58 protein-coding genes and 3 tRNA genes (1 of these 61 running past the window's edge) are annotated in these 57671 nt (G+C 27.5%); 11 read left to right on the plus strand and 50 right to left on the minus strand.

Annotated features, from left to right (window positions below; all coding sequences use genetic code 11):
• Positions 1–3: 3 nt before the first annotated feature.
• From O212_RS0104410 to O212_RS0104425, 4 genes are all read right to left on the minus strand, one after another.
• Positions 4–79 (minus strand) — tRNA-Thr (locus tag O212_RS0104410).
• A 27-nt stretch (positions 80–106) separates the two neighbouring features.
• Positions 107–182, minus strand: a tRNA-Val gene (locus O212_RS0104415).
• 5 nt (positions 183–187) lie between these two features.
• Positions 188–273 (minus strand) — tRNA-Tyr (locus O212_RS0104420).
• Between the two features lie 176 nt (positions 274–449).
• On the minus strand, positions 450–1067 hold the full coding sequence (locus O212_RS0104425; protein WP_024613935.1) for a hypothetical protein: 618 nt from the start codon (positions 1065–1067) through the stop codon (positions 450–452).
• Positions 1068–1174: 107 nt separating this feature from the next.
• On the opposite strand from O212_RS0104425, the gene yyaC reads away from it, so the two are divergent.
• A complete protein-coding gene (gene yyaC / locus O212_RS0104430; RefSeq protein ID WP_024613936.1) occupies positions 1175–1723 on the plus strand; it encodes a spore protease YyaC in 549 nt (182 codons plus the stop codon).
• 35 nt (positions 1724–1758) lie between these two features.
• Here the strand turns inward: yyaC and mreB are convergent, their stop codons facing one another.
• The 16 genes from mreB to O212_RS0104510 all read right to left on the minus strand — a co-directional run bounded on the left by mreB (position 1759) and on the right by O212_RS0104510 (position 15800).
• Positions 1759–2793 (minus strand): rod shape-determining protein MreB, encoded by a 1035-nt coding sequence (gene mreB, locus O212_RS0104435; RefSeq protein ID WP_024613937.1) that lies wholly within the window; start codon positions 2791–2793, stop codon positions 1759–1761.
• A 132-nt stretch (positions 2794–2925) separates the two neighbouring features.
• Positions 2926–3177, minus strand: a complete 252-nt coding sequence (gene spoIIID / locus O212_RS0104440; RefSeq protein ID WP_024613938.1) for a sporulation transcriptional regulator SpoIIID — start codon at positions 3175–3177, stop codon at positions 2926–2928.
• 68 nt (positions 3178–3245) lie between these two features.
• On the minus strand, positions 3246–4019 hold the full coding sequence (locus tag O212_RS0104445) for a M23 family metallopeptidase (protein WP_024613939.1): 774 nt from the start codon (positions 4017–4019) through the stop codon (positions 3246–3248).
• A 124-nt stretch (positions 4020–4143) separates the two neighbouring features.
• Positions 4144–5175 carry a stage II sporulation protein D gene (gene spoIID, locus O212_RS0104450; protein ID WP_024613940.1) on the minus strand — a complete coding sequence of 344 codons (1032 nt, stop codon included), beginning with the start codon at positions 5173–5175 and terminating at the stop codon, positions 4144–4146.
• 116 nt (positions 5176–5291) lie between these two features.
• Positions 5292–6551, minus strand: coding sequence for a UDP-N-acetylglucosamine 1-carboxyvinyltransferase (gene murA / locus O212_RS0104455; RefSeq protein ID WP_024613941.1), 1260 nt, complete (start codon positions 6549–6551; stop codon positions 5292–5294).
• Between the two features lie 21 nt (positions 6552–6572).
• Positions 6573–7196 (minus strand): hypothetical protein, encoded by a 624-nt coding sequence (locus O212_RS0104460; RefSeq protein ID WP_024613942.1) that lies wholly within the window; start codon positions 7194–7196, stop codon positions 6573–6575.
• Positions 7197–7358: 162 nt separating this feature from the next.
• A complete protein-coding gene (locus O212_RS0104465; RefSeq protein ID WP_024613943.1) occupies positions 7359–7757 on the minus strand; it encodes an ATP synthase delta/epsilon chain alpha-helix domain-containing protein in 399 nt (132 codons plus the stop codon).
• A gap of 14 nt (positions 7758–7771) precedes the next feature.
• Entirely contained in the window at positions 7772–9169 is a 1398-nt protein-coding gene (atpD, locus tag O212_RS0104470) for a F0F1 ATP synthase subunit beta (protein WP_024613944.1), read from the minus strand.
• Positions 9170–9186: 17 nt separating this feature from the next.
• Positions 9187–10041 carry an ATP synthase F1 subunit gamma gene (atpG, locus tag O212_RS0104475; protein WP_024613945.1) on the minus strand — a complete coding sequence of 285 codons (855 nt, stop codon included), beginning with the start codon at positions 10039–10041 and terminating at the stop codon, positions 9187–9189.
• Positions 10042–10086: 45 nt separating this feature from the next.
• Positions 10087–11595, minus strand: coding sequence for a F0F1 ATP synthase subunit alpha (gene atpA, locus O212_RS0104480; protein ID WP_024613946.1), 1509 nt, complete (start codon positions 11593–11595; stop codon positions 10087–10089).
• A 10-nt stretch (positions 11596–11605) separates the two neighbouring features.
• Complete coding sequence (locus O212_RS0104485) at positions 11606–12145, minus strand: F0F1 ATP synthase subunit delta (RefSeq protein WP_024613947.1); 540 nt, start codon at positions 12143–12145, stop codon at positions 11606–11608.
• Between the two features lie 2 nt (positions 12146–12147).
• A complete protein-coding gene (locus O212_RS0104490; RefSeq protein WP_242829556.1) occupies positions 12148–12639 on the minus strand; it encodes a F0F1 ATP synthase subunit B in 492 nt (163 codons plus the stop codon).
• 55 nt (positions 12640–12694) lie between these two features.
• Complete coding sequence (gene atpE, locus O212_RS0104495; RefSeq protein ID WP_024613949.1) at positions 12695–12940, minus strand: ATP synthase F0 subunit C; 246 nt, start codon at positions 12938–12940, stop codon at positions 12695–12697.
• A gap of 63 nt (positions 12941–13003) precedes the next feature.
• Complete coding sequence (locus O212_RS0104500; RefSeq protein ID WP_029699178.1) at positions 13004–13654, minus strand: F0F1 ATP synthase subunit A; 651 nt, start codon at positions 13652–13654, stop codon at positions 13004–13006.
• Between the two features lie 4 nt (positions 13655–13658).
• Positions 13659–14021 (minus strand): ATP synthase subunit I, encoded by a 363-nt coding sequence (locus O212_RS0104505; RefSeq protein WP_024613950.1) that lies wholly within the window; start codon positions 14019–14021, stop codon positions 13659–13661.
• Positions 14022–14621: 600 nt separating this feature from the next.
• Entirely contained in the window at positions 14622–15800 is a 1179-nt protein-coding gene (locus tag O212_RS0104510; protein WP_024613951.1) for an acetyl-CoA C-acetyltransferase, read from the minus strand.
• A gap of 261 nt (positions 15801–16061) precedes the next feature.
• Here O212_RS0104510 and O212_RS0104515 point away from each other — a divergent pair, with 261 nt between their 5' ends.
• A complete protein-coding gene (locus O212_RS0104515; protein WP_024613952.1) occupies positions 16062–16556 on the plus strand; it encodes a dCMP deaminase family protein in 495 nt (164 codons plus the stop codon).
• Between the two features lie 52 nt (positions 16557–16608).
• Here the strand turns inward: O212_RS0104515 and upp are convergent, their stop codons facing one another.
• The 8 genes from upp to O212_RS0104555 form a co-directional block, all read right to left on the minus strand.
• A complete protein-coding gene (gene upp, locus O212_RS0104520; protein ID WP_024613953.1) occupies positions 16609–17238 on the minus strand; it encodes a uracil phosphoribosyltransferase in 630 nt (209 codons plus the stop codon).
• A gap of 19 nt (positions 17239–17257) precedes the next feature.
• A complete protein-coding gene (gene rpiB / locus O212_RS0104525) occupies positions 17258–17707 on the minus strand; it encodes a ribose 5-phosphate isomerase B (RefSeq protein ID WP_024613954.1) in 450 nt (149 codons plus the stop codon).
• Between the two features lie 65 nt (positions 17708–17772).
• The gene (locus O212_RS0104530) at positions 17773–18225 is read right to left on the minus strand and encodes a low molecular weight protein arginine phosphatase (protein WP_024613955.1); all 453 of its coding nucleotides are present in this window, start codon (positions 18223–18225) and stop codon (positions 17773–17775) included.
• A gap of 18 nt (positions 18226–18243) precedes the next feature.
• Complete coding sequence (locus O212_RS0104535) at positions 18244–19290, minus strand: L-threonylcarbamoyladenylate synthase (RefSeq protein ID WP_024613956.1); 1047 nt, start codon at positions 19288–19290, stop codon at positions 18244–18246.
• 16 nt (positions 19291–19306) lie between these two features.
• Complete coding sequence (locus O212_RS0104540; RefSeq protein ID WP_024613957.1) at positions 19307–19894, minus strand: hypothetical protein; 588 nt, start codon at positions 19892–19894, stop codon at positions 19307–19309.
• Between the two features lie 59 nt (positions 19895–19953).
• Complete coding sequence (prfA, locus tag O212_RS0104545; RefSeq protein ID WP_024613958.1) at positions 19954–21036, minus strand: peptide chain release factor 1; 1083 nt, start codon at positions 21034–21036, stop codon at positions 19954–19956.
• Between the two features lie 52 nt (positions 21037–21088).
• Positions 21089–22861: a peptide chain release factor N(5)-glutamine methyltransferase gene (gene prmC / locus O212_RS0104550; RefSeq protein ID WP_024613959.1), complete on the minus strand. Its 1773-nt coding sequence runs from the start codon at positions 22859–22861 to the stop codon at positions 21089–21091.
• A gap of 11 nt (positions 22862–22872) precedes the next feature.
• Positions 22873–23460 carry a thymidine kinase gene (locus tag O212_RS0104555; protein ID WP_024613960.1) on the minus strand — a complete coding sequence of 196 codons (588 nt, stop codon included), beginning with the start codon at positions 23458–23460 and terminating at the stop codon, positions 22873–22875.
• A gap of 172 nt (positions 23461–23632) precedes the next feature.
• Between O212_RS0104555 and rpmE the strand changes: the two genes are divergently transcribed.
• Together rpmE and O212_RS0104565 are read left to right on the plus strand one after the other, a co-directional pair.
• On the plus strand, positions 23633–23836 hold the full coding sequence (gene rpmE / locus O212_RS0104560; RefSeq protein ID WP_024613961.1) for a 50S ribosomal protein L31: 204 nt from the start codon (positions 23633–23635) through the stop codon (positions 23834–23836).
• A 126-nt stretch (positions 23837–23962) separates the two neighbouring features.
• Positions 23963–25066, plus strand: a complete 1104-nt coding sequence (locus O212_RS0104565; RefSeq protein WP_024613962.1) for a glycosyltransferase — start codon at positions 23963–23965, stop codon at positions 25064–25066.
• A gap of 31 nt (positions 25067–25097) precedes the next feature.
• Here the strand turns inward: O212_RS0104565 and rho are convergent, their stop codons facing one another.
• The 9 genes from rho to O212_RS0104610 form a co-directional block, all read right to left on the minus strand.
• Positions 25098–26513: a transcription termination factor Rho gene (gene rho, locus O212_RS0104570; RefSeq protein WP_024613963.1), complete on the minus strand. Its 1416-nt coding sequence runs from the start codon at positions 26511–26513 to the stop codon at positions 25098–25100.
• Positions 26514–26941: 428 nt separating this feature from the next.
• Positions 26942–28552, minus strand: a complete 1611-nt coding sequence (locus O212_RS0104575; protein ID WP_024613964.1) for a CTP synthase — start codon at positions 28550–28552, stop codon at positions 26942–26944.
• Positions 28553–28741: 189 nt separating this feature from the next.
• On the minus strand, positions 28742–29035 hold the full coding sequence (locus O212_RS0104580) for a hypothetical protein (protein ID WP_024613965.1): 294 nt from the start codon (positions 29033–29035) through the stop codon (positions 28742–28744).
• A 92-nt stretch (positions 29036–29127) separates the two neighbouring features.
• Positions 29128–29541, minus strand: a complete 414-nt coding sequence (locus O212_RS0104585) for a DUF1934 domain-containing protein (protein WP_024613966.1) — start codon at positions 29539–29541, stop codon at positions 29128–29130.
• A 13-nt stretch (positions 29542–29554) separates the two neighbouring features.
• Positions 29555–30544 carry a queuosine synthesis gene (locus tag O212_RS0104590; protein WP_024613967.1) on the minus strand — a complete coding sequence of 330 codons (990 nt, stop codon included), beginning with the start codon at positions 30542–30544 and terminating at the stop codon, positions 29555–29557.
• Between the two features lie 118 nt (positions 30545–30662).
• A complete protein-coding gene (spoIIR, locus tag O212_RS0104595) occupies positions 30663–31292 on the minus strand; it encodes a stage II sporulation protein R (RefSeq protein WP_024613968.1) in 630 nt (209 codons plus the stop codon).
• 60 nt (positions 31293–31352) lie between these two features.
• The gene (gene ispE / locus O212_RS0104600) at positions 31353–32195 is read right to left on the minus strand and encodes a 4-(cytidine 5'-diphospho)-2-C-methyl-D-erythritol kinase (protein WP_024613969.1); all 843 of its coding nucleotides are present in this window, start codon (positions 32193–32195) and stop codon (positions 31353–31355) included.
• 134 nt (positions 32196–32329) lie between these two features.
• Positions 32330–34942, minus strand: a complete 2613-nt coding sequence (cphA, locus tag O212_RS0104605; protein ID WP_024613970.1) for a cyanophycin synthetase — start codon at positions 34940–34942, stop codon at positions 32330–32332.
• Positions 34914–35759 carry a cyanophycinase gene (locus tag O212_RS0104610; protein ID WP_024613971.1) on the minus strand — a complete coding sequence of 282 codons (846 nt, stop codon included), beginning with the start codon at positions 35757–35759 and terminating at the stop codon, positions 34914–34916. Before O212_RS0104610 ends, cphA begins: the two co-directional genes overlap by 29 nt.
• Positions 35760–36065: 306 nt before the next feature.
• Between O212_RS0104610 and O212_RS0104615 the strand changes: the two genes are divergently transcribed.
• The 5 genes from O212_RS0104615 to O212_RS0104635 all read left to right on the plus strand — a co-directional run bounded on the left by O212_RS0104615 (position 36066) and on the right by O212_RS0104635 (position 41695).
• Complete coding sequence (locus O212_RS0104615; RefSeq protein WP_024613972.1) at positions 36066–37733, plus strand: ABC transporter substrate-binding protein; 1668 nt, start codon at positions 36066–36068, stop codon at positions 37731–37733.
• 112 nt (positions 37734–37845) lie between these two features.
• The gene (locus O212_RS0104620) at positions 37846–38808 is read left to right on the plus strand and encodes an ABC transporter permease (protein WP_024613973.1); all 963 of its coding nucleotides are present in this window, start codon (positions 37846–37848) and stop codon (positions 38806–38808) included.
• Positions 38809–38831: 23 nt separating this feature from the next.
• Positions 38832–39719, plus strand: a complete 888-nt coding sequence (gene opp4C, locus O212_RS0104625) for an oligopeptide ABC transporter permease (RefSeq protein WP_024613974.1) — start codon at positions 38832–38834, stop codon at positions 39717–39719.
• Positions 39720–39732: 13 nt separating this feature from the next.
• Complete coding sequence (locus O212_RS0104630; protein ID WP_024613975.1) at positions 39733–40692, plus strand: ABC transporter ATP-binding protein; 960 nt, start codon at positions 39733–39735, stop codon at positions 40690–40692.
• Positions 40693–40696: 4 nt separating this feature from the next.
• Positions 40697–41695: an ABC transporter ATP-binding protein gene (locus O212_RS0104635; RefSeq protein WP_024613976.1), complete on the plus strand. Its 999-nt coding sequence runs from the start codon at positions 40697–40699 to the stop codon at positions 41693–41695.
• A 63-nt stretch (positions 41696–41758) separates the two neighbouring features.
• Here O212_RS0104635 and O212_RS0104640 read toward each other — a convergent pair whose 3' ends face one another.
• From O212_RS0104640 to O212_RS0104655, 4 genes are all read right to left on the minus strand, one after another.
• A complete protein-coding gene (locus tag O212_RS0104640) occupies positions 41759–43321 on the minus strand; it encodes an SPOCS domain-containing protein (protein ID WP_024613977.1) in 1563 nt (520 codons plus the stop codon).
• A 320-nt stretch (positions 43322–43641) separates the two neighbouring features.
• Complete coding sequence (locus O212_RS0104645; RefSeq protein ID WP_024613978.1) at positions 43642–43878, minus strand: Veg family protein; 237 nt, start codon at positions 43876–43878, stop codon at positions 43642–43644.
• A 198-nt stretch (positions 43879–44076) separates the two neighbouring features.
• Positions 44077–44958 carry a sporulation peptidase YabG gene (gene yabG / locus O212_RS0104650; protein WP_024613979.1) on the minus strand — a complete coding sequence of 294 codons (882 nt, stop codon included), beginning with the start codon at positions 44956–44958 and terminating at the stop codon, positions 44077–44079.
• A 101-nt stretch (positions 44959–45059) separates the two neighbouring features.
• Complete coding sequence (locus O212_RS0104655) at positions 45060–46061, minus strand: CotS family spore coat protein (protein WP_024613980.1); 1002 nt, start codon at positions 46059–46061, stop codon at positions 45060–45062.
• 106 nt (positions 46062–46167) lie between these two features.
• On the opposite strand from O212_RS0104655, the gene O212_RS0104660 reads away from it, so the two are divergent.
• Complete coding sequence (locus O212_RS0104660) at positions 46168–47289, plus strand: glycosyltransferase family 1 protein (protein WP_024613981.1); 1122 nt, start codon at positions 46168–46170, stop codon at positions 47287–47289.
• 25 nt (positions 47290–47314) lie between these two features.
• On the opposite strand, the gene O212_RS0104665 is transcribed toward O212_RS0104660, so the two are convergent.
• The 3 genes from O212_RS0104665 to O212_RS0104675 are packed head-to-tail and all read right to left on the minus strand — an operon-like array spanning position 47315 to position 50061.
• Positions 47315–48364: a CotS family spore coat protein gene (locus O212_RS0104665; RefSeq protein ID WP_024613982.1), complete on the minus strand. Its 1050-nt coding sequence runs from the start codon at positions 48362–48364 to the stop codon at positions 47315–47317.
• Between the two features lie 11 nt (positions 48365–48375).
• Positions 48376–49053, minus strand: coding sequence for a hypothetical protein (locus O212_RS0104670; RefSeq protein WP_024613983.1), 678 nt, complete (start codon positions 49051–49053; stop codon positions 48376–48378).
• Between the two features lie 15 nt (positions 49054–49068).
• A complete protein-coding gene (locus O212_RS0104675; RefSeq protein ID WP_024613984.1) occupies positions 49069–50061 on the minus strand; it encodes a CotS family spore coat protein in 993 nt (330 codons plus the stop codon).
• 122 nt (positions 50062–50183) lie between these two features.
• Here O212_RS0104675 and O212_RS0104680 point away from each other — a divergent pair, with 122 nt between their 5' ends.
• A complete protein-coding gene (locus O212_RS0104680) occupies positions 50184–51314 on the plus strand; it encodes a glycosyltransferase family 1 protein (RefSeq protein WP_024613985.1) in 1131 nt (376 codons plus the stop codon).
• Here O212_RS0104680 and O212_RS0104685 read toward each other — a convergent pair.
• The 6 genes from O212_RS0104685 to O212_RS0104710 form a co-directional block, all read right to left on the minus strand.
• Positions 51303–52439, minus strand: coding sequence for an ABC transporter substrate-binding protein (locus tag O212_RS0104685; RefSeq protein ID WP_024613986.1), 1137 nt, complete (start codon positions 52437–52439; stop codon positions 51303–51305). The two genes, O212_RS0104680 and O212_RS0104685, sit on opposite strands and share 12 nt — an antisense overlap.
• Positions 52440–52458: 19 nt before the next feature.
• Positions 52459–53535, minus strand: coding sequence for an ethanolamine utilization protein EutH (gene eutH / locus O212_RS0104690; protein WP_024613987.1), 1077 nt, complete (start codon positions 53533–53535; stop codon positions 52459–52461).
• Positions 53536–53552: 17 nt separating this feature from the next.
• Positions 53553–54914: an MATE family efflux transporter gene (locus O212_RS0104695; RefSeq protein ID WP_024613988.1), complete on the minus strand. Its 1362-nt coding sequence runs from the start codon at positions 54912–54914 to the stop codon at positions 53553–53555.
• A gap of 22 nt (positions 54915–54936) precedes the next feature.
• Positions 54937–55803, minus strand: coding sequence for a DegV family protein (locus O212_RS0104700; RefSeq protein ID WP_024613989.1), 867 nt, complete (start codon positions 55801–55803; stop codon positions 54937–54939).
• Between the two features lie 180 nt (positions 55804–55983).
• The gene (locus O212_RS0104705; protein ID WP_024613990.1) at positions 55984–57315 is read right to left on the minus strand and encodes a 6-phospho-beta-glucosidase; all 1332 of its coding nucleotides are present in this window, start codon (positions 57313–57315) and stop codon (positions 55984–55986) included.
• 4 nt (positions 57316–57319) lie between these two features.
• Positions 57320–57671, minus strand: partial view of a MupG family TIM beta-alpha barrel fold protein gene (locus O212_RS0104710; protein WP_024613991.1) — the final stretch only. It continues 743 nt past the right edge of the window; 352 of the gene's 1095 nt are visible here — the last part of the coding sequence; the start codon falls outside the window, past its right edge; the stop codon is at positions 57320–57322.

Genomic DNA, 57671 nt, shown 5'->3' on the forward strand with positions numbered 1-57671 from the left:
ATTTGGAGCTGATGATCGGACTTGAACCGATAACCTGCTGATTACAAGTCAGCTGCTCTGCCAATTGAGCCACATCAGCGTATTTATTTTTAACTTTTAAAATTTGTGGTGGGCACAACAGGGTTCGAACCTGTGACCCCCTGCTTGTAAGGCAGGTGCTCTCCCAGCTGAGCTATGCGCCCACAAATGGTGGTGGAGGAAGGATTCGAACCTTCGAAGTCAACTGACAACAGATTTACAGTCTGCCCCCTTTGGCCACTCGGGAACTCCACCATCTTTTTAAGTTTTATGTCGCTCGGCTTGTTTGCCCAACCGACAATAGTTAGTATATAGTTAACTCATATTTATTTCAAATTGATAATTATATCATTTAATATAATTATTTTTATATAACTTTATTTCTCTCTTTTTTTCTTTATTTTACTATAAAACTCATATTTATATATATATTACACTAATTCCTCTAAAAGTTCTATATTTATATATGGTGAAAGTATCTCTTTTACTTGTTTGTAATCATTTTCTGTAAGTCTTAGTTTAATTATTCTAAATGCTTCACTAATTCCTTCAACCTCATTTTCATTTTCTATACTTTTTTTTATTTTTTCACCATCAACAGTTGATATTTTTTTAGCAACTGAAAATAATTTAGTTTTATCTTTTAAACTTAAGCTTTCAAATATTTCATTTTTATTTATATTAAATATTTTTGAATTTGCTTGCATTGAATTTTCTTTATCATTATTTTTATTATTATTTTTCACATTTTCATTAAAATCTACATTATTATAATTATCTTTAATATCAATACTATCATCTGTATTTTCTTCAATAACTTCAGAATCTTTTCCTTTTTTACTTTCTTCTATTTTTTCATCAATATTATTATTTTTGTTACTTATATTATTTTTATCGTTCTCTATGTTTTTATCCTTTTTTTCTTGAACATTTTTAACTTTAATATTTTCTTTTGCAATATTACTGTTGCTTGGATTCCAAAAAGCAACAAAGTAAATAGTTAATGATGTTATTATAGCTAGCAAAATTGTAATAACTAACTTCTTCATATTATATCCACCTCCTATATATAAATACTGTCCACTTCAGTTTTTTTTATTCACACTCTTCTATTCTATCTATCCACTTCATATACATTTAAAAGGAGGTGTATAAAATGGAAAAAAAGGTGCACTATAATGATCCATTAGCTTACTATACAATAGCTCAAACTATAACTGAATGCTTTTCAGAAAATTTAGTTATAGTTTGCATAGGAACTGATAAATGTATAGGTGATTGCCTTGGCCCTTTAGTTGGAACGATATTAAAAGAAAGCATGTTTCCTATTCCTGTATATGGCTCAATTGATTCTCCAATCCATGCTCTAAATATAGATAAAAAGCTAAAAAGCATATTATCTACCCATCCCAAAGCTTATATAATAGGTATTGATGCCTGTCTTGGCGATGAAACTTCTATAGGTGAAATTCATATTAGAAATTTTGCTATTAGACCTGGCAAAGGCGTTGGAAAATCATTACCTGATGTTGGGCAAAAGTCTATAGTTGGAATTATAGATTCCAATGAACATGCAGACTTATTTTATAAAAGATCAATAAGATTATCATTTGTTTTTGATATTGCAAAAGTAATTTCAAAAGGTATTATACATGCTTATTATGAATATAACAATTTTAATAAACAATTAAAAAAGACATTATAAATGCCCCTTTTTAAACTCAAGGGGCATTTATAATGTTACTCTATTAATACTATTTCTTCACCATTTATAGATTTATCTAATTTATCAATATATCCTAAAACAGAACCTGTACCTTCTGCAACAGCTTCAACTGAATTATCTGCAACTCTAGCCGCAACACCAGTTTCTACTTCAATCAGTTTATCTAATCCTTTAAGTAATGAACCACCACCAGTCATTAAAATTCCTTTTTCCATTATATCTGCTGATATTTCAGGTGGTGTCTTCTCAAGAACTGACTTAACAGACTCTACTATTAAATTAACTGTATCTTTTAAAGCTTCTCTTATTTCAGTTGAATTTAATACAATTTCATCTGGTAATCCAGTAACTAAGTTTCTTCCTTTAACTGATGTTTTCTCCTCTACAGAATTATCAAAAGCTGTGCCTATTTCAATTTTGATTTGTTCTGCTGTTTTCTCACCAATCATTATTTTATATTTATTTCTTACATATTTTATAATAGCTTCGTCAAATTTATCTCCTGCTACCTTTATAGATGTTCTAACTACCACTCCACCTAATGATATTACAGCAACATCACAAGTTCCTCCACCTATATCTACTATCATATAACCATCTGGTTTAGTTATATCAAGTCCTGCTCCTATTGCTGCTGCAAGAGGCTCTTCTATAAGATGTACATTTTTTGCACCAGTATTTCTAGCTGCATCCATAACAGCTCTCTTTTCGACTTCCGATGCTTGTGATGGTATGCATATCATCACTTTAGGTGCCATTATTTTTTTACTTCCACAAGCTTTTCTAATTAATTCTCTTAACATTTTTTCTGTCATATCATAGTCTGATATAACACCATCTTTTAAAGGCCTAACTGCTACAATGTTTCCTGGAGTTCTTCCTATCATTTTTCTAGCTTCTTCTCCAACAGCTAAAACCTTTCCATTATTCCTATTAATTGCTACAACTGAAGGTTCTTTTAATACTATTCCTTTTCCTTTTACATACACTAACACAGTAGCTGTACCTAAATCTACCCCTAATTCACTTCCTGTTTTCCAAAACCACATTACAAAATCCACTCCCAAATTACATTTATATTAGAAATTTTTACATTTTTTTATATAAGTATACAGTAAATTATATATTGAATGTGGATTTAATTCAACTAAGTTATTGTATTTGAAAACTTTAGCGCACTTTTACTCAGCAGATTTATATTTCATTCTGGTAGCTTTTCCACCTCTTATATGACGTTCTGCCTTATTAAGTTCTAAAATATTATGTGTTTTTTCTGCAATTACAGGATTTATTTTTGGAAGTCTTTCTGTCATATCCTTATGAATAGTACTCTTACTTACCCCAAAAACTTTAGCAGTTTTCCTTATAGTTGATTTTGAATCTATTATATATTGAGCTACCTCTAAAACTCTTTCTTGAATATAATCCTTCAAGAGTAATACCTCCTTATCTTTATATTAATCAGCCATTTTTATGGCTGATTAATATATTTTTTACTTAATTATTTTTTATAATTAAAGTATTTTAATGGATCCACTTCTGTGTATTTATTGTTTTTACTTGATAATACTTTTAAATGTAAAAAGTCTTCTTTAACACACATTTTTAAAGTGCTTGATGTGTTACCAATTTTTCCAATTTCTTGTCCTTTAGTAACTTTATCACCCTTTTTAACCTTTAATGCTTTATCTAAATTTGCATAAGATGTTTTAATTCCATTTGAATGTTTAACAACAACTGTAACACCATAAGTAACATCATTTTCAACAATTTCATCTACAACTCCATCTTCAGCTGCTTTTACAGAAGTTCCAAGTTTTGCTTTTACTGATATTCCACCATAGCTATAACTTGAATCTCCCTTTTCTCCCTCTTTTACCATTTTTCCATCTTTAAATAAATATGGCTCATTATGTCCTTGTAATAGAGTTCCTTCTACTGGCTTAGAAAAATTCATTTTGCTAGTATTTCCTACAGCCTTAGTTATTTGTTTAGTTTCTTCTTTATTCTTTTGTGAATTATCAACTCTTTCTGAGTTTTCCATAACACTATCAACTTTTTCTTGTGTCTTTTCTTCAACATTTAGTGTTATTTCTTGATCTGATGGAGTTTTTGATTGCTCCTCTTTATTATTTGTTGCACTCTTTATAGCGATTGCTCCACCTATAGTAACTACGCATAATCCAACAAATAAAGCTACATAAAATCCTTCTTTCTTAAAAAAGTTTTTTACATTTTTAAATTTTTCTTTTAATCCATTTGATTTTTTGTTCATAATAAACACCTCCTTTTCGTATTTTGTCCATATTATGAAAAATAATACATATTTCCGAAATTTATTATAAAAAAAGAGTGATATTTGATTTTTAATCAAATATCACTCTTTAATATTTATGATTTTATTTAAATTTTACTTTTCCAATTTCAATATCAGTATAATAATGCTTCAATATATAATCATATTTTTTATCATTTTTTGCCATTATATTAGCACCCCACTGGCTCATACCAACCCCATGACCATTACCTTTGCAATATATTTTCACATTATCCTTTGCAAATTCTAAAGTAAAGTTTGCAGATTTTAAATCAAATATTTTTCTAAACTCAGTTCCTTTTATAGTAGTATTTCCAACTATTATTTCATTTACAGCACCACCTTCTGTTCTTGATTTTATTTTAACTTTATTCTTCATATTTTTAATTGTAAGCCCCGCTTTGTTATAACTTGTATTTATTATATTTATAAAATCATTATTATTTATTATTTTTTCTGATTCATACGAATTAGAAATTTCTTCCCCTTTACTAAAAACAGACTTTAAATATGGTACTTCTGATGAAAATACATCCTCTGCGTTTTCAGTTTTCCCTGAACTTGTTGAGAAAAATTGAGGATATAAAACAAGTTCTCCTTTATAAGTTAATACCATTCCCTCCGTTTCATCTACAGCCTTTTTTATTTTTTCATAATTACTTTTACGTTCTTTATCACTCCATTTATCAAGCCTTTCATCCTTACTCATATATACTTGACAATGAACAGAGTCACATATCTCTCCCCCTTTGGCTTCTTTGCAATTATTAAGCCTTTTACTATAATAAAAAGTTCTTGCCGCTACAGCTTGTGCCTTTAATGCTTCTAATTCAAAGCTAGCTGGCATTTCACTTGAAACAACTCCTAATATATATTCTTCTACAGGAATAGTTTCAACTTTATTAGTATTATGCCTAAATACTTTAACATTTTCTTCACCCTTCATATTTATATTAATAATAGAATTATTTGGATTATTTAAGTTTTCATTTGAAGTAAAATTTTTTATTCCACTTCCCATAAGTATGTATGGAATTATAAGTATAAATATCATAATAAATAATGTTGTTATCCCTATATCTTTAATATTCTCTATTATATCTTTCTCCCTCATTTCCCATCCCTCCTCTTTATGTGTACAATTTATTTATATGTTTTTTTAATAAAAATAGTACATTTTAAAATTTATTTATGTAAAGTAGACAAAAAAAATAGAAGGTTTAAAACCTTCTATTTTTCTATCCTATAAACTTCAGCCCCAAGTTTTCTAAATTTTTCTTCTATATTTAAATATCCTCTGTCTATATGATATATATCTGATATTTCAGTTGTTCCATCTGAAACTAACCCTGCTAATATCATAGCTGCACCAGCTCTTAAATCAGTTGCTTTAACTTCACATCCAGTTAAATTTTTAACTCCTTCAATAACTGCAATTCTACCATCAATTTTTATATTTGCTCCCATTCTTACTAACTCAGGAACATGCATAAATCTATTTTCAAATACGGTTTCTGTAACTAAACTTGACCCATTTAAAACTGATAATAAAGCCATCATTTGAGGTTGCATATCTGTTGGAAATCCTGGATATGGCAAAGTTTTTATATCAACTGTCTTTTTATCAAATCTTCCATCTACTATAATTCCATCATCTTCTTCTGTAAATATAACTCCACACTCTTTTAATTTTTCTATTAATGGTCTTAAATGCTCTTCATTTACATCATTTACTTTAATTACACTATTTGTCATAGCAGCTGCAACCATAAATGTTCCAGCCTCTATTCTGTCATAAATAGGCTTATACTCTAATCCATTTAATGAGTCTACACCTTCTATTGTAATTTTACCAAGACCTGCACCATCTATTTTTGCCCCCATTGAATTTAAAAAGTTTGCTAAATCCCATATTTCTGGTTCCTCTGCTGCATTCTCTATTATAGTTGTACCACTAGCTAAAACTGCAGCCATAATTATATTTTCTGTTGCTCCAACAGATGGAAAGTCCAAATATATTCTATTTCCTATTAGTCTTTTAGCTTTAGCTTCTATAAATCCATGACCCTTTATTATTTCTGCACCTAATGCTTTAAATCCTTTTAAATGTAAATCTATAGGTCTACTTCCTATATTACATCCACCTGGCATAGCAATTTTACATTGTCCAAATCTTGAAAGCATAGGACCCATTATTAAAAATGATGCTCTCATTTTTCTTACTAATTCATTTGTTGAATCAAAAACTCCTATACTGCTTGTATTTATTTTAAGAGAATTATCTATATTAGAGTAATTAATATCTGCTCCTAATTGTTTAAGTAAGTTCAATATAACTTGAACATCTTCTAACATTGGTGTATTTTTTATTATAATATCTTTTGGTGATAATATTGTTGAAACTATTATTGGTAATACAGAATTTTTAGCTGAATTTATATTAACTTCTCCAGATAGTTCTTTCATACCTTTTACTATAATTTTTTCCATATTTTCCTCCATAATAAATTATTAGTATGTTGTAAATATAACTGGTGTTCCTATTATAATTTGTGTTTCTGTGTTATATTTCATAATTGCATAACTAAATTTTTCTCTATTTTCTAAAATTCCTTTGCCTACATAACCATTTTGAACCTTTAAAGACTCTTCTTTTAATTCAAAATTGTTTATGTCCAATTTATCTGCATTTGTTATTATCCCCTTATAATATTTAAAATATTTTTTATTGTTAGATTTATTTGATAAAATTCCATCTAACTCTTCTTTTAAATATTTTGTTGATATATTCTTATCTTTATTTATTATGAAGCCTTCAACAAATGTAATGTTATTTTCCTCCCAAATTTTTATCTCAATAACATTTGTTCCTTCCAAATAAAAATGATATTTATCTTTTATATTTTTAATATAATATTTATTATTCATTAACTTTATTATTCTATTTAACTCATCCTCTTTATGTGCTTGTATATTATATTGTAATTTCACTCCATTTTCTTTAAATTCAGTTTCTTTCATTATGCTATTTTCTAAATTATAAAAAGATAATTTTTTTAAATAATCATTAGATGAAAAACCTGATAAATTAATAGAAAAAACAATAATACAGATGAAAAAGTTTTTTATTCCCATTGACCCCAACTCCTTACATCATAATTATTGTCATTTTTTTCCTGTGTTATACATATAAATATCTTATACTATAATATATAATTTTAAAATTTTTTTGTGATAGATTGTCATAAAATAGCTATAAATGAAAAAAGACTTAGGTAATATTACCTAAGTCTTTTACTATCTTTTCTTTAACTCTAATCTTGTTAAAGCTCTAGCTAGAGCTAATTCAGCTCTTTCTCTATCAAAATTCTCTTCTTTCATATGTTTTTCGGCTCTTTGTTTTGCTTCTTCAGCTCTTCCTGAATCTATTTCTTCCTTAGTTTCACAAGATCCACAACAAAAATCTAAAACATTATTTTTAAATCCAATTACACCAGTTGAAGTGAAAATTTCTACCTTTTCACCGTTAGCTTTAGTAACTTCTGTAATACATGGTACTGTATTAATTACTATAGCTGCGTGATTTGAAAGTATTTCAATCTTTCCATCCTTTGTATTTGTCAAAAGACTTATAGCATCTTCTTCAAACTTAACTTTATCCGGTGTCATTATCTTCAGTTTAAAGGTATTTGCCATATTGCATCATCCCCTTACGCTAAAGTTTTTGCTTTTTCTATAGCTTCTTCTATAGTTCCAACAAATAAGAAAGCTGATTCTGGTAATTCATCATGTTTACCTTCAATAATTTCTTTGAAACCTTTTATTGTTTCTTGAACAGTAACATATCTACCTTTCATTCCAGTAAATTGTTCTGCAACTGTAAATGGTTGAGATAAGAAATTTTGAACTTTTCTTGCTCTACTTACAGTAACTTTATCTTCATCTGATAATTCATCAACACCTAGTATTGCAATAATATCTTGAAGTTCCTTATATCTTTCTAATATATGCTTAACCTTTGAAGCAACTTCATAATGCTCTTCTCCAACTACTCTTGGATCTAATATTCTTGAAGTTGAATCTAATGGGTCAACTGCTGGATATATACCACGTTCTGCTACACTTCTTGATAAAACTGTTGTTGCATCTAAGTGTGTAAATGTTGTTGCTGGTGCTGGGTCAGTTAAGTCATCAGCAGGAACATATACTGCTTGAACTGATGTAATTGATCCATGAGTTGTTGATGTTATTCTTTCTTGAAGAGCTCCCATTTCAGTAGCTAGTGTTGGTTGGTAACCAACGGCTGAAGGTATTCTACCTAATAAGGCAGAAACTTCTGAACCAGCTTGTGAGAATCTAAATATATTATCTATGAATAATAACACGTCTTGACCTTGATCTCTGAAATATTCTGCCATTGTAAGACCTGTAAGAGCAACTCTCATTCTAGCTCCAGGTGGCTCATTCATTTGTCCAAATACTAATGCTGTATTTGCTAAAACTCCTGAATCTTTCATTTCATAGTAAAGATCGTTACCTTCTCTTGATCTTTCACCAACACCTGTGAATACTGATAATCCACCGTGTTCTTTAGCTATATTATTTATAAGTTCTTGGATAAGTACTGTTTTACCAACTCCAGCACCTCCGAATAGACCTATCTTACCACCTTTTTGGTAAGGAGCTATAAGGTCAACAACCTTAATACCTGTTTCGAACATTTCTGGTTTAACTGATTGTTCTGCGAATGATGGTGCTGGTCTATGTATTGGATAGAACTCTTTTGCTTCAACATTTCCAGCTAAATCTACATCAACTGGTTTTCCTAAAACATTAAATATTCTACCTAAAACAACTTGACCTACTGGTACAGAAATTGGTTTTCCTGTATCTACAGCCTTCATTCCTCTTCTTAATCCCTCTGTCGCTTCCATAGCTATTGTTCTTACTATATCATCACCAACGTGTTGTTCAACTTCTGTTACTAATATGTTTCCGTCCATTTCTATTTCAATAGCATTATATATGTTTGGAAGTGACTCAGTATTAAATTTTATATCAACTACTGGTCCAATAACTTGAACTACTTCTCCTATATTATTAGGCATATGATTATACCTCCTCACTATTTTTGTGCTTCTGCCCCACCTACTATTTCTGCTATTTCTTGGGTTATAGCACTTTGTCTTATTCTATTGTATTTTGTGTGCAATGAATCTAATAAGTCATCTGCATTCTTTGTAGCTCCGTCCATCGCAGTCATTCTTGCAGATTCTTCACTAGTTTTTGCATTTAAAATACAGTTAACTAATTTAGATTTTAAATAAAAATCAAAAGTTGCCTCTATTGAAGATTCACTACAAGGCTCTACCATAAAACCTCTATCCTCTTCAATTTCATCAAATTCTATAGGTAATAATTTTTCTACCTTTACAACTTGAGAAACTGGAGATGTAAATTCTGTATATACAACATTAATTTCTCCAACTTCATTTGAATTATATAATCTTAGTGCATGTTTATAAATCATTGAAACTTCTTTCATATCACTTGTTTCTTTTATATCAACATACTCTGCTACAGTTTGGAAACCGTATCTTTTCATATAAGATACACCTTTTTTTCCTAAACACATAACTAAACTATCTGACTTTTCATCTCCAACATGATTCTTAAGCCCTAATGCAACACTAACATTATATCCTCCACATAATCCTGAATCTGATGTTACAACAATATATAACTTTCTTTTTGAATGTCCACCGTTAAAATATATACCTTCTTTTTCAATATCAACTGATGAAAAAGCTTCTTGTGCTATATTTTTAGTAGCTTCAAAATATTTGTTATTTTTGTTTAATTCCATTCTGACTCTTCTTAACTTAGAAGTGGCAACAAGTCCCATGGCTTTTGTTATCTTTTTTGTATTTTCTACTGACTTAATTCTACGCTTTATTTCAATAAGTCCAGCTCCTGCCATACCTCCACCTCCTAAAAGATGGCATAGCTTATAATAAGCTATGCTTTATTTTAAGAATATTTTCTTGAATTCAGTAATTGCTTCTTCTAGCTCTTTCTTAATTTCATCACTTAAGACTTTTTTAGCTAAAATTTCTTTTCCTACTTCTCTATGTTGAGTATCCATGTATTCTAAGAAATCTTCTTCAAATTTTCTTACGTCTTCAACTTTTATATCTGATAAATAATCATTTACTGCTGCATAAAGAATCATTATTTGTTTTTCTACTGCCATAGGAGAATATTGTTTTTGTTTTAAAACTTCAATCATTCTCTTACCTTTTTCAAGTCTTCTTGCAGTATCTGGATCTAAATCTGATCCAAATTGAGCAAATGATGCTAATTCTCTATATTGTGCAAGTTCTAGTCTTAATGTACCTGAAACTTGTTTCATAGCTTTTATTTGTGCATTACCACCAACTCTAGATACAGATATACCTGGGTTAACAGCAGGTCTTTGTCCTGAATAGAAAAGATCTGATTCTAAGAATATTTGACCATCTGTTATAGATATAACGTTTGTTGGAATATACGCTGTTACGTCTCCTGCTAGTGTTTCTATAATTGGAAGTGCAGTTAATGAACCTCCACCATTTTTTTCTGAAAGTTTAGCTGCTCTTTCAAGTAATCTTGAATGAATATAGAAAACATCTCCAGGATAAGCTTCTCTTCCTGGTGGTCTTTTAAGTAGTAATGACATTGTTCTATAAGCAACAGCGTGCTTTGATAAGTCATCATATACAACTAATACATCTTTTCCTTGATGCATGAAATGCTCACCAATTGAACATCCAACATAAGGAGCTAAGTATTGAAGTGGTGCTGATTCTGAAGCTGTAGCTGCTACAACTATTGTATAATCCATAGCACCGAATTCTGTTAATGTATTAACTATATTAGCTACTGTTGATTGCTTTTGACCTATTGCAACATAAATACAAATAACATCTTTACCTTTTTGGTTTATAATTGTATCTATTGTTATTGCAGTTTTACCAATTTGTCTGTCTCCAATTATAAGTTCTCTTTGTCCCTTACCTATTGGTATCATAGAATCAATTGCTTTTATTCCTGTTTGTAATGGCTCATTAACTGAGCTTCTATCTAAGATACTAGGAGCATGTATTTCTATTGGTCTATATGCTTCTGGCTTTACTGGACCTTTAGCATCAATAGGGTTTCCAAGTCCATTTAAAACTCTTCCTATTAAGTCTGATCCAACTCCAACTTCAACAATTTTTCCAGTTCTTTTAACAATATCTCCTTCCTTGATTCCTTCTTCTGAACCAAGTAAAACGCATCCTACATTATCTTGCTCAAGGTTTAATGCCATACCATAAACATCATTTGGGAATTCTAATAATTCACCTTCCATACAATCATCTAAACCATATACTCTAGCAATACCATCACCAATTTGGATAATTGTACCTGAATCTACTGTTTTTATTTCTTTATCATACTTTTCAATTTCTCTTTTAATTATAGAAGTAATCTCTTCTGGTTTGATATTCATGGTTTCACCTCTATTCCATCTTAAGCATTAAAGCTCTCATATCTTCAAGTTTTGATTTTATTGATCCGTCAATAACATCATTTCCAACTCTTACATATAATCCACCTATTATGCTCTTATCAATTTCATGTTCTATAATTACTTTTTTATTATATTTATTTTCTAATTTTTCTTTTAATCTTTTCTTTTGATCTTCTGTAAGATCAATAACACTCTTAACTTCAGCTATTACTGTATTTTTCTTTTCCAAATAAATTTGTTCCATTTGGTTAAGTTTTTCTCTTAAATAAAGTATTCTTCCCTTTTCAACAAGAATTAATAGGAAAGATAATAGCTCTTCATCAATCTTGCCCTTAAATACGTCTATAAATATTTTCTTCTTCTTTTTAGTACTTATTTGAGGGTATTTAATAACTTCGTAAAACTCTTGATTGTTATCAATAATATCGCAGATTTCTCTTAAATCTTTTAGATACTCTTCAACTTTACCTTTTTCTTCTGCTACCTTATATAATGCTAAAGCATATCTACGATCTAAATATTCGTACATGGTTAAATACCTACCTTATTTATATAATCATCGATAAGTTCTCTATGTTTTTTCTCGTCTATAGCTTCACCAAGGGCTTTCTCAGAAAGAAATACAGCTAATTCAACAGCTTGAGTTTTAATTTCTGATTGAGCTTTTGTACGCTCTCTATTAATTTCTACTTTAGATTTTTCTACAATAGAGCTAGCTTCTCTTCTTGCTTCATCTACTATTTCTTTATAGACGTTATCTGCTTTAGCCTTATATTGACTAACAATCTCTTTTCCTTCTTCTCTAGCTGTTCCGATTTCTTTTTCATTTTGAAGTTTTATAACTCTAGCTTTTTCTAAATCCTCATCAGCTTTATTTATTGTATCTTCTATACGACTTTTTCTTTCTTTTAAAATCTTATTTACTTTATCAAAAGCAAAATGTTTAACAACCCAAAATAATATTAGTAGGTTAACTACAGTTACTATCATTTCTGGTATGTTAATATTCATATTAATTTCCAAATCTAAAGCCTCCCTTCCAGGCTTATTAAAACCCTATTCTTTGTCATAGTATTAATTAGTGAATACCAACGAATAATAAAATTAATGAAACTAGTAATCCGTATATTGCTGTTGTTTCTGCTAAGGCACAACCAATGAAATATGTTGACATAAGTTTACCACTTGCTTCTGGTTGTCTTGCTATGCTCTTTAGAAGGCTAGCTGTTGCATTACCAATACCAACTCCTGCACCTATTGCTGCGATAACTGCAAGTCCTGCACCTACTGCACGCATTCCTACTATAAATTCTGCTCCAGTCATAACTGATTCCTCCTTAAAATTGACAAATAAATTTCTTTTTAATATAAATTTTTGTTGTTTGAATTATTCTTCTGCTGTCATCTTTATATAAATCATTGTTAATATTGTAAAGATAAATGTTTGTAAGAAACCATCAAACAAATCGAAGTATGCCATAAATGGCACTGGGATAGCTAATTGAGCAAACCAAGTCAAATTACTTAGTGCTTTTAATAGTAATTCAATAATTACTGTAGCAACTGTAATATTACCAAAAAGTCTGAAACTTAATGTTATAGGTAACATTATTCTTTCTAATATATTAATTGGTATTAATGCTGGACTTGGATGGGCATATCCTTTTAAGTAACCTAATCCACCATTCTTTATAAGTGAATTTATATGAATGATTAAGAATGTTGTAAGTGATAATACTAATGCAACACTATAATCTGCTGTTGGTGGATGTAATCCTATAAGGTCTGTAACATTCATAAAGAATAAAAATAATACCAATGCACCAATATATGCTGCGAATCCTGAATACTTATCACCCATTGTGTTTTTAACCCAATTGCTTATTCCTTCAACAAAAATTTCAATTATTGTTTGACTTTTTCCTTTTGGAATAACTGAAAGATTTCTTGTCATTAATATAAGTACAATAGCTACTATTATTATTATTCCCCATTGTTGTAATACGGTAGACCCAATCTCTTTAAACAATGTTTCCACTCAATCACTTCCTTTCTTCATATTTAATTGCCATAAACAAAGAAATGAAGTTGGACATATAACCTATTACATAAGCTATAACATTATATTGGTTTTGCAATAATAACAATCCAACTATTGCAATAATAATTATTCTTATTACAAAACTAATCATTAACATTAAGCCCTTTAAGCTTATATTACTTTCCACAGTCTTTGTTATAACTGCACCACTTATTAAAAAATTAAAAATACTAACTACAGATCCAACTACAAAGGGAAACTGGTAATTAACATTTATGAAATATAAAATTATTAGCCCTGCAGTTAAGATTACTAAACTACTTCTAAAAGTCTGCTTTAGCATCCCACTTAAATCTCCAACCATAACTTCCCTCCTTGGCAATCATATTACCTATTATAGTTTATATGTTTTTTTCTCTAAAACTTAATTTTAAAGCAAATCTTTTTATTTTTTTGAATTTAATGCAATTTATTGTATATTATTTACTATTTGCTGTGATTTCCTTTTATTTTTATTAATTTTTGATTTCTGAGAATGTAATTGGTTAATTTAATTCTTTTTTTTGAATATTCAGAAAATTATTATAACCCATAATTTAACTTTTACTATATTTTTCATAAAATTTATAATATTTTTTAAAAATTGCTACTATGTATACATTTTCCTAAGAACTTATAATCTTTAACTTTATATGTAGTTTGAATAAACCTTTTATTTTTTATTCATTGCGTTTTCATATTGTTAATATTTTTATTTATTTGTTCATTTTTAGCTACATATTAACTTACATTTTCGTGTATATTTATTTATAAATCTTATCTGTTTATATACATTTTTTAATAATTTTTATTATAAATAATATTATTATCTTAAAAATTATTAAAAATATGTATAAAAAAATATACCTTAAGAAAACTCTTAAGGTATATTTATACTTGTAATTAATTATTTACTTTAATTTAATTATCTTTCTACTATTATAGCAGTTCCCATTCCTCCGCCTATGCAAAGTGTAGCTAAACCTTTTTTAGCATCTCTCTTTTCCATTTCGTGAAGTAATGTAACTAATATTCTAGCTCCTGAAGCTCCAACTGGGTGTCCTAAAGCTATAGCTCCACCATTTACGTTAACTTTATTCATATCAAATCCTAAATCTTTAGCAACTGCTAAACTTTGAGCTGCGAAAGCTTCATTTGCTTCGATAAGATCTAAATCTTTAACTTCTAATCCAGTTCCTTCTAATGCTTTCTTAGTTGCTGCAAATGGTCCATATCCCATAATTGATGGGTCTACTCCTTTTGATCCGTATGAAAGAATTTTAGCCATTGGTTTAATTCCTAAGCTTTCTGCTTTTTCAGCACTCATTACTACTAATGCAGCTGCTCCGTCATTTATTCCTGAAGCATTACCTGCAGTAACTGTTCCTTCTTTTATAAATGCTGGTCTTAATTTTGCTAAACTTTCTTTAGTTGTTCCGAATCTTGGGAATTCATCAGTATCAAAGATTTTTGGTTCTCCTTTTCTTTGAGGAATTACAACTGGAACTATTTCATCTTTGAATCTGCCTTCTTTTATAGCCTTTTCTGCTTTTTGTTGTGAAGCTGCAGCAAATGCATCTTGTTCTTCTCTAGTTAAGTTCCATTCTTTAGCTATGTTTTCAGCAGTTACTCCCATGTGGTAGTTGTTAAATGCATCCCATAATGCATCATTTATCATTGTGTCAACCATTTTTCCGTTACCCATTCTTTGTCCCCATCTTGCTGAGTCTAAAGCATATGGAGCTCTTGACATATTTTCCATACCACCAGCTACTACGATATCAGCATCTCCAGCTTTTATCATTTGAGCTGCTAAACTAACTGCTCTTAATCCTGATCCACAAACCTTATTTAAAGTCATTGCTGGTACTTCGTTTGGAAGTCCTGCTTTTAAAGTTGATTGTCTAGCAGTATTTTGTCCAAGACCTGCTTGAATAACATTTCCCATTAATACTTCGTCTACCATTTCTGGTTTAATTCCAGCCTTCTTTATTGCATCTTGGATTACTGTTGCTCCTAAATCTACTGCTGGAACATCTTTTAAAGCTCCTCCAAATGATCCTAATGCTGTTCTAACAGCACTTACTATTACTACTTCTCTCATTAACAAAACCTCCTAAATTTATCTTAACAAAATGTATAATCTTTGTTAAACTCTTAACATACTTTTATTATAACCATTTCATCTTCAATAATCAATAGTTTTTTGTTAAATTTTAAACAAATACTTTTTATAATATTTTTACTTTTTTTCTTAATGTATTATAATATTAATTAAATTAATATTGATTTATTAATTAAATAAGTATATTAATAGGTTTAAATAGTTAAATTATATAATTTTTTTATAAAAGGAGCTTTATTTATGAAAAGAAATGATTACATATCTTGGGATGAATATTTTATGGGACTTGCTCTTTTATCTGCTAAAAGAAGTAAAGATCCAAGTACACAAGTTGGTGCATGTATAGTTAGTCCTACTAATAGAGTTTTATCTGTTGGTTATAATGGATTTGCATTTGGTTGTTCCGACGATGACTTTTCTTGGGATAGAGAAGGTAATTTCCTAGAAACAAAATATCCTTATGTTGTTCATGCAGAACTTAATGCTATATTAAATAATAGAGGTGTATCTTTTGAAAATGCAAAATTATATGTAGCTTTATTCCCATGTAATGAATGTGCAAAAGCTATAATACAAAGTGGTATAAAGGAAGTAATTTTTTTAAGCGATAAATATTCTAATACAGACATAGTAAAAGCTTCTAAAAGAATGTTTAATGCTGCTAAAGTTAAATTAACACAATTAAAACCTTCAGTTGAAAAAATTGAACTTTCATTTAAAGTAGATGATATTTAAAAAATAAAATCCTTCTATATAAATATAGAAGGATTTTTAATTTTATACTAAATTATTTAGTACCAAATAATCTATCTCCTGCATCTCCAAGACCAGGAACTATATATCCATTTTCATTTAATTTTTCATCTATTTCTGCTACGAATATATCAACATCTGGATGAGCTTCTTTTATAGCTTTTATTCCTTCTGGTGATGAAATTAAGCACATAAGCTTTAAGAATTTAGCTCCTTTATTTTTAAGCATTGTTAAAGCATCTATTGCTGATCCACCAGTTGCAAGCATTGGGTCTACAACTATTATTTCTCTTTCTGCTATATCTTGAGGTAACTTACAGAAATATTCAACTGGTTGTAATGTTTCTTCATCTCTATATAATCCTATATGTCCAACTTTAGCTGCCGGGATAAGTTTTAAAACTCCATCTACCATTCCAAGTCCAGCTCTTAATATTGGAACTATTGCAAGTTTTTTACCTGCAAGCATTCTACACTTTGTTTTACATATTGGTGTTTCTATTTCAACATTTTCTGTTGGTAAATTTCTTGTAACCTCATATGCCATTAACATTGAAACTTCTGATACTAATTCTCTAAAATCTTTTGATCCAGTATCCTTGCTTCTTATAAATGCTAACTTATGTAGTATTAATGGGTGATTGATTTCTGTAACTTTACTCATTATTTAACGCCTCCAAATTTTATTTACTATATTTTTTTTCTATATTAGATATTTTATCTATTCTTCTTTGATGTCTATCTCCCTCAAATTTTGAATTTAAGAAAGTTTTCACGATATCAATTGCAAGACTTGGTCCTACAACTCTTTCACCTAATGCTAATATATTTGCATTATTGTGTTCTCTTGTTGCATGTGCACTAAATGTATCTGAACATAAAGCTGCTCTTATTCCTGGTACTTTATTAGCTGATATACTAATTCCAATACCTGTTCCACATACTAATATTCCAAATTCAAATTCTTTACTAGCTACTGCTTCAGCAACTTTTAAAGCATAATCTGGATAATCACATGATTCTGTACTATATGTACCAAAATCCTTTATTTCATATCCATTTTCCTTTAAATATGCCATTATTTCATTTTTTAAATTGTATCCACCATGATCTGATCCTAATGCTATTTTCATGAAAAACACCTCCAAATATTTATTTAAATTTATAAAAAAAGAAAGTACGGCATGTAATATAAATATTACATGCTTTGAACTTTCTTTAATTTATCTATTAACAAAGGCATTATGCCCTTTAATTCTTTATATATTTTTTGATAAACAGAAATTGTGCTACCGTAAGGATCAGTCACTTCCCCCTTAACGCCAGCATATTCGCAAATTGAAAATACTTTATCTTTATACCTTGGATAATTTTCTTTTATAAAATCTCTACCATAATTAGTCATAGTTAATATAACATCTGAATTTTTAAGCATACTGTCATTTAATTGAATAGCTTGCCTATCTGTTATATCAATATTTAACTCTTCTTTTACAAGTTCAGCTGAATTTTCAGTCACAAAACTACCTGGTACAATAGTAATGCCTGCTGATTTAGCTATTATATTCGAGTTATCTATTAATTTATTAAATATTTCCTCAGCCATTGGGCTTCTACAAGTATTTGCTGTACACACGAAGAGTACTTTCATAAAAAAACCTCCAAAATCTTATACGTTTATAACATCATATCCAGCTGCTTTATTTAATCTATTCATAATAGCAACTCCTAATCCTTCTTCATCAAAAGCTTCTGCTAATATTATATCAACATTTAAATCATTAAAAGCTCTTAATGCTTCAAAAAGATTTGATGCAATTTCTTCTAGATTATTTTCTTCACCTAAAATTACTTTTTCTCCATTTATATAGCTACTGCTATTTTCTTTTGTTGTAAGTATTCCAACTCTCTTTCCTGCATCTATATAATTTTGTACCATTTCATTAATTTTTTCAATAGTTTTTTTTCTATTTCCCTTTATAATTTTTAATTTTGCGTTCGGAGCATAATGTCTATACTTCATTCCAGGTGCCTTTGGTTTAAAATCTTCTGAATTACTAAGAAGTCCTCTATCTATTTCTATATTTCCATCAACTTCTTTAAGCATTTCTAAAGTTATTCCACCAGGTCTTAAAACAATTGGAGGATTAACAGTACAATCTACTATAGTTGATTCTACACCAACTTTACTTTTTTCTCCACCTATTATATAGTCTACTCTACCTGTTAAATCTTCTACACATCTTTCTAAGTCAGTTGGACTTGGTCTTCCACTTATGTTTGCTGAAGGAGCTGCAATTGGTACTCCTGATTCTTTTATAAGTTCTAATGCAATTTCATCTGATGGCATTCTAATACCAATAGTGTTTAAATTAGCACTTGTTCTCATAGGTATTATTTCTTTCTTTTCTAATATTAATGTCATTGGACCAGGCCAAAATTTTTCCATTAATTTTTTTGCTACATCCGGTATATTTTTAACATATTCATCTATATTTTTAGATGCAACATGAACTATTAAAGGATTATCTTGAGGTCTTCCTTTTGCAATAAATATTTTTTTAACACTTTCTTCATCTAATGCATTTGCTCCTAATCCATAAACTGTTTCAGTTGGAAAAGCAACAGTTCCACCATTTCTTATAATAGATGCAGCTTCCTCTATATATTTTTTATCATCGCTTACTTTATTTATAGTAGCAATCTTTGTCTCCAAAGTAATTCCTTCTTTCTTAATCTAAAGTTTGCCCACGAGCAATTTTTACATTTTGAATGCAATCTTGAGTAAAATGCGCCTTAGGAGAATATTTAAATACTTCATCTAAAAAAGGATATTTTTTAAGCCCACCTTTTTTTATTATTTGAAAATAATATTTCTTTTCTGGATTTAATATTCTTACCTTTTTATATTCATCTGCAACATCTTTATATCTATTTAATAACCCTTCTGTTACAGGCTTCATTCTTCTATTTCTTAATTTAGTATCTGTTATTATTATAATTTTCATGTAATCTTCAATTCCATCTGTATGAACTAATGCTATTTTATCACATAGGATTGTGTTACTTTGTGAAAACAGTCCTATTTTAAATCTAAGCTTATTATTTTTATAAGAAAATTCTAACTTATTATTATCAACCTTTTTTAAAACAGCTAATAATATAAGTAGCTCTAAAAATATTACATAAAAGATATAAAATTTAGTCATTATTCCAGTTAACCATAAAGTCATAGGCAAAAATATAGCTAGTATAGCCATACATATATAAAATTTCTTTGAAGATTTTTTTTCTTTTTTCAATGCAACATATATATCCATTGCCCTACTCCTTTTATATTCTAAAAGCCTCACATATTCATGTAAGGCTTTTAGGAAAATTACATTTCTGTATTTCCCATTTTCTTCATTTTTTCAGCTTGATCTGCAGTTATAAGTGCATTTATAACTTCATCAATGTCACCATTTAGGAATGTCTCTAATTTATATAAAGTTAATCCTATTCTGTGGTCTGTTATTCTTCCTTGTGGATAGTTGTAAGTTCTTATTCTTTCACTTCTATCTCCAGTACCAACTTGTGACTTTCTATCTTCAGCTATTCCTGCTGCTCTTTCAGCTTCTGCCATTTCATATAATCTAGCTCTTAATACTTTCATAGCTTTTTCTTTATTTTTAAGCTGTGATTTTTCATCTTGACATGAAATTACTATTCCTGTTGGTAAGTGAGTAAGTCTTACAGCTGAATCTGTTGTATTAACACACTGACCACCATTACCTGATGCTCTAAATACATCAAATTTTATATCTTTTTCATTTATTTCTACTTCTACATCATCAACTTCTGGAAGTACTGCAACTGTTGCTGTTGATGTATGAATTCTACCACTTGATTCTGTATCCGGAACTCTTTGTACTCTGTGTACTCCACTTTCATACTTAAGTTTTGAATAAGCGCCATTACCTTTAATCATGAATACTACTTCTTTCATTCCGCCTATTCCTGTTTCATTTACACTCATAAGTTCAACAGTCCATCTGTTGTTTTCAGCGTATCTTGTATACATTCTGAAAAGATTTGCTGCAAATAGTGCTGCTTCATCACCGCCGGCACCTGCTCTGATTTCAACAAATACGTTTTTATCATCATTAGGGTCTTTTGGTAATAAAAGAATTTGAATTCTATTTTCTAATTCTTCTTCTTTTTCTTTAAGCTCATTTATTTCTTCATTAAGCATTTCTTTCATTTCTTTGTCTGATTCCATTTCAAGCATCTCTTTGCTATCTTGTAAATCTTCAATTACTTGTTTGTATTCTTTATATGCTCCAACTATGATTTCTAATTCAGCATGTTCTTTACATAGCTTTCTCCATTCATTTTGGTTTGCCATTATTGATGGATCACTAATTTTTACTGATAATTCATCATACTTGTTCTCTATAAATGCTAATTTATCTAATAACATTCTTATCACTCCGTAATATCTATTTTCATATTTAATAATTATATCATATATACTAATCTTTTTTCAATATAGGTAAATAGCCAATTACTACCCTATCTAATCCTGCTAAATCTTTTAAAACTTTAACACCTTTAAATTCTTTCTTAATCATAAGATTTTTTACATCTTCTCCTTGATCATGGCCAATTTCAAAGGCTAATATACCTTTTCCTTTTAAAACTAAACTACTATCATCTATTATTTTTCTATAAAATATTAATCCGTCTTCTCCACCACTTAAAGCTGTATGAGGTTCATATCCTTTTACATCTTCCATTAAATTACTAATTTCTTCTTCCTTAATATATGGTGGATTCGAAACTATAATATCATATTTTTTTCCTTGATTTATCACTTCAGTTAATAAATTACTCTTTATAAAATTCATTCTATCTTGTAATTTAAGCTTTTCTATATTCTTTTTAGTTACTTTCTCTGGTTTTTCAAAATAATCTATTGAATCTATCTTTACATTATTTCTATAATTTGCAATTGATATTCCAATAGCTCCACTTCCTGAACACAAATCACATATTTCTAAACTTTCATCATCTTCTATATTACTAAGTACTTCTTCTACTAATATTTCCGTATCTCCTCTTGGAATTAATACTCCTTCTTCTACATAAAGTTCTAATCCCATAAACTCACAAGTACATAAAATATATTTTATTGGCATCTTTTCTTTTCTTTTTTCTATTAACTCAAAATATTTTTTCTTCTTATCATTATCTATTTTTTCATCACCATGAGTTAATATATATAATCTATCTTTACATATTATATGTCCAAGTAAAAGAGTTGCATCCAATCTTGCTGTATCTATATTTACATTTGATAAAATTTTTGTTCCTTCATCTAACAATTCTAGTATTGTCATTTTTTCCTCCGGTAATCCTTCAGCCACTTGAAGTGCTCTTATTGCAACTTCTATTTGATCATCATCTGGCTCTTTTGTTGTTATCTTTTGAAGTTTTAATCCTGGTGCTGCAATAATTTTTGCAAACTTATTATCTGATTTTCCAAGCCATTTTATTAATTCATAAGTTACTCCTGAAACAACTGGAATTAATATTATTCTAATTATTAATCTTTCAAGAAAACTTCCCCAACCAGTAAATGCAAATATAATTATACTAACAAACATTATTAAAAACAAAAAATTTGTTCCACACCTTGGATGAAATCTTGAATATTTCCTTACATTTTCAACCTTTAAGGGCTCGCCTGCTTCATAACAGAAAATAGTTTTATGCTCAGCTCCATGATATTGAAATAATCTATACATATCTTCCATTTTACTTACTAAAGTCATATATCCTAAAAGTATTGCTATTCTTATTGCAGCTTCAATTATATTAAGTCCTATACTTGGAACATTAAAATATTTAAATATAGAAGCAATTCCTGTAGGCAATGCTACAAATAATAATAATGACATTATTATTGAAAAAATCATTACAAATGTCATTATTATATTATCAAGTTTGTCTCCAAACTTACTCTTAAGCCATTTTTCAAACTTAGGTGGTTCAGTATCTTCTTCAAAAAAAGATGCTGAATAATTTATTAGTTTTATTCCTTGAACCATTGAATCAATAAGAACAAATGCACCTCTTATAATAGGTATATTTAATATCTTATACCTTTTTGTAATAGGAACTACTTTATCAAACTTAACATCTATGTCTCCGTTATCTTTTCTAATTGCAGTAGCCATACCCTTACTACCTCTCATCATAACCCCTTCAATAACAGCTTGACCACCAACATCACATTTCTTCAATATATCCCCTCCTATTTTTGGCTTTTATATTTGAAGTAACATTGTCCACATAATGATTCATAAGTTACATCTCCCATATTATCTATAGCAACTTGCTCTCCTTCAAATACAAATCTGTCATTTATCTTTCTAGCATTTAAAATTGCTTTATTTCCACATTTACAAATAGTTTTCATTTCCTCAATGCTATGTGCTAAAAGTAATAACCTTTCACTACCCTCAAATCCATCCATTTTAAAATCTGTTCTTAAACCATAACATATTATTGGTATATTTAAAGTTACTGCTAACTCAAATAATTGGTCTATTTGTTCTTTTTTTAAAAATTGAACTTCATCTACTAAAATACAATCTAACTTTCCATATTCTTTTAAATTATTTTTTACTAATTTTAAAATATTTTCCTCTTTTTGAACTAAAATATCAACTTCTCTAACTACTCCCAATCTTGAAATAAGTTTATTTCCACCTTTTTTATCTGTTGAAGGTTTCATTACAATAACTCTCATTCCTCTTTCTTCGTAGTTATGTGCAACTTGCATTAAATGCGTTGATTTTCCTGAGTTCATAGCACCATACCTAAAATATAATTTACTCAATTTTTTCCTCTCCTTCTACATTACAGTTATTACGATTATAGCATTTCTGTCTCTTTATAAAAAGTTTTTTTTAATTTTGTCTTTTATTGACTGCCATAAACTGATATGATATACTTTAGTGGTTATTTGTTGTGTTAATCACAATGAAATTTTCTCAAAAGAGGTGAAAAATATGAAAAAAGGCATACATCCAGAATACCATCACGATGCAGTGGTTAAGTGTGCATGTGGAAATACTTTTACAACTGGTTCAGTTAAAGACGAACTTAAAGTAGAAATATGCTCTGAGTGCCATCCATTCTACACTGGTAAACAAAAAATTGTTGACGTTGGTGGTAGAGTTGATAAATTCAAGAAGAAATTCAACATTAAATAAGAAACTTAGGGAAAGACTTTTGTCTTTCCCATTTTCTTTTTTTGAAATTTTATTTTAATTATTTTGAATTAATGATAGACTATATATGATTATAATTATAAATTTTAGATGAAGCGAGTGAATTACATGAAAAAAGTTCTTATATTAACCACTTCAACTGGACAGGGCCATAACCAAGCTGCAAAGTCACTTAGTGAATTATTTAAGAAAAATGACTTTAAATGTGTAAGTTATGACTTTTTAAGTAATAGTAGTAGATTTTTAATAGAAGCTATTGTTGGTGGATATGAAATTTCCGCTATGAGTTTTCCAAGCATTTATGGATTTTTATATAAATTAACTAACAATAAGTATATAAATACATTAACGCGTATCCCATTTTTTTTAGTAAAAAAACGTCTTCTAAATTTAATTAATTTAGAAAAACCTGATATTATAATCTCAACACATCCTTTAAGTATATGTATAATGGATAAATTAAAGGAAGAAGGTTTAAATATTCCTTTTATTTCTGTAGTAACTGATTTTAAAGCTCACTATACTTACATAGGACAAAATGTAGATGCTTATATTACAGGAAGCGAATTTACTAAAAACTCTTTAATAGAAAAAGGAATTAAAAAAGATAGAATATACCCTTATGGTATTCCAATTAGAGAATCTTTTTTTGAGAAGGATGAAAATATTCCTAATATAAAAAATAATGACTTTTTCAACATTTTATTAATGAGTGGTAGCATGGGGCTAAAAAATATTTCATACGTTCTAACTGAACTACTAAAAAACAAACATAAGCTTAGAATAACTGTTGTTTGTGGTAATAATAAAAAATTAAAAGAAAATTTAACTAAAAATTGTTCTAAGGCATATGAAAATAAAAAATTACATATTCTTGGATTTTCAAACGATATCGCATCTTTCATGGAATATTCAGATGTATTAATTTCTAAACCAGGTGGACTTACTGTTACAGAGTCTATTGTTAAAGACCTTCCACTAGTAATTCCTTTTGCAATACCAGGACAAGAAAAAGAAAACACTGAATTTTTAACTTCAGAAGGTTATGCTATTGAAGCAAAAAAAATAGAAGACATAAATAAAATTATCGATTCTCTAATTGAGGATCCAAATAATTTAACTAAAATGAAAAATAATATTTCTAAGTTATCAAATACTTACTCTTTAACTTCAATAGTTAAATTAGCAAATGATTTATTAGAAAAGAACTAATATAAAGGAAACCTTTATATTAGTTCTTTTTTTAAATATTATTCTTTTCAAAATTTCTTATAAACTCTTCATTATCTTTAGTTCTTGATAATGCCTTTATAAGTTTTTCAGTAACGCTATCTACATTACCTTCATTATACATTACTTTTCTTATTGCATATGCAACATCTTTTTCTTCATTTGTTAATAGTAAATCTTCTTTTCTTGTACCAGATTTATATATATCTATTGCGGGGAATATTCTTCTTTCTTGAAGTCTTCTATCTAAATGAACTTCCATATTTCCAGTTCCTTTAAACTCTTCAAATATCATATCATCCATTCTTGAACCTGTTTCAACTAATGAAGTTGCTAATATAGTTAAACTTCCGCCCTCTTCTATATTTCTAGCCGCTCCAAAGAACTTCTTAGGCATTATTAAAGCACCTGGATCAAGTCCACCAGTTAAAGTTCTTCCTGTTGGAGTTATTGTTAAGTTATAAGCTCTTGAAAGTCTTGTTAAACTATCTAAAAGTATAACTACATCTTGACCTTGTTCAACTCTTCTCTTACCATGTTCTAATACCATTTGAGATACTTTTTCATGATTTTGTGGTTCTTCATCAAATGTTGAATAAACAACTTCTCCATTTATTGATCTTTGCATATCTGTAACTTCTTCTGGTCTTTCATCTATAAGAAGTACTATAAGTTTAATCTCTGGACAGTTCTTTGATATGTTTTGAGCTAATTTTTTTAAAAGTGTAGTTTTACCAGCTTTTGGTGGTGCAACTATCATTCCTCTTTGTCCTTTTCCTAATGGACAAATTATATCCATAAGTCTTGTTGAAAGGTCATTTTCTCCCTTTCTTTCAAGTCTAATTCTTTCTTTTGGATATATAGGAGTTAACTTTTCAAAAGGAATTCTTCCTATAGCCTTTTCTGGACTTTCATCATTAACCTTATCTAAATATATTAATGCTTTAAATTTTTCTCCTTCTTTAGGCTCTCTAACTTTACCTTCAAGTTTATCACCTGTAGATAAATTAAATCTTCTTATTTGAGCAGGAGATACATAAACATCCTCGCTACTACTTAAGCAATTTTTCCCTCTTAAAAATCCAAAACTATTATTTTCTTGTATTTCTAATATTCCTGAAACTGTTTTTGCTTGATTAAAATTTCTATCTGTATTTGAATTATTAGTGTTATTGTTATTATTATTTGAATTATTATAACTTCTATTATTATTGTTTGAATTATTATTATAAGAATAATTTTCTCTAACTTTCGGAGCTATCTTTTCTTTTAATATAACTCCATCTTTTTCTATTGAATTTACATTATTTTTTAATATTTCTTCTATTAATTCGCTTTTTTTATACTTTGATATATTTTTTACTCCTAATTCTTTAGCAACTTCCTTAAGTTTTGCTAAAGTCATGCCTTCATAAACTTCTTTTGTCAAAATGGCACCTCCATATTTTTAATTTATCTTAAGCCTAAATTTTATTTAATACCTATTTTATTTTTAAATATCATGACTTCAGATAATTTAGCTAAATTTGTATAGATTAATATTAACCAAACAAAAAAGCTTAACTTTATATAAACTAAGTTTAGTGGAATTTTTAAGATAAGATTGCTAGATAAGATTTATAACCTTAATTATCTTCTAATCCTATAACATTTTCAAGATACTACAATGATTAAAACTATTAATTATTATATACAATCATCTATTATTATAGACAAAACTATTATATTTATTTTCTTACTTTATTTATATAATACTACTTATCATTTAAATATACAAAAGTTTGTTAAGCAAATTTCTTTTATTTTTTAAAAAATAAAAGGGCATTCTTATTAAGAATACCCCTTTTTTATAATATATTATTTTTTGTAATTTAATGCGGCTTCTATAAATCCTTCAAATAGTGGATGTGGTCTATTTGGTCTTGATTTTAATTCTGGATGGAATTGAGAAGCTACAAACCATGGATGATCTTCTATTTCAACTATCTCAACTAATCTTCCATCTGGGCTTGTTCCTGAAATTTTCATTCCCATTTCAGTTATTTGTGATCTATATTCATTATTGAATTCATATCTATGTCTATGTCTTTCATAAATAACTTCATCTTTATATGCATCATAAGCTTTTGTTTCTTCATCTAACTTACAAGGATATAACCCAAGTCTCATTGTTCCACCTAAGTCTTCTATATCCTTTTGCTCTGGCATTATATCTATAACAGGATATTTTGTTTCCTCATCTAACTCTGAACTATGAGCTCCTTCTAATCCTACAACATTTCTTGCAAATTCAATTACAGCACATTGCATTCCAAGACATATTCCAAGGAAAGGTACTTTATTTTCTCTAGCCCATCTTATAGCTTCTATTTTACCTTCTACCCCTCTATCTCCGAATCCACCAGGAACTAATATTCCATCAACTCCTGATAAAACTTCATTTACATCTTGATTTTCTAATTCTTCTGAATTAATCCATTTTATATTTACATTAGCATTGTTTGTAAGTCCACCATGACTTAATGCTTCAACAACTGATATATATGCATCATGTAATTCAACATATTTACCAACTAATGCTATTGTAACTTCTTTTTCTAAATTCTTTATTCTATGCACCATATCAATCCATTGTGAATTATCTATATCTTTACATCCTAAATGTAATTTTTCGCATACTAAATTATCTAATCCTTCATCATGTAACATTAAAGGTACTTCATATAAATGTTCTGCATCTAAGTTTTGTATAACTGATCTTCCTTCTACATTACAGAATAATCCTATTTTATTTTTTATATCATCTGATAATTCTTTTTCTGATCTACATACTATTATATCTGGTTGAATACCAATTGTTCTTAACTCTTTAACTGAGTGTTGAGTTGGCTTAGTTTTAAGTTCTCCAGCTTTACCAAGGTATGGAACTAATGTAACATGTATGAAACATACATTTTCTGCTCCAACTTCACTTCTTACTTGTCTTATTGCTTCTAAGAAAGGTTGTGATTCTATATCTCCAACTGTTCCACCAATTTCTGTTATTACAACATCAACATCTCTTTCTTTTCCAGCTCTATAAACTTTATCTTTTATTGCATTTGTAATATGAGGTATTACTTGAACTGTTCCTCCTAAGTATTCTCCTCTTCTTTCTTTTGAAATAACTGACCAGTATATTCTACCAGTTGTTATATTACTGTTTTGAGTTAAGTTTTCATCTATAAATCTTTCATAGTGTCCTAAATCTAAATCTGTTTCAGCACCATCATCAGTTACGAAAACTTCTCCGTGTTGGTATGGGCTCATTGTTCCTGGGTCTACATTTAAATATGGATCAAATTTTTGTATTGATACATTTAATCCTCTATTTTTTAATAATCTTCCAAGTGATGCAGCTGTTATTCCTTTTCCTAATGCTGAAACTACTCCACCTGTTACGAATACATACTTAGTTCTTTTGTTCATTTCATATTTCCTCCCTATGAGAAATTTTTTATTGACATACAGCATTTATAAAGTTATAATAGATATTACCCCGTAAATTTAATTTATGGGGTATGTGTGCTGTATTAATTTCGTCTGACAACATAGATAATATAGTATCACATTTATTTATTAATATCTAGTCATTTTTTATTTAAATTTTATTAACATTTATATTTTAGTTTCAAACTTTCTTTCTAATTCAAAATATTTATCTCTAAACCTCTTGTTTATAAGCAATTTTTCTTCCGCTTTTCGGCAATTATAATTTATCCCTTTTCTTGTTTTTAAATTTAAAATTTCTTTTATTTTTTCTTCATTAAAATAATCATACTTCCTCAAGAATAAAATTACTAAGTATCTCATTTCTTTTTCTTTAAGTATATAATTTAATTCCTCATTAGATAATTTTTTAGACTTACTTATTTTATCTATAATTTCAAGATACTTTTCTCCACTTAACATCTATAACTACCTCCTTTTATAAATTATTCCCAATTTTTATACTTTTATATACAAAAATAAAAAAGATGGTAGATTAGTCTACCATCTTTTAATTATGCATTTATATCTAATTTTAATTTAGTTTTTATAGGAGGTTGACCTGCAACTTGCATTTCATATTCTATAGTTACCTTACCACCGTCTTCTTTAAAATCTATTTCTAACTCTTTAGTATCAATAGATAATTCAAGCATACCATAAGGAGTATTATAAAGAGATACTGTTGACTTATTTTTTTCAAAGTGCATTTTTGTACTTGTACTTCCTTCTCTTTCAAGCACAACATAATTTTCACCTATCCTAAGCTTAGTATCAGTTCCCTGCATTCCTGATATTTCTGTTTCTTTATATAATGCAACAAACTCTTTGTCATCTATTTTTAAAGTACCTGGTGTAATAACTTCTATAAGTTCATCATTTTCCATAGTAGCATTACTTACTATTTTTATAACCGCTTTCTTCTCCAAAACTTATTCCTCCTTATTTTATTTGTATTATATATTTAAGTATTTCCTCTTCACTTGCTGGTTTAATATTTAATACACCTTCAAATTTACATCCAAATTTTCCATAAGATATTTCAACTTCATCTAAATCTTTTCCCTTGCAATATCTTCCTGTTATTTTAGCTGCTAAAACTTTATCATCTTCATTATATTTACCATGTATTATTATCATAGCTCCATTATGACTTGTTGGATAAAATACTAAATCTTCTTTTGTTAAAAGTGATTTTATTTCATCTCCTTCAACTTTAGTTCTTGTAGCTATGATAGTACAACCATTATCACTTACGAAATGTCTTCCATATCTTAATAATTCTATTTCTGTTGGAGTTGCATCACCATTTCTTTGAAGAGTTTCTTTTAATCTTAATGAATAATTTGGTTCTGTTAATCTACATCCTCCAGCTGGTGATGGATAATCTTTTATTCCCCACTCTTCTGCAAGCTCCATTTGAATTTTTCTACTTCTTCCTGATATATTAAGAAGCTTTTCTCTATCTACTAATCCTGACTTTTCCATTTCTGTTTCTTCAAGATTTTTTGCACATAAAGGTCTAAGTATTTTATCATCAAATCCTGACTCTTTTCTTACTTTGTTAAGTGCTTGTCTATTTTGAGACATTGGTCTTTGATTTAAAACTTCACCAGTTATTATAAAATCAGCATTAAACTGTTTTAATAATTCTCCTGAATATCTCATCATCATAGCATGACAGTCTATACAAGGATTCATGTTTTTTCCCCAGCCATTTTTAGGGTCTTTAACCATCTCAAAATGCTCTTTTGAAAAGTCAACAACTTCTAATGGTATGTCTATTTGCTTAGTCATTCTTAATGCATTTTCTTCATTAAAGAAATATGACCTAAAACAAATTCCTATAACATCTATACCTTGATCTTTTATTAATTTTGCAGCTAATATACTATCTAATCCACCTGAAATCATCGCTAACGCTCTAGTCATTAATTTTTTCCTCCTATATTGTACATAATCAAACTATATACTTTTCAATTCTTAAATTGTTACAAATTATAGTTTATGATTGTTCTTTAGTTTTATCAAGTTAATTTTTAATCTAATATTAAAATACATCTTTTAATACTTCTAAAAACTTAAATTTTAAATTATATTCTTCCTTTTCATTACTACTTACAACCTTATCCATTCTTCTTTCTGTTTCGTTATATGCAACCTCACCTTTTGTAACATCAACAAAACATAATGGCGGAAACATAACACACCACCAATTTTGACCTACAGATTCTCCTATAAGTATCCTATAAGCTTCATATTCACCTTGTGGTAATATAATATTTCCATATACTTTTTCTGGAAAATTCTCCTTTGATAGTTCACTATCTATTCTATAATTATATCCTTTTTCTTTAATCACATTTTCAGCTATTTTTTTTACCTTTTTATCATTTTCTTTTATTATTTTTCTTGATTGATCTATATTTTTTGATTCTGATAATTTAGGTTCTAAAAATTTTATAACTTCATCTCTAACTTCAAGTTTTAATTTTTGATCCTTTTCACTATCACTATTTGCTATAACATGAAATCTTATTATCTCATCTTTTACATCTTCATATTTATATTCTATTTCATTAATATTATCTCTTACATTCATATCACTTTCTAAATAGCTTGTACATCCTGTTAAAATAAAAATAAACCCAAATATAATTCCAAATAAAACCCTCTTCATAATAAAACCCCCTTATCTAGTAATGAGTATTACCATAAAAGAGAGTTTTATACATTTATTTTATATAGTTCTTGTTATAAATACATCTTTATATTTTTTCTTCATATTTTCATAACACATTTGAGCTTTAAGCATATCATCAAAAAAAGCAAAAACAGTTGGGCCACTGCCACTCATCATGCTACCTATTGCTCCATTTTCCATCATAGCTTGTTTTATATATACAATCTCTTTATATTTTGATAAAGTTACATTCTCAAGTAAATTTTTCATATTATTTGATACAAACTCTAAATTATTTTCTTCCATTCCTTCTATAATATTTTCAACCTTTGGATGAAATACAACTTTGGAAAGATCAAATTCTTGATATACCCCTTTAGTTGAAACACCAAAAGGCGGCTTAACTAGAACCAATATTTTATCTTTAAAAGGTTTAAGCTTAGTTAATTTTTCTCCAATTCCTTCACATAAAGCAGTTCCACCAACTATACAATAAGGAACATCTGCGCCAAGCTTTACTCCTAAATCCATAAGTTCTTTTTCAGTAAGGTTAGTATTAAATAATTCATTCATTAACCTTAATACTGCTGCACAATCTGTACTTCCACCAGCTAACCCAGCAGATACAGGTATATTTTTCTTAATATTTATGTTTACTCCACAATCTATATTAAATTTATCTATAAATAATTTAGCCGCTTTATAAGCCAAATTTCTTTCATCTGTCGGAACATATGGCTTATTACAACTTATCTTTATTCCCTTTTTTATTTTATCTATTGTTATTTCATCATATAAATCTATAGCTTGCATTATCATTCTTAATAAATGATATCCATCTTCTCTCTTTCCAACTACGTCTAATGCTATATTAACTTTAGCGTATGCTTTAGTCTTCATAAATATATACCTTCCCTCTGATAATGTTATTTCATATTTTATCATAGCTATTTTTCTATGTCTATTTTTGTAATATAAAATAATGAGCATATAAATTAATGGAATTATCTATTAATTTACATGCTCAAATATCATTATAGATTTACTAAATCACTTTTATCTTCTTTTATTTTATTTTTACTTAATTCTATAACTTCTCTTAATGGATTTAATTGTTCAAAAAATACTATTACTATATCATCTTTATTACTAATTTTTAACGCTTCTTTAAAAGCCATAACTTCATCTAATACTATTTTTCTATTAACTTTCTCATCTAATCCACTTTCTATTAGTGCTGCAATCTCGCCAGCTTTTCGTCCTCTTCTATCTGCATCCTCTTTTATAATTATATAATCTAAGTTCTCACCACTTATTCTTCCAATTTCTTTTGCCATTTTATTACTTCTATCACCTGGAATTCCTATTACTCCAATTGCTTTATTATATTTCATATTTTTTAATGATTCAAAAATCGCCTTATATCCATCAATATTATGACCATAATCTAATATTACTTTTTTACCATCTATATCATACATATTGAATCTTCCTGAATTATGTTTACTATCTAATTTAAACTTACTTAATCCTCTAGCAATCATGCAATAATCTATTCCTAATCCAACTAATACAGAACAAGCTCCAAGAACATTTTCTATATTAAATGTTAATGTTCCGTTTAGTGTTATTGGTATATCACTTATTTGTAAAATTTTATATTTTCTATTATTATTTATTACGCATAATACATCATCTTCTATAAATACAGCTTTTTTGCCTTCATTTATATTTTTTTCTATCAATGGGTTATGTTTAGATTTCGCAAAGAATATTATTTCGCCTTTAGCTCTATCTATTAGATTTTTACTCCATTCATCATCAGCATTTAAAACAGAATATCCATTTGGTTTTACAGCTTCAGTAACTAAAGATTTAACAAAACTTAAATCTTCAAGATTTTCTATTCCATCTATGCCTAAATGATCATCTGTTATATTGGTTACAATACCAACATCTGCTAAATCATAAGCTAATCCGTTTCTTATCATTCCACCTCTTGCAGTTTCAAGCACAGCCACATCTACATCTTTATTTAATAAAACTGCTTTTGCACTTCCAAATCCAGTATCATCACCTATATCTATGCATTCATCACCTATATATATTCCATCAGTTGAAGTCATTCCAACAGTATTCCCCATTAAACTTAATACATAAGCTATAAGCCTTGTAGTAGTTGTTTTCCCGTTAGTTCCGGTTATTGATACTACAGGTATATTTCTAGGATTTCCATTATAAAGATGATTCAATATATACTTTCCGACATCTCTACTTTTACCTTTTGATGGATAATGATGCATCCTTATACCTGGAGCTGCATTCACCTCAACTATAGCCCCATATTCATTTATAGGCTTACTTATATCTTTTGATATCACATCAACACCACATATATCTAATCCAACAGCTTTTGCTGCCCTTACACAAAATTCCTTGTTTTCCTCACATATTAAATCAGTACAATCGACTGCTGTACCTCCAGTTGAAAGATTAGCATTTATCCTTAAAACTATTTCTTCTCCGTCTTTTGGAATACTATCTATACTATACCCTTGTTTACTTAAAATTAAATTCATCTCTTCATCAATCTTAACCTTTGTTAAAGGTTTCTCATGATCTTCGCCTCTTAAAGGATCCGAATTTAACTCATGAACAAGATTTTTAATGCTTCTTTCTCCATCACCATAAACTTTAGGTGGAATTCTCAATGAAACTGCTACAACTTCATTTCCTACAACACAAACTCTATAGTCATTTCCAATTATATATTTTTCTATCATAATTTCTTTTTTATCTATACTAAGCTTATTATAAATTCTTATAAGCTCTTTCTCATCTTTTATATTTAAATATACCCCTTTTCCTTGATTTCCACATTGTGGCTTTAAAACAACTGGATAACCAATATCTTCTGCTTCTTTTAATAAGTTTATAACATTATAAACCTTTGCCCCTTTAACTACTGGTATACTTTGATTATCTAAAAGCTTCTTAGTTAATAATTTATCACAAGATATATCTGCTCCTATACAAGTTGTAGAACTCCCTATGGTTGCTTCTATTATTCTACCCTGCTTTCCATATCCAATTTGATAATAACCTGAATTATAAAGTTGAAATACAGGGATACCAACTTCTTCAGCAGCTTTTTTTATAGCAGAAGTACTAGGTCCAATAGCCTCATTTCTCATATTTTCTATAATTAAATCTAATCTTTCTTTAAAATTAATTCCTTTTTGTTCTATTAATGAATTAATAAGATCTACTGCTAATTTCCCAACTTCAATAGCTGTATCTTTATATACATATTCATAAATAATATAGTAATTGTTGCCTTTAATTTCTCTAGCCTTACCATAAGATACATCTAAACCAATCATATTTTGTATTGCAATTACTATATGTTCACATATATGAGATAGATATGTTCCTTCATTTAACCTTACTATAAATCCACCTTCTATATCTATTCCACATCTATGCTCTTTAAGAATTGGTAATGTCTTAATTAAAACTTCATTAAAATTATTGATTTCTTTACTTGGTATTTCAGAATATCCCTCTAAATCTACATCCATTCTCACACATCTTCTATGAGAATAAATATTTCTTCCATTAAATATTCTTATCCCTGTTATCCTCATCTCTCAATACATCCTCCTCAAAAGGTATCTTCTTTATTAAGTCAAATTTATTTCCTTCTATTAATACATGTAATTTCACATTGAATATGCTTAATGGTTTATCTCTACATTGTTCCGATATATTAGTATGATTTATTTTGCTTCCATCTATTATGTATACTGCACCATTTCCAATAACCTTTAACACTTTTCTTTCATCAATAATTATAGCTGTATCTTCATCTATTCCAATCCCTAAATACTCTGGATTTTCTGCAACACCAGTAAGAAGTCTTCCTATTCTACCTCTTTGTATAAAATGTTGATCAATAATAATATTTTCTAAAAGACCTAATCCAGGTGACATATTAATACTATGCTTTTTAGGAGCTTCTTCATCATCTCCTTCTAAAATCATAGTTGAACTCATAACTGATGCCCCTGCTGAAGTTCCAACAATAACTTTTCCATTATGTAGCCCTTTTAAAAGAGCTTTATTAAGTGGCGTACCACCTATAAGACTAGTTATTCTTAATTGATCTCCTCCTGTAAAAAATATAAGTTTAGACATAGTAACTTTTTCTATATTCTCTTCTAAATATGATTCTTTTCTATCATCAATATTTAAAAACTCTATATTTTTTACTCCAATTTCTTTAAACACTTTATTATAAATATCTTTCATTTCATCTTGAACTTCTGAAGCAACAGTTGCTACAAGCAATAAATCTCTATCTTTATTTATTAATTCACATGCTTCATTCAATATTTTTTTCCTACCATCTTTATCTTCTGAACCACCTATAATTACAAGGTTATAATTTAGCCTATATTTCATAATATTCACCTCAAATCATGCGTTTATTATTATTTCCACCTCCATTACAATTTATTCAAAATATTTATAGAATTCAAATAACACCTTATAATGTAATTAATTTTAAATACACTTTTAAACTCATTTTTACTAATTTGTAAACAAATTAACAAATAGTAAATTTTTTCTTAAACACTTATACTCAAGCTTTATTCAGCTTTCTTAAGTATTTAAGAGTTAATTTATTCTATTTACTTTAATCTAAAGAGAATGCTTAGAAAATAATTGTATATAATTATTTTGTATATTAATAAAGGGGGAATTTTTTTGAGAGGCAAAAGATTACTATCTATGTTAATTGCTGCTAACCTATTAATTGGTTTATCAATAACTGGTTGTAGCAATAAAACAGATAAAAAAACAGGAAAAATAAAAGATAAAATAGTATATGCATTAAGTACTTCACCAACAGGTGTATTTAATCCGCTTATATGCGATACTAGATATGATGTTAAGGTAAACGATATCATATATGATCCACTATTAATTATTAATGAAGATGGTTCTATTCAACCATGTATAGCTGAAAGTTATAAAATATCAGATAACCAAAAAGAATTAACATTGAATTTAAATCCAAAAGCAAAATGGCATGATGATAAACCTATAACTGCTGAAGATGTTGCTTTTACTTTATATTCAATGTTAGATCCAAATTATACTGGTGGCTCTGCCGGTGAATTAGGTAATATAATAGGTGCAAAAAGTTTTACTGAAGGAAAGACAAAATCTATAAAAGGAATAAAGGTTGTAAATGATAATACTATAACTATTTCCTTTGAAAAAATTTATTCACCTTCTCTAAATGCTATTTTAAATTTAAAACCAATTCCAAAACATGTTTGGTCAAAAATTCCAATAAAAAATTGGGATAAAGAAACTAAATTATTAAATAACCCAATTGGTTCTGGTGCTTACAAATTAAATAAATTCGAATCAGGACAATATGTTGAATTAGAAGTATTTAATAATTATTTTAACGGCAAAGCTAAAACCAATAAAATTATACTAAAAATAACAAATCCTGATACATTACAAGCCGAATTTAAAAATGGAAATGTAGATATAGCTAATGTAAATGATATGAGTAAATCTGAAGTAGAAACACTAAAAAAAGATGGTTTTGATACAACAACTTATCCAGATTATATGTTCCAATATATGGGCTTTAATTTAAGAGAAAAGAAATTCCAGGATAAAAAAGTTAGACAAGCATTTATGTATGCAATCGATAGAAAGCTACTAGTAGATAAATTATTAGAAGGAAATGGTGAAGTTATAAATACACCTTTATTACCTACTAGTTGGGCTTATCCAAAAGATGTTAAATTAAATGCATATAATTACAATATAGAAAAAGCTAAATCTCTATTAAAAGAAGCTGGTTGGAGTGACAAAAATAATGATGGCATACTTGAAAATTCTAAAGGTGAAAAATTTATAGCTGAACTAAAATATCCTACTGGATTAAAATCTAGAGAACAAACTGCTTTAATAATTCAAGAAAGTCTAAAAAAAGTAGGTATTGATATAAAACTATCTTCTATGGAATTTTCCACACTAATGGAACAAGTAGTTGCAAATCATGAATTTGATTTGTATTTAATGGGAAATACTTTATCACTTGATCCAAATCCAAAGCCATTTTGGAGTTCTAAAGCAGCTTCTGATAAAAAGGGAGAGCAAGGTTGGAATATAGTCTCATATAAAAATCCTAAAGTAGATACTTTATTAAATAAAGGTCTTGCAACTATAAATCAAGATGAGCGTAAAGAAGTTTATGCTGAATTTGGGAAAATATTAAACGAAGACGTTCCAGAAGCATTTTTATATGTAGAAAATAATGAAATAATGTATACAGCAAAACTTAAAGAATTTAAACCTTCTACTTTCGATGAATTTAACAATATAAAAAATTGGTATATAGAAGAATAATAATTAAGGAAGGGATTTTTAGTCCCTTCTTTTTATTTTAATATATTTAAATACATAAAAAATTATAAAGGAGGTATCGAGACATTTATTTTATAATAAATGTTTATAGAGTATGTTATATTATATAATCAAAAGAATTGGAACAGCACTTACAATACTTCTTGGTATATCTATTATAGTATTTGCACTAGTTCAACTACAACCAGGAAATCCATATTCAACTATGATAGACCCAACTATACCACCAGAAACTGTTCAAAAAATGTTATTAAAAATAGGCTATTATGATCCTCTACCAATAAAATATATAAAATGGTTAACTAGAGCAATTACAGGTGATTTCGGATATTCTATTCATTATAAATTACCAGTGATAACTGTTATATCATCTAGAATTTGGAACACATTCTTATTATCAATATTTTCTTTTACTATTGGAACTATTATTGCAATATTGATTGGCGTAATCTCATCATATAAACCTAATTCTATTTTTGATTACATTACTACTATATTCTCATTTATAGGTTTATCAATACCTACATTCTTTTTTGGATTAATACTTATAAAAATATTTTGTTTTAACACAAACATTCTTCCTTCATCTGGTATGAATACTTTAGGTGAAAATTATAATGGAATAATGAAAATATTTGATATTGGAAAACATATGATTTTACCAGTTATGGTTTTATCTCTAACTCAAATAGCTTCACTTATAAGATATAGTAGATCTTCTATGATAGATGTACTTAAAAATAATTATATACAAACTGCTAGAGCTAAAGGTTTAAGCCTAAAGGCCACAATATGGAAACACGGTTTTAAAAACTCTCTTATATCAATCATAACAATACTTTGTATGCAAATTCCTTCATTATTTTCAGGTGCATTAATAACAGAAACTATATTTCTTTGGCCTGGAATAGGTAGACTTAATTATGAATCTGTTATAAATAGAGATTATCCATTAATTATGGGGATAACCATTATGTTAGCTGTTTTAATAGTTTTTTCAAACCTACTAGCTGATATTCTATACGCAATTGCTGATCCTAGAATAAGACTTGATTGATAATTATTACGGAGGTAAATTTTATGAATATACTTAAAATTAGATCAAAGAAATTAGATAATTTATCACCTTTAAAATATATGTCTATTAAAAAATTTTCAAAAAATAAATTAGCTATATTAGGATTAATAATTATTATATTATTATCACTTTTTTCTATCTTAGCTCCATTTATTACAAGTTACAATCCTAGTACTACTGATTTATATAATATAAAATCATCACCAAATATTACTCATATATTAGGAACTGATGAAGTAGGTAGAGATGTATTTTCAAGACTTTTATATAGTGGTAGGATATCACTATCAGTTGGAATATCTTCTATGTTTATTCAATTAATTATAGGAGTTACAATAGGTTCTATTGCTGGTTATTATGGTGGATTAATAGATTCTATTATAATGCGATTAATTGATATAATAATGTGTTTTCCATTTTTTGTTATAGCTATTACAATAGCTTCAATCGTAGGTCCAAATATATTTAATTTAATATTGATAATTGGAATATTAATGTGGCCAGGTATAGCCAAAATAGTACGAGCTGAAATACTTTACTTAAAAAAAAGTGATTTTATACTCTCTGCTAAAGCTTTGGGATTAAGTTCTAGTGAAATAATAATAAAACACTTAATTCCAAGTATAATGTCACCAATTTTGGTTGCTTCAACACTTTGTGTTGCAGATGGAATACTTACAGAAGCATCACTTAGTTTTTTAGGTATGGGAGTTAGACCTCCTAATCCAAGTTGGGGAAGTATGTTATCTGCAGCCCAAAATATACAAACTCTTCAAAATGAATGGTGGCTATGGGTTCCACCCGGAATTATGGTAATATTAACAGTTTTATCAATAAACTTCTTAGGTGATGGTTTAAGAAATGCATTAGATCCTAAAATAAAAATTTAAGGAGATTAATATAATGAATTTATTACAAGTAAAAAACCTTACAACAACATTTAATACAGATTACGGAAAGATAATTGCTGTTGACAATATATCTTTTTCCTTAAAAAAAGGAGAAATTCTTGGAATAATCGGCGAATCCGGTAGTGGAAAAAGTGTTACCTCTCTATCAATAATGAATTTAATTCCTAAACCAAATGGATTTATAGAAAAAGGTTCAATTTTATTTCACAATAAAGATTTATTAAAATTATCTGATTCTGAAATGTGCAATATAAGGGGAAATAAAATTTCAATGATATTTCAAGAACCTATGATTTCATTAAACCCTGTCTTTACGATTGGAAATCAAATACTTGAAGTTTTAAAAATACATAAAAAAGGCTCTAAAGCTGAAAATAAACAAAGAGTTTTAGAAATTTTAAACAATTTAAAAATTCCAAATCCAGAAGAAATAATAAAAAAATATCCTTTTGAATTAAGTGGTGGTATGTGCCAAAGAATTATGATTGCTATTGCTATGGCTTGCAATCCTGAAATTATAATTGCAGACGAGCCCACTACAGCATTAGATGTTACAACCCAAGCTGAAATATTAGATTTATTAAAAAACATAACTACACATAATAATTGCTCAGTATTATTTATAACTCATGATCTTGGTATAATATCCGAATTAGCTAATAGAGTAATTGTAATGTATAAAGGGAAAATCGTTGAACAATGTGATGTATTAGAATTTTTTAATAATCCATTACACCCATATTCCAAAGCACTTATAAAATCAATGCCACAAAAATTCAACAAAAGGTTTTTTTCTATAAAAGGTTCAATACCTAGTCCTTATGAATATATAAAAGGTTGCCCTTATAATACTAGATGTGATAAATGTATTGACATATGCTTTATTAAAGAGCCACCAATAAAAAAAATAAATTCTACCCATACTTTATGTTGTTGGCTTAATAAGGAGTAATTTTATGATAAATTCAAATAACATTGATAATTTAATAGAAGTAAAAAACTTAAAAAAATATTTTCTAGTTAGAAATAAATTTTTTTCTAGAAGTAAATTATATAATAAAGCAATTGATGATATATCTTTCTCTATAAAAAAGGGGAAAATTTTAGGATTAGTTGGTGAATCCGGATGTGGAAAATCTACAACTGGAAAAGCTATATTAAATTTAATAGAACCTACAGGCGGAAGTGTAAAATTCAATAATAAAGTTATTTTTGATGTTGATAAAAACATTAAACTTTCAAAAAAAGAGTTAAGTTCTATTCGAAAAGATATGCAAATAATATTTCAAGATCCTTATGGAAGCTTAGATCCTAAGATGACAATTAAAAATATAGTATCAGAAGGAATAAAAAAACATAAAATAATTCCTCCATCAGAAATCGAAAATAGATGTATAGAATTATTAAGCTTATGCGGAATGGATAAAAGTTGTTTAAATAAATATCCTCATGAATTTAGTGGTGGACAAAGGCAAAGAATTTGTATTGCAAGGGCATTATCACTTAATCCTCAATTTATAGTTTGTGATGAACCAACTGCTGCTTTAGATGTATCAATTCAATCTCAAATTTTAAATTTAATGTTAGATTTAAAAGAAAATTTTTCACTTACATATCTTTTTATCTCACATAATTTAAGTGTTGTTATGAATTTTTGTGATGATATATCTGTAATGTATTTAGGTATAATAGTTGAAAGTGCACCTACAAATGAATTAAGAGCAAATCCTCTTCACCCTTATACTAAAGTTTTAATTTCATCAATGCCAATAAGCCATCCTTTAGAAAAAAAACACAGAATTTTATTAAAAGGATCTATTCCAAATGGAACAAATATTCCAAATGGATGTAGATTTCATACAAGATGTCCATATTGTATGGAAATTTGTAAAGTAAAGTCCCCAAAATATAAAGAAATATCTCCTAACCACTCAGTAGCATGTCACTTGTTTTAAAAATTTTTCTAAATTTAATATAAAAAGAGAAGATATTTAAAAAATATCTTCTCAATATTATTTCTAAGCTATAACTCTACCTGGAATTAATAACTTATCTCCTATTTGTAAATTATCTACATCTTCTAATTCATTTAATTTTATTATTTCATCCATAGTTGTATTATATTTTTTTGCAAGCTTCCAAAGAGTATCACCAGAACCTACAACATATATTGTTATACTAGCCTTTTTCTTTATTTCTTCTCCTTCACCTTCAACAACATCATTTATAAATTCTTTTTTAACTTCAAATAAAACTTTAACAGTTGTAATAACAGTTGCTTTTATTGCTATTGTATTAGCTTCTATGGATGCCTCCATATTTTCTATACAAGATTTAACTATAGCTTTCATATTTTCATCTGTTCCATTTGTTTCTACAGATATATTAAAAGGAATATCTCCAGAAACTTTATCTAAATAATTTTCTTCATCATTAGTCTTATATATTACATTAGCTTTTATATATCCACCAATTACAACTTTATCTTTAACAACAGATTTTTCTGTTACTATAATATTACCTGAATATGTTATTATTTTTTCAGGCATCATATCTCCTTCATTGATGTATATATTATCTTTTACTACAATCTCATTATTATAAATTCCTTGAAGCATTCCCATTTCATATTCATCTTTAACTATATTAACTGGAAATTTAGGTGAATATGCATCTGTTATAACATCAATATTCTTTTTACTGAATACTTTTATATTACAACTAACTAATACTTCAGTATTAACTATTCTTGATTCACCTAAATCATCTTCTTCAATATTTACATCTTTATTTTTTATATTATAATCTGCAATAACTTGCATATCTGGTGTAACACCTGGAACTTCTAATTCTTTTGATAAATATATACTATCTTCTAAACAAAATACTTCTCTACTTTCATTACTTAAATAAGCCATAAAAAGTTTGCAATAACATCCACAGTATACTTTATCTTCACCAACTTTTATTTCCTTTTTATAAAGTTCCATATTAGACTTTAATACTTTTGCAATTTGTGGTTTGTCCATACTTACTCTAATAATAGACTTTCCTGTTATATCCACATTTTCATTTGCACTTGTATTATTTATAACTTCATTTTTCTTAAGTATTTCAATTCTCTCATCGCCTTCAATATCTTTTATTAATTCTAATTCTCTACCTTTATATATTTCCCAATTAAAATTAAGGACTCCATCAATAGAAACTTTTCTTTCATTTATTATTTGAGCTTCAATATGTTCTACTTTACATTCTACTTCACACACTAATCTATGTTCAGCTTCATCTAGATCCAAAATATTATTAAATTTTTGAGAATACTTTACAGATGAAACTACCATTTCTTCTTCCTTTGCTAAATAAAGTACAGTATAATCAACTTTGCCTTCTACATTAATTTTATCTCCAACTGTTTCTTTAGATAATATATAAGGATTAGCTTCTACCATAAGAACTTTTTCAACATCTGGATGAGTATCTGGAATTAAATATTCTTCATTTAACATAGTTGTAGTATTGCTTTCTCTTAATAACTGTTCAAATTGAACACTTTCTTTTATAACATCTATTTTTGACATCTTGATTCCTCCCTATAAACTTCCTACTACTATGTATATAAAAATATTCAAAATCTATTACTAATGTGATGATTATTTTTATAAAATAAATAAAATAATATCCTATTTAAGGGAAAAATTTATATATATAATTCGCCAAAAAATTTTTTCGTTTTTTTGTTGACAAAAGTATTTTTTTGTCGTAATATAGTAAATGGTTATTGACCATATAACCTCTCATAAATTCTCAATACCCTTTTATACCATAGTTGAAAGATGGAAACCCACCATCTTTCTTTTTTTTTGCATAAAAAAACTTCGAATTAAATCGAAGTTTTTTTCTAACCTGGAAAATGTAATTGTACTGTTTGAGTTAACACATCTGAATAACTGTATGTCACGGTTCTTTGGGTGTCGTCATCTAATCTTATTACAAATATACTTGGATAAATACTTTCTAAAACACCATCGTTAACAAGGATTTTCTTTCTCCCTCCATTGGCCTTTAAAGTAACTTTTTCTCCAAGGTGTCCCTCAATACTTTTTTTAATTGAAGCAATTGTTCTAATACTTTCCATAAAAAAACACCCTCTTTCTTTTAATATTATACCATTTTTTTGAATTGATTTCAAGTAAAATTTTAATTTTAACACTTTACTTTTATATTGTCAATATTTTTTTAATATTTCACTTACTTTTTTATTGTTTGTATATGTCATACATTTTATACATATTAAATTTAATTAAATAAAAAGGGAAATTAAAAAATTCCCCTTTTATATTATATATTCTGACTTTGGATAACCCTCTCTATATTTTCCTCTTGTTTGTAATCCTCCAACACCTTTTATTCCTGTTATTGTATTTTCTATAACATCTTTTATAGAAACTACTTCTGTTATTTTTGTATAGGCTAACTTTTCGCAAACAAATACAGGATCTAAACAATGAATTAAAACTCTACTTGGAGATGATGCAAAATTTGCACCAGCATCTAACATACATTCATAACAACTTTGACACGCTCCTGCAAAAATTATTAATTCATCATAACTAGAGTTATAATCTCTAAGTGCTTTAACTGCATCTCTATAAAAAATTGAATTTCTATAATTATTTAAGTCTAAATAATCTCTTGTCCCCCTTAAAACTCCATCATGACCTGTTAAAACTACTATATCTGGTTTTATCTTTTTAACTAATTCAACTATTTTTTTAGGTTGTTCCCATTCTGGTATTGATACACCAACTGCATCTAAAGATAATTGTTTATATACTTTTAAGCAAGTATCCATATATTCCTTATCCCCATCTACATGAAGTATCTTTCCTGGTCTTCCAAAAACTAATTCATCACTACTTTTACTTTTTTTTATAGTTTTACTTGCTCTTAACATACCATGTTTTGCAATTTCTCCTCTTGATGATATTGCAGATTTTAATGCTGCATTAACTCTACTATTTAAAATTTTATCCTTTTCCCCTGAATAATCATCTGATACTTTTTCTAAATCATCAACACTAGCATCTGCAATTATTCGTATATTAATTCCTTTCAATATATAACGTATTTCTCCGTCCTCTTCTTTTATATCTATAACTTTGAAAGTTATATCTTTATCATATGATTTTCTTACAACCACATCTCCTACAACCATAATTTCCTCTTAAATATTATTTATCATTTTATTATATGTATTAACCTAATGTTATGTTTTTATAAAATTAAAATAAAGGGCTGCTATCAAACAGCCCTTTTTTATTTAATATCATATTCTTCTTTAAATTTATTTAGAAAACTTAAATAATTTTCTTTTTCATCTATTATATTTTGAAGTTTCTTCGCAAAAGTATTTTGTCCCCAATTAACTTCATTATAATAATATCTATTTGCTAATCTCCAATATCTTTGTGGAAATTGTAAGTATGCATATAAAACTTTATATTCATCTTCTCTTAACGGAGATACCATATTATAAGATTCTATTATAGCCTTTCCATATTCAAAATCCCAATTAACTCGCTTTAAAACTTTTGTCATAAAGTTTGATATATCAAATACTCTTATTTCTCTTTTACAGTAGTCAAAGTCTATAACATTAACATTATCATCCTTATCAATTATTATATTATGATAAGTAAAATCATGGTGACAAAAACTCTTATCCATTTCAGCAATTTCACAAAGCGCCATATAATTTGAACTTTCTAATGTTTTAAATGCTTCTCTTCCCATTTCTTTATAAAATTCCATTGATTTAATATATATCAAATCAAAATCACTTTTATGATGTTTTTTTCTAACCATATCTCTCATTTTGTCTAGTGATTTAACTCTCTTTTGCATAAGATTTACCCATCTTCCTAAATCACTCTTTAATTTTGAATTTTCAGGTGGATCATATCCTTTTGATGTTTCATGCAATTTTGCTAATGTTTTTGCAGCAATCTTAACATCTTCTATTTCATGAAAGTCACATTCTCTTCCTTCAATCCAATTAGATAGTGTATATAAATCTTCATTTACTAATGCATAAGGCTCTCCATCAGTATTTAAAAAATATCTATCTATTTTATCAAATCCATTTTTTATTAAATGTTCTTTAGCTCCACATACAAATAATAATTTTTGTGGTCCATAATTTATTTTCTTTAAACACCTTTCACCTTTATTTGTTTTTAAATAATATACGCCTTTGCTTGCCTTTAGAGTTTCTATTTCTATGTCGAATTGTCTTTCTATTTCAAACTCTCTCATCATTTTAACCACCCCCTTAATATTTATATGTACATTATATTTATTTTATTAACATTTTTTACCTTATAAAAATATAATAAAATTAACAACAATTTGAAAGGATTCAATCATGAGAGTTGGAATTGATGGAAGAGCTGCAAAATGGTATAGAGGTACTGGAATAGGAACTTATACCCACCAATTAATACAAAGCTTAAATAATATAGATTTTAATAATGATTATTTGATTTTTACCCCTGAAAATCCTGAACTTAAAAATTTAAATAGAAACTTTAAAATTGAAAAGGTTGATGAATTACTTAGCGAAAATTTTTGGGATGAGGTTAGAGTTCCAAATATTTTATCAAGTAGTAGCATGGAAATATATCACGTTCCTCAAAATGGTGTTGGACTATCAGATAATATAAATTGTAAAAAGGTAATTACATTACATGATATAATTCCACTTAAAATGCCCGAAACAGTTAGTAAGAAATATTTAAAAATTTTTAATGATGATATGCCAAAAATATTAGACCAATGTGATGGAATTATAACAGTTTCAGAGTTTTCAAAAAGTGATATTCATAAAGAATTTAATTTCCCAAATGAAAAAATATTTGTTACTCATTTAGCTGCGGAAGAAATTTATAGACCACTTGGAAAACATCAATGTAAAAGAATATTAGAAAACAAATATAGTATAAAATCTGATTTTATATTATATGTTGGTGGTTTTAGCCCTAGGAAAAATATATTAGGACTTATAGAAGCATATTCTTTACTACCTAAACCTTATAGAAAAAATACTAAGTTAGTTATAACAGGGAAAAAAGGATTTTCCTATAACCTTTATTTAAATAGAAGTAGAGAACTTAATGTTTATAATGATGTTATATTTACAGATTTTATTCAATTAGAAGATTTACCTTATTTTTATAATGCATCTGAAATGTTAGTTTATCCTTCTTTTTATGAAGGATTTGGACTACCTCCAATAGAAGCTATGGCTTGTGGAACTCCAGTTATAACTTCTAATGTAACTTCATTACCTGAAGTATGTTATGATTCTGCATTATTTATAAATCCTCATGATCCTCATGAATTAAGCCATGCTATGGAAAGAGTTTTAAGCGATAGTCTACTTGTACTTGCTATGGTAAAAAAATCTTTTACTAGAAGCAGACAATTCTCATGGGAAAAAACAGCTAAAAATACTTTAGCTGCATATAATACTATAATAAACGAATAAAAAAGGGTGCAAATTTGCACCCTTTTTATTTAGATAATTCTTCTTCATAAAGCATTTTATAATCATTTAAAAACTTTATTCTAAATATATCATTTTCTAACTTTGTTTTAAATCTATGAAGGAATATTTCTTCATCCCATTCCTTATTTTTATGATAATAAGATTTTATTATAGAATATATATCTCTTGGGAAACTCATAAATATATAAATTAATTTATACTCTCCTTCTGTAAGTGGTATTGTTTTATTGTAAGTATCTATAATTTTTTTACACTTTTCAATACTAAATGCACTATTTTTTATCCACTTTAATATAAAGTCTGCAATATCTAACGCTCTTAAATCAACTGTTGAATAATCTAAATCTATTATATTTACTCCTGAATCATTTATTATAAAATTATGATTTGCAAGATCATTATGACAAAGGGATATAAACTTATCATCTTCTATAAGCTTCTCATATTCACTAATCCAAAGCATATCTCTGGCTTTTGATAATTCAAATATATATTCATCACAAGTTTCAATAAATAATTCATCAAACTGATTTTTATAATTATATAATTTAACCCATCTTTTTATATCCAATAAATCTTCTTCTGCTTCTTTATAATAATTAAATAAATCCTCTCCATATATACACATAGTATTTTTTGTATTTAAATAATTAGTTATTCCATAAGATGCTTTATGAAGCTTTGCAACCGCATCAATACACATTTCAAGTTCTAAAGGATTATTTATAGATGCCTCTCTTCCTTCTATTAAATCCATTAATATATAATTTTCACCATTCCAATTTATAAATTCCTTATCTTTATTTAGCTTATTCATACTCATTATATTTTTAAAATCATCATGAACATATTCAATAGCTCTTCCTATAAAGTTTATTTTATCTTCATTATAATCAACTTTTTTTAAAAGTTTTTTACCATCTTCTGTTGTTAACATAAATAATTTTCTAAGTGGTGTAACATCTAAAATATTTATTCCAATTTCATCAAAGAATTTTTTACTAAGGTCATATCTACAAAGATTTTTTCTTTCTGAGTATCTATCTTTCCCCATAATAGTCCTCCTTAAAATTCAAGTTCCTTTTCTACAATCTTCTTAATATCATCCTTACAGTCATTTAAATTAAATCTATTTTTATATAAATATTTAATGCTCTCATGCGGAATATTAACTATGCAATTTATATAGTCAAAACTTTCTTTACTTAAATTATTCTTTTTCACATACTCTTCTGAATAAGCTATTAAATCATCTTTCTTAAATCTCTTTTTTATTTTTAAAAGGTAATTTATAAAATCTTCCTCAATTATATTAAATGAAATCTTTTTAATTTTGCCAACTTCAACCTTTTCCGTTACTCTTAAATTTGCCTCATCAACTTTTTCTATACACATTTCATCTTTATTCATACCTCTTTTATATATATTTTCAAGGTATAACTTATCTAATTTATCAAGCTCAATTTTTGTCCTAGCAAGTACTAATCTTCCATAAAAATCATTTTTTGATATAGCATTTTCTAATTTTTTATTAGTAACAATTAGCCTATCTACTCTTTTACCTATTTCACTTAATATACTATTTTTTTCTATTGCATGATATCCCATAAGAACATTTTGTAATTTAATAATTACATCAATTTGTGATGATACATTTATTTTAGAAGTACTCTTTTTAAAATAATCTCCAATTAAATATACATCTTTTTCTAGTAAATAATTTTTTAAAGCTATCTCATTCATTCACTTCTCCCCTTATCAAAAAAATTTTTCTATAAACTCATCTCTATATTTTCTGTCTTCTAAATATTTATTAAGCTTACTTAAAATAAATTCCTCTCCCCATGGTTGTTGTTCCCAATACATTTGAAGTCCTCTTTGCCAAAAATCTTGAGGAAATCTTATAAATTCTTTTATAAGGTTTAATTCTTCTCCAGTTACCTCTATATTTTCTGAATAACTTTCCAATATTAAATTTGCTCTCTTTTCATCCCATCTATTATATTTCATAGCCCTTATAAGTAATGATGCTAAATCATGAATATGACTATCTAATATACAATAATCAAAATCTATTATTTTAATTTCATTATTTTTTCCTATTAAAACATTATGATTTGCATAATCATGATGACAAAACTCTCTCTTTAACATATGCTTTTCCATTATCTGAACATAATTACTATTTATAAGCCCATTAATACTTTTATCTGCAATTTCTAATTGTTCTTCTAAATTTTCTAAAAATACTTCATCAAACTTATTTTTATAAGTTTTTCTATTTATTATATTAGCAAAATCAATTATTTCTTCTTTTCTAGTTTTAAATACATTAATCCATGAAAACCAATATATTCTTGGTCTCATTCTAGGAGTTATAGTAAAATCCCTACTTGCTAAATGTAATTTGGATAATTCTTTAGATAAACTTTTAAGCTCATTTAAATCGTTATGATTGCTTACTCTTGATTCAAACCATTCTGTTAAATATCCATATCCCCCATCATCTAATTCAACATAATCCAAACCTTTATTTGTCTTAATTATATTGAGTACACTATCTAAGCCTTTATTATTTAAATGTTTTATAGATGAGATTATATAATATGAATGTCCAAATTCATAATTTAAAACTTTAAAGCAATACCCATTATCTCCATTTATTTTATAAGTATTTTTATGTCTTACAATATTTTTAACTTCTATTCCATATTCCCTTTCAATAACTAACTTCACACTATTTTCACACATAAACTACACTCCAGTGATTATTCATTTTTCATTATATGAGTTCATTTAATTTAATGTGATTTCATTCACAAAATATGTTATTCATAATATTTTATAATATATAGCTAATTCGAGGTGTTTTAATGAAAATATGTATAGATTCTAGAAGTATTAATTTACATGGTGGTACAGGAATAGGCACTTATACTAAAAATTTAATTTCTGAAATGATTAATTTAGATAAAGACTCATTATTTACACTTATATGGACAGGGCAAGTTGATTCAAGCTTTATAAACAATAATACAGAACTTGTTCATTGTTCAGGAAGACACTCTAACTTTTTTGATAAATATTATATTCCAAATCTTATATTAGAAAAAAATTTAGAATTATATCATATTCCTCAAAATGGCATTGGTTCACCATTAACTGAAAACATAAATACTGTAGTTACAATTCACGATTTAATTCCATATATAATGCCTGAAACAGTTGGACAATCATATTTAAAAAGATTTCTAAAAACCATGCCAGATATAATAGAAAATTCGAAAGGTATAATTACAGTTTCAGAATACTCCAAAAGAGATATTTTAAAATTTTTCAAAGGTTATCCAGAAGATAAAATATTTGTTACTCATTTATCCACAAATTCCGAATTTTATCCTCGTGATAAGGAAATATCAAGAAAAATTGTGAATAACAACTATAATTTTGATACTCCATATTTATTGTATATAGGAGGTTTTAGTGCTAGAAAAAATGTAAAAGGAATACTTGATGCATTTAAAAGGATAAAAGGAGACCTAACTAAAAAATATAAACTACTATTAGTAGGTTCATTAAAAGATGAAGGACTTAATTTGAAAAAGTATGCCGAGGATTTAAATATTATTGATGATATAGTATTTACAGGCTTTGTTGAAGATTCATTTCTTCCAACTTTATATAGCGGTGCTGACTTATTTGTATATCCTTCTTATTACGAAGGCTTTGGTCTTCCTCCTCTTGAAGCAATGAGTTGCAAAACTGCAGTTATAACATCAAATACAACATCAATACCAGAAGTTACAAATGACTGTGCCATCCTTATTAATCCTGCAAACAATGATAGCTTATCTCAAAATATATTTAAACTTCTAGAAAATACAGAAGAAAGAGTTAAACTAGAAGAAAAAGCATATAAAAGAAGCCTCCAATTTTCTTGGAGGCAAACAGCATTTAATACACTTAATGCTTATGAAGAAGTTTTAAAATCTTTAATTCAATAATTCTTTTTTTATTTCTTCATATAACTTATAATTTTTAATTTTTGGAGCCTTCTTTGATATGTTACTCATAACAACAAGAGGGCTCTTTCCTATGAAATTTTTCATTCCATTTTCTATTTCTTTACTATTATAAGCATAAACATAGCTTGGAAATAAATCTCCTTTAATAGCATAATCTAAAGCTATATCTGTATTTGTAATCATATATTCTAAAAAACTCTCAATAACATCCTTATTTTTTTCATCTTTATTTATAACAAATGCACTATATCCATCTGATACAAAAAATTTATTTGAACCAATCTTGTAAGCAGGAGGATCATTAGCAGTCCATTCACATTTTTTATCTAAGTTCTTAAGTATTTTCATAGTATTTATTGATGAAACTATCGCAAAAAAATCATCATTTTCTCTTGCTAACACTTTATTATCATTTAAGTTTTTATAATCTTTTTTTACAGCTTTTATAATATCCTCTTTACTACTGTAATAATCCATGTTTTGCATAGTAAGAAGCTCTATAAGGTCGTTATAATCTTTACCTATTACACTTAATCCCTTATACTTTCCTTTGCTTTTTTCGTAAATACTTTTTGATATTTTTATAAAATCATCCCATGTATTTATATCAGAACTTGTATATCCATACTCTTTTAATATATCTTCTCTTAAATATAATACTAAAGGATTAGTTGTTAATGGAATTCCAACTTCTTTTCCATCAATAGTTACTTTTTGAAGACTACTTTGTGTAAAATTTCTTTTATATGTATTTAACAAATCACCTTCACCTTCAAAATTTATATTATAATTTTTTTTCAAATAATTTGTTTCATCACTATTTAAGATTGCTATATTAGGAGAATTTTCATCTTTACTTGCTTTAACTTTATTCTCTAAATCTTTTATATTATCTATACGCTCAACATTTATTTTAGTCTTACTATGTCCATTCATATAACTTTCAGCTAGATTAGATACATATTCATTAGTCTTACTATCAGTAATTACAGTCATAGTTCCACTTACAATATTTTCTCTATCTCTACTAAAAAAGTTTATTATAAGTATAGAAACAATTACTGTAATTATAGCTATTATTACAGTTTTTACTTTATTATTCATAAAATCAACCCTTCTAAAACTATGATTTAACTTTTTTATTTAAATATATCATAGCTACAATCAATGCTAATATTCCACAAAATAATTTTGTGACTATATAAATTCCTATAACCTCCTTTGCCTCACTTGCCACAAAGCCAAGTTGTCCACCAAGCACATATGCCCCACTAACTGAAAAAGCACTACATAATATTTTTCCTCTATTATCTAACTTATCAAATGAAGTAAATATTATTATTGCTGATGCTAAGCTTCCAATTAACGCTGTTATAGAATATTTATTTACTGAAAATCTATTAGCTATATTTTGTAAATACTTATTTAAACATCTATTTATAATTTCTAACATTACATATGCTCCGCCTAAAAATATAGCAATATTCCCTACTATGGATAACGTATCTTTAAGTGGCATTAATTCTTTAAAAATAATAACACCTGATATTTGTTGAAAGCCTACAATAGCAAATCCAAATATACTTAAAAATAAAATTCCTTTTGAAAGTTTGCTTAATATTTTTATTGTTAAATCCTTAAAGTAAACTATACCTATAATCATAATAAATGAAATTACAAATAATGGAATTAAATTTAATAATATAATATTGATAGGTATTTTAAAAAATAGTCCTGCTAAAAATAATCCTAATGGAATAACTGACATACCAAATATAATTCCTAAGAAAAATTCTTTTAAACTATCCTTTTTTATAATTCCAAGAGCAAGTGGCAGGGTGAAACTTAAAGTACACCCTAATATAGACGCCATTAAAACTCCTGAAAAATAAACCATATTACTATTTAGTGCTATATCATTTGCTATACTAAATGCTCCCATATCAATAGCAATTACAGTTGATACAAATATAGATGGATCTATACTTATATAATTTGAAATTGGTGTTAATGCATTTTGAATCCAAGTTGCAATAACTGGAGTTAAAGATATAATTCCAACCATTGATATAGCTAAAGCTCCCATATTTTTTATGCCTTCTTCAAAGCATATTCCAAGTTTAAATTTATTTCCTAAAAAGTAGTCAACTGCTCCTATTATAAAAAAAACAGCAATTATATATAATATTATATTTTCCATAAACCCCTCTTCTAACTTTATCCTTCAGATACTAAATTTTTTATCCATTTTCTTGAAGATATTCTTTTGAAACAAGCAATCCCCTTAGTTATTTCTTCAAATGTACAAAGAGCATAAACTAAATAAACTGGTAATTTAAAAACAAATGCTCCTAACAATGCAAGAGGTACACCTATGCACCACATAGTTATACTTTCTATAAGAAATGAAGCTTTAACATCTCCTCCACCTCTCATTACTCCTACTATTGATATTATATTATAAACTCTTATTACCATAACTATAGATGTTGCATATATTATATACCTTGACCAAATCTTAACTTGTTCTGAAACATCATATATAGATATAATTGAATTTGCACAAAGAGATAATGCTATTGCTATAATAAGTCCTATTAAACATCCAAGCTTAATACAATTTTTTCCGTACTCATCAGCCCTTTCTTCATCTCCCTTTCCAACTTGTGCTCCAACCATAACTAAAGCAGCATTTCCTATACCAAAAATAATTACCATAAATAAATTATTTATAGTTGTAGCTATTTGTACTGATGCAATTGCTTGAGTTCCTATTCTTCCATAAATAATATTATACATAACAGCTCCAAATCCCCAACATGCCTCATTTAAAACAACAGGAAGAACTGTTAAATATACTTTCTTTACGAAAGATGATTCAAATAAAAATAATTCTTTTAACTTTCCTGATAAAATATCATTACTATAATAAACATAACCTATAGTTATTAAAAACTCAATTATTCTTGCTATTAATGTAGCAATTGCTGCACCCTTAACACCAAGTTCTGGCATTCCAAAGTGTCCAAATATAAGTATATAATTAAGCACAGTATTTGTTACTAAGGCAATTGAACTTGCTATCATAGGTATAGTTGTTTTTTCTATACACCTTAGTGCTATTCCATAATTAAATGTAATTGTAGTAAATATATAACTTAGTGATACTATTATAAGATAATCGGCTCCAAGTTTTATAACCTCTGAATCCTTATTAAATATTCCCATTATTCCTTCTGGAAACATTTGAGCTATTATAGTAAATATACTACCTATTACAATTGCACATATAATTCCTATCCCAACTAATTTTTTAATACTCTTATCATCTTTCTTTCCAAAGTATTGAGATATAAAAATTCCTATTCCACTAAATAATCCCATCATCAATATACTAAGTAAGAAAAAGTATTGATTTGCTATTCCAACAGCTGCAATTTCATTTTCTCCAAGTTTACCAATCATCATAGTATCTACTATATTTAAAGATGATGTTATAAAATTTTGTATAACAATAGGTAGTGCTATAATAGCAACCTTTTTATAAAATGATTTATCTATATTCAATATTTTATTCATTCTAGCCCCCCCTTTTTTATTTCTAACTTTTAGTATAATATGCAATACCTATGCTTCCCGGACCAACATGTAATCCAATAATAGGTCCAATAGATTGTACAATTATATTTATTTCTATACCTTTCTCTTTTAACTTATCTTGTATTTCATTTTTTAATTTATTTCCATCTTCTATACAATTTATATGATGTACTGTAATTCCACCAATTTCTTTTTCTTCAATATCTTCAAACATTTGATTTATCATAGTATTTATTGCTTTTTTTCTTGTTCTAACTTTTTCAAAAACTGTAGTTTTACCATCTACTACAGTAAGTATTGGAACAATCTTTAATATAGTTCCAAAAAGTGCAGCAGCACCTCCAATTCTTCCACCTTTTTTTAAATATTTAAGTGTTTCTGGTATAAATAAAAATCTACTATTTTCAATAACATTTTCTGCTTTAGCTACAACTTCTGATATATCTGCCCCTGATTTAGCAGCCTTTGCAGCTTCAATTACAGCATAACCCATTTGCATACAGTTACTTCTTGAATCTAAGATTTCTATTTCTGCATTTTCATATTCTTCTAATATCATATCTTTAATCATCTTGGCTGATTGATAAGTTCCACTCATATCTGATGATATAAATATTCCTACAACTTTATCACCTTGTTTTATAATGTTTTCAAATGTTTCTTTCACTTCTGATACAGTAGGTTGTGATGATGTTGGTATTTCTCCACTTTCATCCATTCTTTTAAAGAATTCTTCATTTGTTAAATCTAATTCCCTATAACCTTGTCCATCAAATATTACACTTAATGAAATTACTTCTATACCTAATTCTTCTCTAATATTTTTAGGTATATAACTAGTACTATCAGTTACTACTTTTACACTCATTTTTACCTCCAAAATTTATAATTAAAATTATATAAATAAAATTATATCATAATCATTTAATTAAAAAACTCTATAATATCAATTAAAATATTCTTTAAATAATTTTATTCTTATTATAAAATTTTTATATTTAATCTAAAAAAAGATGCAATATTAATTGCATCTTTTAAACTTTAATTTTTATTTATCAAAATACCATTTAAATTGTGGTAAGTAATCTTTATGAGCTTCTAATAATTCATTTAAAAGAGTTTTAGCCATTTTTTCTGATGGTATTAATGGATTTATACAAAGAGCCATTAAAGCTTTATTGTAATCTCCACTTACTGCTGCATCAACAACTAATCTTTCAAAAGATTTTATTGTTTGTATTAATCCATTTACTTCTACTGGTATTTTACCCATAGCTATAGGCTTTGGCCCATCTTTTGTTATAATACATGATACCTCAACTGCAGAATCATCATCTAACCCTTCTATAGACCCATTATTTCTTACATCAATAGGTTGTATATCTCCCATATCGTTGTAAATTGAATATATTAATCTGCAAGCAGCATCTGAATAATATGCTCCTCCACGTTTTTCAAGTTGTGGTGGTTTTACATCCAATTTTTCATCTTTATATAATTCAAAAAGATCAGCCTCTAATCTTTTAACTACTTCAGCTCTTGTTTCACCTTTTGAAAATTCTTTTAATTCATCTTCAAGCATATCAGCTGTTTGGAAATAATATCTATGATATGGACAAGGCATCATTCCTAATGATTTTATAAAATCAGCATCCCATTCAAAGTCTTTTATATTTTTAACTATTGATCCTAATTTTCCTTCAGCTATCGCATCAATAACTTTATTAGTTACATTTTCTCCATCAACATAAATATTTTTACCAAACACCATATGATTTAATCCAAAGAAATCAAATCTTACTCTTGAATGATCAACACCTAACATATTAGCTGCTGCCTTTTCCATTCCTATTGGTACATTACAAAGTCCTATAACTTTTTTGTTTATTCCATACCTTATTAATGCTTCTGTAACCATACCTGCTGGATTTGAGAAATTTATAATCCAAGCATTTGGACAAAGTTCTGACATATCTTTATCTATATCTAATATTACAGGAATTGTTCTTAAGGCTTTAAACATGCCGCCTGCACCATTGGTTTCTTGTCCTATTATTCCATGACTTAATGGTATTCTTTCATCTTTAATTCTTGCATCTAAAAGTCCAACTCTAATTTGTGTTGTAACAAAGTCTGCATCCTTTAAAGCTTCTCTTCTATCTAATGTTAAATGTATCTCCATTGGAATTCCTGCTTTTTTAACCATTCTCTTTGCAAGATTTCCTACTATCTCAAGCTTTTCTTTTCCTTCTTCTATATCAACAAGCCATAATTCTCTTACTGGAAGTTTATCATATCTTTTTATAAATCCTTCTACCAATTCTGGAGTATAACTTGAACCTCCACCTATAGTAACAATCTTTATTCCTTTGTTATTCATATATCTACACCTCTTTTACTTTAAAGCCAAACTTACCCCATGGCTCAATGTAATCCATTAAGAATTGTTCTTCTTCAATTACTTTTCCTACAACATTTGTTTTACCACTATTTTTCATTTCTTTTCTAGCTAATTGAAGTTCACCAGCATATCTTGTATAAAGATCTGATTCTATTAATATGTCACCCTTTTTCATATCTACAGTATTAAATGGTTCAAAACTTTCACCTTTATATTTCACCCTACTTTGAGTTGATCTTATAACATAATCTGATACATCACCTCTATTAAAGTGAAATTCCTCAAGAACTATTTTCTTTTGAAGCTCTGGTATACCATTTTCAAGTTCTACTGTA

Source organism: Clostridium sp. Ade.TY (assembly GCF_000498355.1).
GTDB lineage: Bacteria > Bacillota > Clostridia > Clostridiales > Clostridiaceae > Clostridium.

Coding starts and splice junctions, on each gene's coding strand:
- O212_RS0104580 (WP_024613965.1), bottom strand. CDS start 29,035: ATGTTAAGTGGAGAAAAGTATCTTGAAATTATAGATAAAATAAGTAAG.
- O212_RS0104530 (WP_024613955.1), bottom strand. CDS start 18,225: ATGAAAGTACTCTTCGTGTGTACAGCAAATACTTGTAGAAGCCCAATG.
- prfA (WP_024613958.1), bottom strand. CDS start 21,036: ATGTTATTAGATAAATTAGCATTTATAGAGAACAAGTATGATGAATTA.
- O212_RS0104505 (WP_024613950.1), bottom strand. CDS start 14,021: ATGGTTGGAGATTTAAGTGGGATGCTAAAGCAGACTTTTAGAAGTAGT.
- O212_RS0104565 (WP_024613962.1), top strand. CDS start 23,963: ATGAAAAAAGTTCTTATATTAACCACTTCAACTGGACAGGGCCATAAC.
- O212_RS0104655 (WP_024613980.1), bottom strand. CDS start 46,061: ATGATGAGAGAGTTTGAAATAGAAAGACAATTCGACATAGAAATAGAA.
- atpD (WP_024613944.1), bottom strand. CDS start 9,169: ATGCCTAATAATATAGGAGAAGTAGTTCAAGTTATTGGACCAGTAGTT.
- O212_RS0104540 (WP_024613957.1), bottom strand. CDS start 19,894: ATGGATATATATGTTGCATTGAAAAAAGAAAAAAAATCTTCAAAGAAA.
- spoIIR (WP_024613968.1), bottom strand. CDS start 31,292: ATGAAGAGGGTTTTATTTGGAATTATATTTGGGTTTATTTTTATTTTA.
- spoIID (WP_024613940.1), bottom strand. CDS start 5,175: ATGAGGGAGAAAGATATAATAGAGAATATTAAAGATATAGGGATAACA.
- O212_RS0104460 (WP_024613942.1), bottom strand. CDS start 7,196: ATGGGAATAAAAAACTTTTTCATCTGTATTATTGTTTTTTCTATTAAT.
- O212_RS0104575 (WP_024613964.1), bottom strand. CDS start 28,552: ATGAACAAAAGAACTAAGTATGTATTCGTAACAGGTGGAGTAGTTTCA.
- O212_RS0104610 (WP_024613971.1), bottom strand. CDS start 35,759: ATGAAATATAGGCTAAATTATAACCTTGTAATTATAGGTGGTTCAGAA.
- O212_RS0104445 (WP_024613939.1), bottom strand. CDS start 4,019: ATGAACAAAAAATCAAATGGATTAAAAGAAAAATTTAAAAATGTAAAA.
- upp (WP_024613953.1), bottom strand. CDS start 17,238: ATGAGTAAAGTTACAGAAATCAATCACCCATTAATACTACATAAGTTA.
- opp4C (WP_024613974.1), top strand. CDS start 38,832: ATGAATATACTTAAAATTAGATCAAAGAAATTAGATAATTTATCACCT.
- O212_RS0104695 (WP_024613988.1), bottom strand. CDS start 54,914: ATGAATAAAATATTGAATATAGATAAATCATTTTATAAAAAGGTTGCT.
- ispE (WP_024613969.1), bottom strand. CDS start 32,195: ATGAAGACTAAAGCATACGCTAAAGTTAATATAGCATTAGACGTAGTT.
- O212_RS0104670 (WP_024613983.1), bottom strand. CDS start 49,053: ATGAATGAGATAGCTTTAAAAAATTATTTACTAGAAAAAGATGTATAT.
- O212_RS0104590 (WP_024613967.1), bottom strand. CDS start 30,544: ATGACTAGAGCGTTAGCGATGATTTCAGGTGGATTAGATAGTATATTA.
- O212_RS0104645 (WP_024613978.1), bottom strand. CDS start 43,878: ATGGAAAGTATTAGAACAATTGCTTCAATTAAAAAAAGTATTGAGGGA.
- O212_RS0104425 (WP_024613935.1), bottom strand. CDS start 1,067: ATGAAGAAGTTAGTTATTACAATTTTGCTAGCTATAATAACATCATTA.
- O212_RS0104635 (WP_024613976.1), top strand. CDS start 40,697: ATGATAAATTCAAATAACATTGATAATTTAATAGAAGTAAAAAACTTA.
- O212_RS0104660 (WP_024613981.1), top strand. CDS start 46,168: ATGAGAGTTGGAATTGATGGAAGAGCTGCAAAATGGTATAGAGGTACT.
- atpG (WP_024613945.1), bottom strand. CDS start 10,041: ATGGCAGGAGCTGGACTTATTGAAATAAAGCGTAGAATTAAGTCAGTA.
- O212_RS0104640 (WP_024613977.1), bottom strand. CDS start 43,321: ATGTCAAAAATAGATGTTATAAAAGAAAGTGTTCAATTTGAACAGTTA.
- atpE (WP_024613949.1), bottom strand. CDS start 12,940: ATGACTGGAGCAGAATTTATAGTAGGAATGCGTGCAGTAGGTGCAGGA.
- O212_RS0104675 (WP_024613984.1), bottom strand. CDS start 50,061: ATGTGTGAAAATAGTGTGAAGTTAGTTATTGAAAGGGAATATGGAATA.
- O212_RS0104465 (WP_024613943.1), bottom strand. CDS start 7,757: ATGGCAAATACCTTTAAACTGAAGATAATGACACCGGATAAAGTTAAG.
- O212_RS0104485 (WP_024613947.1), bottom strand. CDS start 12,145: ATGTACGAATATTTAGATCGTAGATATGCTTTAGCATTATATAAGGTA.
- eutH (WP_024613987.1), bottom strand. CDS start 53,535: ATGGAAAATATAATATTATATATAATTGCTGTTTTTTTTATAATAGGA.
- murA (WP_024613941.1), bottom strand. CDS start 6,551: ATGGAAAAAATTATAGTAAAAGGTATGAAAGAACTATCTGGAGAAGTT.
- O212_RS0104665 (WP_024613982.1), bottom strand. CDS start 48,364: ATGGGGAAAGATAGATACTCAGAAAGAAAAAATCTTTGTAGATATGAC.
- atpA (WP_024613946.1), bottom strand. CDS start 11,595: ATGAATATCAAACCAGAAGAGATTACTTCTATAATTAAAAGAGAAATT.
- O212_RS0104685 (WP_024613986.1), bottom strand. CDS start 52,439: ATGAATAATAAAGTAAAAACTGTAATAATAGCTATAATTACAGTAATT.
- O212_RS0104620 (WP_024613973.1), top strand. CDS start 37,846: ATGTTATATTATATAATCAAAAGAATTGGAACAGCACTTACAATACTT.
- yabG (WP_024613979.1), bottom strand. CDS start 44,958: ATGGTTGTAGGAGATGTGGTTGTAAGAAAATCATATGATAAAGATATA.
- O212_RS0104705 (WP_024613990.1), bottom strand. CDS start 57,315: ATGAATAACAAAGGAATAAAGATTGTTACTATAGGTGGAGGTTCAAGT.
- yyaC (WP_024613936.1), top strand. CDS start 1,175: ATGGAAAAAAAGGTGCACTATAATGATCCATTAGCTTACTATACAATA.
- cphA (WP_024613970.1), bottom strand. CDS start 34,942: ATGAGGATAACAGGGATAAGAATATTTAATGGAAGAAATATTTATTCT.
- O212_RS0104630 (WP_024613975.1), top strand. CDS start 39,733: ATGAATTTATTACAAGTAAAAAACCTTACAACAACATTTAATACAGAT.
- rpiB (WP_024613954.1), bottom strand. CDS start 17,707: ATGAAAATAGCATTAGGATCAGATCATGGTGGATACAATTTAAAAAAT.
- O212_RS0104680 (WP_024613985.1), top strand. CDS start 50,184: ATGAAAATATGTATAGATTCTAGAAGTATTAATTTACATGGTGGTACA.
- mreB (WP_024613937.1), bottom strand. CDS start 2,793: ATGTGGTTTTGGAAAACAGGAAGTGAATTAGGGGTAGATTTAGGTACA.
- rpmE (WP_024613961.1), top strand. CDS start 23,633: ATGAAAAAAGGCATACATCCAGAATACCATCACGATGCAGTGGTTAAG.
- O212_RS0104515 (WP_024613952.1), top strand. CDS start 16,062: ATGAAAAGAAATGATTACATATCTTGGGATGAATATTTTATGGGACTT.
- O212_RS0104700 (WP_024613989.1), bottom strand. CDS start 55,803: ATGAGTGTAAAAGTAGTAACTGATAGTACTAGTTATATACCTAAAAAT.
- O212_RS0104510 (WP_024613951.1), bottom strand. CDS start 15,800: ATGAGAGAAGTAGTAATAGTAAGTGCTGTTAGAACAGCATTAGGATCA.